This is a genomic window from Streptomyces klenkii (genome assembly GCF_003626645.1).
GTDB lineage: Bacteria > Actinomycetota > Actinomycetes > Streptomycetales > Streptomycetaceae > Streptomyces > Streptomyces klenkii.
In genome coordinates, this window is record NZ_RBAM01000005.1 from 57,395 (window position 1) to 114,462 (window position 57,068).

A 57,068-nucleotide genomic window follows, 5' to 3' on the forward strand; every position below is an offset into this window, starting at 1 on the left:
CGCCACGCAGTTCGCGCTCGCCGGCGGCGCCAACCCGATCTGTGTCGTCTCCAGCGACAAGAAGGCGGAGATCTGCCGGCGGATGGGCGCCGAGGCGATCATCGACCGCTCCGCCGAGGACTACAAGTTCTGGAAGGACGAGCACGAGCAGGACCCGCGCGAGTGGAAGCGCTTCGGCAAGCGCATCCGCGAGCTGACCGGCGGCGAGGACGTCGACATCGTCTTCGAGCACCCGGGCCGCGAGACCTTCGGCGCCTCCGTCTACGTCACGCGCAAGGGCGGCACGGTCGTCACCTGCGCCTCGACCTCCGGCTTCAAGCACGAGTACGACAACCGCTACCTGTGGATGTCACTGAAGCGGATCGTGGGCTCGCACTTCGCCAACTACCGCGAGGCGTGGGAGGCCAACCGGCTCATCGCCAAGGGCAAGATCCACCCCACGCTGTCGAAGACGTACCGCCTGGAGGACACCGGGCAGGCCGCGTACGACGTGCACCGCAACCTCCACCAGGGCAAGGTCGGCGTGCTGGCGCTGGCCCCCGAGGAGGGCATGGGGGTCCGCGACGAGGAGATGCGGGCCCGGCACATCGACGCCATCAACCGCTTCCGGAACGTGTGAGAGCGCAGGAATGACTGAGCGTCAAAAGGACCGGCCCTGGCTCATGCGGACCTACGCCGGGCACTCCACCGCCGAGGCGTCCAACGAGCTCTACCGGCGCAACCTCGCCAAGGGCCAGACCGGTCTCTCGGTCGCCTTCGACCTGCCGACGCAGACCGGCTACGACTCCGACCACATCCTCGCGCGCGGCGAGGTCGGCCGGGTCGGCGTGCCGGTCGCGCACCTCGGCGACATGCGGCGGCTGTTCCAGGACATCCCGCTGGAGCAGATGAACACCTCCATGACCATCAACGCCACCGCCATGTGGCTGCTGGCGATGTACCAGGTGGTCGCGGAGGAGCAGGGCGCCGACGTCACGAAGCTCCAGGGGACGACGCAGAACGACATCGTCAAGGAGTACCTCTCGCGCGGGACGCACGTCTTCCCGCCGGGGCCGTCGCTGCGGCTGACCACCGACATGATCACGTACACGGTCAACAACATCCCGAAGTGGAACCCGATCAACATCTGTAGCTACCACCTACAGGAGGCGGGGGCCACTCCGGTCCAGGAGATCTCGTACGCGATGTCCACGGCGATCGCCGTGCTGGATGCGGTGCGGGACTCCGGCCAGGTCCCCGCCGACCGCTTCGGCGACGTGGTCGCCCGCATCTCCTTCTTCGTCAACGCGGGCGTCCGCTTCGTCGAGGAGATGTGCAAGATGCGGGCCTTCGGGCGCATCTGGGACCAGGTCACCCGCGAGCGCTACGGGGTCGGCAACCCCAAGCAGCGCCGCTTCCGCTACGGCGTCCAGGTCAACTCCCTCGGCCTGACCGAGGCCCAGCCGGAGAACAACGTCCAGCGCATCGTCCTGGAGATGCTGGCCGTGACCCTCTCCAAGGACGCCCGCGCCCGCGCCGTGCAGCTGCCGGCCTGGAACGAGGCGCTGGGCCTGCCCCGGCCCTGGGACCAGCAGTGGAGCCTGCGCATCCAGCAGGTCCTCGCGCACGAGAGCGACCTGCTGGAGTACGACGACATCTTCGCGGGGTCGCACGTCATCGAGGCCAAGGTGGCCGCCCTCGTCGAGGAGTGCCTGGCGGAGATCGAGCGGATCCAGCGGATGGGCGGCGCGATGGCGGCCGTCGAGTCCGGCTACCTGAAGTCGCAGCTGGTCTCCTCGCACGCCGAGCGCCGGGCCCGGATCGAGGCCGGCGAGGAGAAGATCGTCGGCGTCAACTGCTACGAGTCGACCGAGCCCAACCCGCTCACCGCCGACCTCGACACCGCGATCATGACCGTGGACCCGGCCAACGAGGCCCGGGTCGTGGCCTCCCTGCACGCCTGGCGCGACGACCGCGACGAGGCCCGCGCGCAGGAGTCGCTGTCCGCGCTGAAGAAGGCGGCGGCGGGCTCGGACAACCTGATGGCGGCCACGCTGGAGTGCGTCCGGTCCGGCGTCACGACCGGCGAGTGGTCGTGGGCCCTGCGCGACGTCTTCGGGGAGTTCCGCGCCCCCACGGGCGTGAGCAGCGCCCCCGTCGCGGTCGCCGCGGAGGCCGGCACGCCGCTGGCCGCCGTCCGCGCCAAGGCGGCCCGCACGGCCGAGCAGCTGGGCGGCGGCCAACTGCGCCTGCTGGTCGGCAAGCCCGGCCTGGACGGCCACTCCAACGGCGCCGAGCAGATCGCCGTCCGCGCGCGCGACGCCGGCTTCGAGGTGGTCTACCAGGGCATCCGGCTGACCCCGGAGCAGATCGTCTCGGCGGCCGTCGCCGAGGACGTGCACTGCGTCGGCCTGTCGATCCTCTCCGGGTCGCACGCCGAGCTCGTCCCCGACGTCCTGGCGCGGATGCGCGACGAGGGGGCCGGCGACGTCCCCGTCATCGTCGGGGGCATCATCCCGTCCGCGGACGCCGCCGCGCTGCGGGCGGCCGGCGTCGCCGCCGTATTCACCCCCAAAGATTTCGGCATCACGGAGATCATCGGACGTATCGTCGACGAGATCCGGAAAGCGAACCACCTCGACCCGCTGGAGGTCCCCGCATGAACACGCCCGCACCCCAGAAGCCGCTGCGCCCGCGCCGCTCGTGCCTCGCGGTCCCCGGCAGCAACCCGCGCTTCCTGGAGAAGGCCCAGGGCCTCCCCGCCGACATGGTCTTCCTCGACCTGGAGGACGCCTGCGCCCCGCTGGCCAAGGAGGGCGCCCGCCACCTGGTCGTGGACGCGCTCAACAACGGCGACTGGACCGGCAAGACCACGGCCGTCCGCGTCAACGACTGGACGACGCACTGGACGTACCGCGACGTCGTGACGGTCGTGGAGGGCGCGGGCCCCAACCTCGACTGCATCATGCTGCCGAAGGTCCAGGACGCCCAGCAGGTCGTCGCCCTCGACCTGCTGCTCACCCAGATCGAGAAGACCATGGGCTTCGAGGTGGGCCGCATCGGCATCGAGGCGCAGATCGAGAACGCCAAGGGCCTGGTGAACGTGGACGAGATCGCCGCCGCGTCGCCGCGCATCGAGACGCTCATCTTCGGCCCGGCCGACTTCATGGCCTCGATCAACATGCGGTCCCTGGTCGTCGGCGAACAGCCGCCCGGCTACCCGGCGGACGCCTACCACTACATCCTGATGCGCATCCTGATGGCGGCCCGCGCCCTCGACGTGCAGGCCATCGACGGCCCGTACCTCCAGATCAAGAACATCGACGGCTACAAGGAGATCGCGCGCCGTTCGGCGGCGCTGGGCTTCGACGGCAAGTGGGTGCTGCACCCCGGCCAGGTGGACGCGGCCAACGAGGTCTTCTCCCCCTCGCAGGAGGAGTACGACCACGCCGAGCTGATCCTCGACGCGTACGACTGGTGCACGTCGGAGGCCGGCGGCAAGAAGGGCTCGGCGATGCTCGGCGACGAGATGATCGACGAGGCCAGCCGGAAGATGGCCCTGGTGATCGCGGGCAAGGGCCGGGCGGCGGGGCTGACCCGTACGTCGAAGTTCGAGATCCCGGAGGCCTGAGCACCGTGCAGTTCGGCCGGACTTACGAAGAATTCACCGTCGGCGACGTCTACAAGCACTGGCCCGGCAAGACGGTCACCGAGTACGACGACCATTTGTTCTGTCTGCTGACCATGAACCACCACCCGCTGCACATGGACAGCAACTACGCGGAGAAGACGACCGATTTCGGCAAGAACGTCGTGGTCGGGAATTACGTCTACTCCCTCCTGCTGGGCATGTCCGTCCCCGACGTCTCGGGCAAGGCGATCGCCAACCTGGAGGTCGAGTCGCTGAAGCACGTCGCGCCGACCTTCCACGGCGACACGATCTACGGCGAGACGCGCGTGCTGGACAAGACGCCGTCGAAGTCGAAGAGCGACCGCGGGATCGTGTACGTCGAGACCATCGGCTACAAGCAGGACGGCACCGTGGTCTGCACCTTCCGGCGCAAGGTGATGGTGCCCACCGCCACGTACATCAAGGAGCGCGGCGGGGAGCAGCCCGGCCGCCCCGAGCCGATCATCCGGGAGAAGTGATGGGCCGCCTGGCGCAGACGGACGGGCTGACGGACGTCCAGCAGGAGATCCTCTCGACGGTCCGCGACTTCGTCGACAAGGAGATCATTCCGGTCGCCACGGGTCTGGAGCACCGGGACGAGTACCCGTCGCAGATAGTCGAGGGCCTCAAGGACCTCGGGGTGTTCGGGCTGATGATCCCGGAGGAGTACGGCGGGCTGGGTGAGTCGCTTCTCACATACGCGCTGTGCGTGGAGGAGATCGCCCGGGGCTGGATGAGCGTGTCGGGGATCATCAACACGCACTTCATCGTGGCGTACATGCTCAAGCAGCACGGCACCCAGGAACAGAAGGACTATTTCCTGCCAAAGATGGCGGCGGGGGAGATCCGGGGCGCGTTCTCGATGTCGGAGCCGGGTCTCGGCTCGGATGTGTCCGCTATCACATCGAAGGGCGTGCGGGACGATGGGGGCACCTCCCGCTCGAGCGAAGCCGAGAGCGGGGGAGAGTACGTCCTTACCGGCCAGAAGATGTGGCTGACGAACGGCGGCACCTCGACGCTGGTGGCGGTGCTCTGCCGGACGGACGAGGGGCATCCCGAGGGGACCGCGCCGCACAAGTCGATGACGACCTTCCTGATCGAGAAGGAACCGGGATTCGGTGAGGTCAAGCCGGGGCTGACCATCCCCGGAAAGATCGACAAAATGGGTTACAAGGGCGTCGACACCACTGAGCTGATCATGGACGGGCTGCGGGTGCCGGCCGACCGCGTGCTCGGCGGGGTCACGGGGCGCGGCTTTTACCAAATGATGGACGGCGTCGAGGTCGGCCGGGTCAACGTCGCGGCGCGTGGCTGCGGAGTCGCGCAGCGTGCGTTCGAGCTGGGTGTGTCCTATGCGCAGCAGCGGCAGACCTTCGGAAAACCGATTGCTCAGCACCAGGCGATCCAGTTCAAACTTGCCGAAATGGGGACAAAGGTCGAAGCCGCGCATGCGATGATGGTTAATGCGGCCCGGAAGAAGGACTCGGGCCGGCGCAACGATCTCGAGGCCGGAATGGCCAAGTACCTGGCCTCCGAGTACTGCAAGGAGGTGGTCGAGGACGCGTTCCGCATCCACGGCGGATACGGGTTCTCGAAGGAATACGAGATCGAGCGCCTCTACCGAGAGGCCCCCATGCTGCTCATCGGTGAGGGAACGGCAGAGATCCAGAAAATGATCATCGGTCGCCGGCTACTCGAGGAGTACCGGATCCAGGGATAAATATTCCGGTTAGGGGTGATTTGACCGAGAAGAAGATCACACCCAGTCATCGGACTTCGGCCATGGACTGGCTCTGGCGCTTAGCCAGTTGCCGGTCGCAACCGATAGCATCCCCGGAAAGCCGCCGTCCCCCAATCGTTTCGCGGCACCCTCCGCTACGAAGGTCACCCATGCCCCACAGCTCTTCCTCTGCACACCGCGACAGCCTCGCCGGCGTTCGCCTCGCGCGCGGAGCATCGCCGTGGCTCCTCCCGACCGTCGCCACGGCGGCGGTAAGCCTCTCCCGCGCCCGGCGCTCCGGGCGCTGGGCCGCGCTGGCCGTGCCCACCACCGCGCTCGCGGCGGGCATGCTGTGGTTCTTCCGCGACCCCGATCGCGAGATCGCCACCGGCCGGGTCATCTCCCCGGCCGACGGCGTGGTGCAGAGCATCATGCCGTGGAAGGACGGGCGCACCCGTGTCGCGATCTTCATGAGCCCGCTGAACGTCCACGTCAACCGGGCGCCGCTGGCCGGCACCGTGACGTCCGTCGAGCACATCCCCGGCGGTTTCGTTCCGGCGTTCAACAAGGAGAGCGAGAACAACGAGCGCGTCGTCTGGCACTTCGACACCGAGCTCGGCGACATCGAGATGGTGCAGATCGCCGGTGCCGTCGCCCGTCGCATCGTGCCCTACCTCACCGCGGACACCAAGGTGGAGCAGGGTGAGCGGATCGGTCTGATCCGCTTCGGTTCGCGCGTCGACGTCTACCTCCCGGAGGGCGTCGAGGTGGCGGTCGAGGTCGGCCAGAAGACCACCGCGGGGGTGACACGCCTTGACCGTGATTGATCAAGAGGCATCCTGGGTGCCCGAGGCGGACGAGGCCGAGGACGCGGAGACCATCCCGCTGTCCACCCGGCTCTCAATAGCGGACACGCTCACGCTCGGTAACGCGATCTGCGGGTTCATGGCGGTGTACTTCACCACCACCGGCGTCCTCATCCCCCACCTCACGGGGAACGAGGACGGCGGCATGGCCCGCCACAGCGCGGCCACCGCGGTCATACTGATGCTGCTCGCATCGGTCTTCGACCTCTTCGACGGGCTCGTCGCGCGCAAGCTGCGCAGCTCGGCGATGGGCGCGGAGCTGGACAACCTCTCCGACCTGATCAGCTTCGGGCTCGCCCCGGCGTACTTCGTGGTCGTGTGGGGCATGGTCGCCGACGACGCCCACCAGCGGGTGTCGGCCGTGGCCGCGGTCGTGGTGCTGCTGGCGGTCGTCCTCAGACTGGCGCGCTTCTCGTGCGTCCAGCTGCGGGACGGCATCTTCCAGGGCATGCCGAGCCCCTTCGGGGCGCTCACGGTCGTCTCCATCGTGCTGCTGGAGCTGCCGTTCGTCCCGACGCTGCTCGCGATCGTGGGCGTGGCGTGGCTGATGGTGAGCCGGGTCGAGTACCCCAAGCCGCGGGGTCGCCTCGCGGTGGCGATGCTCAGCTGGATCGTGCTCAGCATGGGCCTGCTGGCGGCCTGGGCGTTCGACGCGCCCGGCGGCGAGCTGCTCCTCCAGACGGGCTGCGCGCTCCAGGTCGTCCTGGGCGCGGTGATCCCCCTCTTCGCGACGGCACGCCGGGTGAACACCTTCCGCGACAACCGCCGCGAGGCGAGGGCGACGCAGTTGCCGTAGCGGGTTTGACCAAGCGGGGCGGCCCCGGACCTTTGGGTCCGGGGCCGCCCTTTTGCCTTGCCGGGCGGCGGCGGACAACCCCCACCGGACGTGCCCGGCGGTGCCGGGCTACCGGAAGTGGTCCTCCGCGATGCGTTCTGCGACGCGTTCCAGCAGGGGCCCGGCAAGGGCCATGCAGCGGGCAGGGTCCGGCTCCAGGGACGTCAGGGCGTACGCGCGCCCGATGCCCGCCGCCGACAGGGCCTCCGTGGACAGGGCCAGCCGGCCGCAGACGGCCACGACCGGCACGCCCCGTTCGCGGGCCGCCCCGGCCACCCCCACCGGCGCCTTGCCCCGCAGGGTCTGCGCGTCGAGGGAGCCCTCACCCGTGATGACGAGGTCCGTGCCGGCGAGGGCGCCGGCGAAGCCGAGGACGTCGAGCATGACCTCGATGCCGGGCCGGAAGACCGCGCCGAGCCCGGCCAGGGCCCCGTACCCGAGCCCGCCCGCGGCGCCCGCACCGGCCGCGCCCGTGAGCGCGCCGCCGTCGAGCACGGCGGCGTAGTGCGCGAGCGCGGCGTCGAGCAGGGCCACGTCGTCCGGGCCGGCGCCCTTCTGCGGCCCGTAGACGGCCGCGGCGCCCGCCGGCCCGGTCAGCGGGTTGTCGACGTCGCTCGCAAGGACGAGCCCGACGGCCCGCAGCCGCGGGTCGAGCCCCGACAGGTCGGCCGTGGCGAGCCCGGCCAGGGCCGCTCCCCCGGGCCGGACCGGCGCACCCGAGGCGTCCAGGAGCCGCGCGCCGAGCGCGCTGAGCATCCCGGCCCCGCCGTCCGTCGTGGCGCTGCCGCCGATGCCGAGGACGAGCGTGCGCGCGCCCGCGTCGAGCGCGGCCCGCAGGAGCTCACCGGTCCCGTACGTGGTGGCGGTGAGGGGCGCGGGCACCCCGCCCGGCAGCCGCCGCAGCCCGGACGCCTCGGCCATCTCCACGACCGCGGTGCCGCCGCGCAGCGCGTACGCGGCGGTGACGGGCGCCCCCACCGGCCCCGTCACCGTCACCTCGCGCCGCGCGAAGCCGGCGGCGACCGCCGCGTCGACCGTGCCGTCCCCGCCGTCGGCGACGGGCAGCGCGGCGACGTCGAGCTGCCGGCCGGCGGCGTCCGCGCCCCGCCGCAGCCCGGCGGCGACGTGCCGGGCGACCTCGACGGCCGTCAGGGAGCCCTTGAACTTGTCCGCGGCGATGAGCACCCGTACGGCGTCCGTCATTGCGCGCCACCCCTCGCTTCGAGCCCGGCCGTGCCGCCTGGACCCTACCGGGGCGGATCCGCCGTTGCCCATGCCCGCGCGCGGCGTGCCAGTCCGCCCAATTCCGTACTCTTCCGGCCATAGTGGGGCGTCATGAGCACCCGAGCGCACGATCCGGCCGACCCGCACGCCCCCGCCGCCCCGGGCGGCCGGGAGGAGCCCCCGGACGCGGCCCTGGTCGCGATCGGCGGCGCGGCGGTGCTCGCGGTCGTCGCGTGGGCGGCGCTGGGCAAGCACTCCTTCGACCGGGTGACGAAGTCGGCGCTGAACTGGGTGCTGTCCAACTTCGCCTGGCTGTTCGTGATCGCCGCCGACGTCTTCCTCGCCCTGTGCGTGGTCATCGCCTTCAGCCGCTTCGGCCGGATCCGGCTCGGCCGGGACGACGACCAGCCGGAGTTCAGCAACCTCGCGTGGATCGCGATGATGTTCAGCGCGGGCATGGGCATCGGCCTGATGTTCTACGGCGTCGGCGAGCCGCTCCTGCACTTCGTCTCCCCGCCGCCCGGCAGCGGCGTCACCGCGAACACGCCGGCCGCGGCCCGTACCGCGCTGGAGTACTCGTTCTTCCACTGGACCCTGCACCCGTGGGCGATCTACGGCATGGCGGGCCTCGCCCTCGCCTACGCGGGCTTCCGCAAGGGCCGCGGCAACCGGCTGAGCTCGGCGTTCGTGCCGCTGCTGGGCGAGGAGCGGGCGGCCGGCTGGCCGGGCCGGGTCATCGACCTGCTCGCGGTCTTCGCCACCGTGTTCGGCACGGCGACGAGCCTCGGCCTGGGCGCCCTCCAGGTGTCGAAGGGCCTCAACATCACGACCGGGGTGAAGGACAGCACGGCCCTGGAGCTGGTCATCATCGGCGGCCTGTCGGCCGCGTTCGTGCTGTCGGCGTTCTCCGGCCTGCACAAGGGCGTGAAGTGGCTCAGCACGCTCAACATCGTGCTCGCCGCCTGCCTCATGCTCTTCGTCTTCCTCCTCGGCCCCACGGTCTTCGTCCTCAACACCATCCCCGCGGCCACCGGCGGCTACCTGCACGACCTGCTGACCCTCGCGACGCGCACGGGCGCGTTCACGGACTCCAAGTGGCTCGGCGCGTGGACGATCTTCTACTGGGCGTGGTGGCTGTCGTGGGCCCCCTTCGTGGGCACGTTCATCGCCCGCATCTCGCGCGGCCGGACGATCCGCGAGTTCCTCATCGGCGTCCTGCTGGTGCCGAGCGGCGCGACGATCGTGTGGTTCTGCGTGATGGGCGGCAGCGCCCTGCGGCTGGACATGACGGGCGCGGCCGACATGGCCGGGACCGTCAAGGACGGCGCGGAGGCGTCCCTGTTCGCCCTCCTGGACACGCTGCCGCTGGAGACGCTCACCTCGTGGATCGCGATGGCGCTGGTCATGACGTACTTCATCACCAGCGCGGACTCCGCGTCCCTCGTGATGGGCTCGCTCTCCAGCCGCGGCGCGCTGCACCCGCGCACGTGGCTGGTGGTGACGTGGGGGGTGCTGATGGCGGCGGTCGCGGCGGTGCTGCTGGTGGCCGGCGGGCTCCAGTCGCTCCAGTCGGCGACGATCCTGGTCGCCCTGCCGTTCGTGCTGGTCATGCTGGCCCTGTGCTGGTCGCTGATGTCGGAGCTGCGCGAGGACCCGGGGGCGGGCCCGGCCCGGCACCACGCGATGCACGGCTTGCGGGACGCGCTGCGGACGATGGTCGGCGACGTGATCGAGGAGCGGGCCCCGGGCCCGGTGCGCCACGCGCGGCTGCGCCGGGTCGCGGACAGCGTCCGCGACCGCGACGACGAGGGGCAGGGCGGGGGCTAAACCGGACGGGGCGGCCGGCTAGACGGTCTTCACCGTGCCGCCGTCGATAACGTGGTCCGCGCCGGTGATGTTGGCCGCCCGGTCGGAGAGCAGAAAGGTGATGAGCGCCGCGACCTCGCCGGGCTCGGTGATCCGCGGGCTGGCCATGCCGAAGCGCTCCGGCAACTGCTCCAGGAACGCGGCGTGGTCGACGCCGGCCGCGGCGGCCACCTTGCCGCCGAACCCGTCCGGGTCCTCCCAGATCGCGGTACGGACCACGCCGGGCGAGACGGTGTTGACGCGCACGCCCTGCGGCCCGTACTCCTCGGAGAGGGACTTGCCGAAGGCCGTGAGCGCCGCCTTGGCCACGCTGTACGCGATGGGGCCGGCGGCGGGGAGCCGCGCGTTGATGGAGGAGACGTTGACGACGGAGCCGCGGCGCGGGGTCAGGGACGGCAGGGCGGCGCGGCTGACGCGGACGGCGCTGAGGAAGTTGAGGTCGAGGTTTGCCTGGAACTGGGCGTCGTCGGCCTCGAGGAAACCGCCGAGGACGACCTCGTCGCCGCCGCCGACGTTGTTGACCAGCAGGTCGATCCCCTCGCCGAGCGCGGCGAGGGTCTGCTCGACGAGCGTGCGCGCGCCGTCGGGCGTGCTGAGGTCGACGGCGACGGCCGCGGTGGCGGCCTCCTTGAGCTCGGGGGTGATCGTACGGGCGGCGCCGACGACCCGTACGCCCTCGGCGGCGAGGGAGCGGACGGTGGCGAGGCCGATGCCGCGGCTCGCTCCGGTGACGAGGGCGGTCTTGCCGGTGAGGTGGAGGTCCATGACGTACTCTTCTTTCTTTACCTGAAGGTACAAAATTTGGGTACGGGTGAGCGGGCTCGGCGGCCGGCCCGGCTACTCAGAGCATGGCGAGCGCCGCGTCCGCGACGCGGCACAGCCGCTCCCGGCCGCCCTGGGCGCGGGCTATGACCCGCATGCCGACGAGCGCCGCGAGCAGCAGGCTCGCGACCGCGGCCGGGTCGCGGTCCGGGGCGAACTCGCCCGTGCGCTGCCCGCGCTCGACGGCGGCCTTGAAGGCACCTTCGGTGCGCTCGAACATGCGGCGTACGAGTTCGGTGGAGGCGTCGTCCCTGCCGCCGAGTTCGGTGGCGGTGTTCACGGCCAGGCAGCCGCGGCGGCCGGACTCGCCGAGGTCCGTCTCGATCAGCAGCTCCAGCGCGGAGCGCAGCAGCGGCCGGACGGGGCCGGGCTGATCGAGCAGCCCCACCAGCGCCGCGGCCTGGGTGTCGCGGTAGCGCTCCAGCGCGCGCTCGAACAGGGCGTGCTTGCTGCCGAAGGAGTGGTAGAGGCTGCCCTTGCCGATGCCGAGCTCGTCGACGAGGTCCTGGGGCGTGGTGGCGGCGTAGCCCTTGCGCCAGAAGACGTCCATGGCTTTGTCGACGACTGCGTCCGGATCGAACTGCTTGGGCCTTCCCATGAAGGAAACGGTAGGTCTTTTTGACCTGTAGGTCAATTACTGGTCGGCGCGGGCTGGCAGACGGCGAAGACGCGCAAGTCGATGGCGGTGGGGCTCGTGTTGTTCACGCCCACCAGGTAGGCGTTCTCGATGACGCTGGGGTACGCGTCGAGCTTTTCCAGGGCACCGGTCCGGCTGCCGGGCTGGTAGTACCCACCACCGACGATCTGGGTACCGGCGGGACAGACGGGGCTACGGAGCTGCTGGTCACGGGAGAGCGGCGGCACGGAGTGGTCCTGCACGACGGTGAGCGGGAGCCCGGTGGCACCGGGGGCGCCTTGCGGCCCCAAGGGCCCCGGGGGCCCGGCGGGCCCGGGGATCCCTTGCGGCCCCGCGGGCCCCGGGAGGCCGGAGGGGCCGGCCGGCCCGGCCGGTCCGGTGGAGCCCGTGGGGCCGGTAGGCCCGGCAGGGCCAGGAGCACCGGATTCACCCTTAGGCCCGGCAAGACCTACGGGACCGGAGGGGCCGGCAGGACCGGTAGACCCCGTGGGGCCGGTCGGCCCGGCAGGGCCTGCGGGTCCTACGGGCCCGACCGGTCCGGTCAGCCCGGTGCCTCCGGTGTCCCCTTTGGCGCCTTGCGGCCCGACCGGCCCTGTAGGGCCGGTCGCCCCGGTGGCTCCGACAGGGCCCACGGGTCCCGCGGGCCCGGTGGGGCCGCTCGGTCCGGTGGGACCCGCCGGGCCTGCGGTGCCCGGACCGGCGGGGCCGGTGGTACCGGGGTCACCCCGGTCGCCTTTGGGGCCGGCGGGTCCGACGGGACCGGCCGGACCTACAGGCCCGGTGGGCCCCGAAGGTCCCGCGGATCCGGTGGGCCCGGTGGGGCCTGCCGGTCCCGCGGGTCCCACCGCTCCGGCCGGCCCCGCGGGTCCGCCGGGGCCTGTGACACCTGCCTCGCCTCGGTCCCCTTTCGGTCCGGGAGCACCGGCCGGCCCGACCGGCCCGACGGACCCAGCGGGCCCGGCGGGTCCCCCAGGCCCGACAGCCCCCACGGGCCCCACAGGCCCGGGAGGACCGGTGAGTCCAGGATCCCCTTGCTCCCCTCGAGGCCCCACAGGCCCGGCAGGCCCCATGGGCCCACTGGGGCCTGCGGGTCCAACGGGCCCTCCGGCCGGCCCGGGCACTCCGGGCGGCCCGACGGGCCCAACGGGGCCAACGGGGCCAACGGGGCCGGCACTCCCGGCAGGACCGGCAGGCCCAATAGGCCCTACGGGGCCGGCGGAGCCGACAGGTCCCACAGGACCGGCGGGGCCGACAGGGCCCGTGGTTCCGGCGGGACCAGGGGGACCGATAGGTCCGACGGAACCGGCAGGCCCGACAGGCCCTACGAGACCGGCAGGGCCGACAGGACCTGTAAACCCAGCGGGACCAGCGGGGCCGATAGCCCCGGGATCACCCTTGTCACCTTTAGCTCCGGCAGGCCCGGGAGGCCCCACAAGCCCGGCGGGACCAACGGGACCCGTGAGCCCAGCAGGGCCGATAGCCCCGGGATCACCCTTATCTCCCTTGGTTCCGGCAGGTCCGGGAGGACCCGCAGACCCGGCAGCCCCCGGATCGCCCTTCTCACCCTTGGCTCCGGCGACGCCGGGAGGTCCGACAGGACCGACGAGCCCGGCCGCCCCAACAGGCCCCGCGCCACCCGGATCACCCTTGTCACCCTTGGGACCGGCAGGACCAACCGACCCCACAGGACCCGCGGCACCGGGAGGACCGGCAGGGCCGACAACCCCTGGGTCCCCCTTGTCGCCCTTGACCCCAGCAGGGCCGGGAGGCCCGGTGGGCCCGGCAGGCCCTTCGGGGCCCACGGCGCCGGGCAGCCCCGCAAGCCCCACGGCACCTGGATCGCCCTTGTCACCCTTGGGACCGGCAGGGCCAGGAGGCCCAACGAGCCCGACGGACCCCGCGGGGCCCGCATCACCCGGAGGACCAGCAGGGCCGGCAGGGCCGGCAGCCCCGGGATCGCCCTTGTCGCCCTTCGCTCCGGCGATGCCCGGAGGGCCGACAAGCCCAGCAGGACCCGCCACTCCCGGATCGCCTTTGTCGCCCTTGGGCCCCGCAAGGCCAGGAGGGCCCACAGGACCGATGCCCCCGGGCGGGCCGACAGACCCCACCGCGCCCGGGTCGCCCTTGTCACCCTTGGCGCCCGCCGGGCCTTCCACTCCCGGGGCTCCCTTCTCGCCCTTCGCCCCGGTCGGGCCCGCCGGGCCCACCGCCCCCGGGTCGCCCTTGGCCCCGCCCGGGCCCGGAGGGCCCGCCGCGCCTGGCGGGCCAGGGGGTCCGGCGGGCCCCGAAGGACCCTCGTCGCCCCGCGCCCCCGGCGGGCCGGGGCGGCCCGGGTCGCCCTTCGGGCCCTGCGGTCCCGGCCGGCCGGGCGGCCCGGGGTGATCGCCCTTCGGGCCGCCCGGGCCCCCGTGGCCGCCGCCATGGCCCCCATGACCCCCACCCCCGCACGCCGGCACCTGCCCGAACGCCCGCACATAGTGCGCGCTCATCCAGCCCCGCCCGCCCACGAGCCGGTACCAGCGGCTGTCCCCCTCCACCCGCTCCCCGGCCCCCTTGCAGCCGATGTTCACCCGCTCCCCCGGGCCGTAACTCCCCACGACCGGCGCGGAAGTCGTCGGCGACTTCCGTACCTTCTGGCCGAACCGCGAGATCACCTTGCCCGGCACCCCACCGTGCCTGCCCCCGTCCCCGGCCGGCACGGGATCCGGCACCGACGCGAACGCGGACACCCCGCCCCCGCCCGCCGACGCGCAGAAGGCGAACAGCGCCCCCAGCGCGACCGCGCCGCTCCCCGCCACGAAGGCCCCGGCCCGTCTCCGAATTAGCGACATGTCGCTCCCTTCACTCCAAGGGACCCGGAGTGGCACAGGAACACACGGGTCGGCCCGCGCCCGCCAGGCGAGCCCGGTTCTTGACCCGGTTGCCGCCGTTTCCTTCACCCCCACGAGCGAGTACCGCTCATATAAAACGACTCCATCGGAATGACTATCCGGAAAGTCGATAAATCATCACAAACCCCCGCCCCTTCCCCAGCAGTCACCAGGCATCGAAAATGTCGATAGATCTCCACAAAAATCCGCTCGCCGCACCTCCACCCGCTCCGTACGCTCACGCCATGAACACCGGCAACGGCAGCGGAAGCAAGACACTGGTGGCGATCCTCAGCGGCGCCGGCATCTCGACGGACTCCGGAATCCCGGACTACCGCGGCCCGAACGGCCTGTGGCGCCGCGACCCGGAGGCCGAGAAGCTCGTCACGTACGCGTACTACATGTCCGACCCGGAGATCCGCCGCCGCTCCTGGCGCATGCGCCGCGACGGCCCCGCCCTGCGCGCCCGCCCGAACGCCGCGCACGAGGCCGTGGCGCGCCTGGAGCGGGCGGGCGTGCCCGTACGCGTCATCACGCAGAACGTCGACGGGCTGCACCAGCTGGCGGGAATGCCGGAGCGGAAGGTCCTCGAACTGCACGGCACCGCGCGGGCGGTGCAGTGCACCCGTTGCAAGGAGCGATCCAGCATGGAGGCCGCGCTGGAGCGCGTCGCGGCGGGCGATCCGGATCCGGCGTGCGAGACGTGCGGCGGAATCCTGAAATCGGCCACGGTGATGTTCGGCGAGGGCCTGGACCCGGAGGTGCTCGGCGAGGCGGTGGCCGTGACCAAGGCGTGCGAGGTGTTCATCGCGGTCGGCACGAGCCTCCAGGTGCACCCCGCCGCGTCACTGGCGGGGCTGGCCGCCGACCACGGCGCGCGGCTGATCATCGTCAACGCGGAGCCGACGCCGTACGACGACCGGGCCGACGAGCTGGTGCGCGAGCCGATCGGGACGGCGCTTCCGGCGCTGCTGGAGCGGCTGACGGCGGGGTAGCGCACCGGATGAGATGTCGCCACGGGACGACCCGGAGCGAGTGTCAAGGAAGAGTTGACAAGAGGGATGGCGTCAAGGAAAAGTTGACGTCATGATCGATTCGTCGCGGCCCGCGGCCGCTCCGCAGTCCTCCCTCGCCTACACGGCCCTCGGACTGCTGCTCTGCGCCATCGCCCTGATCACGCTCGCCCTGGGGTTCGCCGACAGCCTCGGCACCCCGGCGTTCCTCGCGCTCATCGGCGCGGAGCTCCTCCTCATCGTGGTCATAGGCGCCCTCTTCAGCACCGTGCAGGCGCAGAGCACCGCCGCCGCCGACGCCGCAGAGCAGAAGAAGCGCGACGAGGCGACCCTCGACGCCCTCGAGCCCCTCCGCGGCGGTGAGCAGCGATGAGCGAGACTCCGCAGCTCAGCCCGGAGGAGGAGGCCCGCATCCGCGAGGCCGTCGCGAGCGCCGTCCTCGGCACCCCCGAGGGGCTCGCCGAGTCGCTGGAGCACGATCCGGAGAGCTATCTGCGCCTGGTGTCCGCCACCCGGACCGGCGCCGAGGAGACGAGCCGGCTGCTGCGCAAGGCCGTGCAGGGCGCGCGGGCCGCGGGCCACAGCTGGGACACCATCGGCCGCCTGCTGGGCGTGAGCCGGCAGGCCGCGCAGCAGCGCTTCGCGGCCAAGGACACCGCGGTGCCGAAGGGGTCCCCCGAGCGCCGGGTCCTCACCATGCTGACCGCGTTCAACGAGATGGCCGCCCTCGCCGAGGCGGGCCTGGAGCGCTGGGAGCTGGTCGATTTCGGCCCGCTGTACCACGCGGTGGAGGCGTCCGACCGGCAGTGGGAGTACCGCCGCGTGCCGTTCGCGGTCGCCGGGCGCGGGCGGCGCATGGAGGCGGACGGCTGGATTGAGGTCGGCACGTACTTCCCGTGGAGCTACTACAAGCGCCCACTGAAGAACAGCTGAGCAGAATCACGCGGCGCGGAATCAAGTGCGGCCCTGTCAACAATGGTTGACAGGGCCGCACTTGTCATCCTAGGTTGACAGCATGGCCGGAACGGATGCGAAGGACGCGGTCGGCACCACCGAGGCCGCCATGGACAGCGATCCCCACGTGGGACTGCACGCCGTCGCGGCGCTGCGGCGGCTCGTCGAGCGCCTGGAGGCGCTTCAGGTCGACAGCGCGCGCCGGCAGGCCTGGTCCTGGGAGGAGATCGGGGCCGCGCTCGGGGTCAGCAGGCAGGCAGTGCACAAGAAACACGCCAGGAGGTAGGCATGTTCGAACGGTTCACCCGGGACGCACGTGTCGCCGTCGTACAGGCGCAGGAGGAGGCCCGCACGCTGGGCCACGCCTGGATCGGCAGCGAGCACCTGCTGCTCGGCGTGCTCGGTCAGGCCGGCGCCCCCGTGGTCGCCGCGCTGGCCCGGTTCGGGATCACACCGGAGGCGTGCCGGGGCGCGCTGGCGCCCGCCGGTTCCCTCGGTACGGGCGACGCGGAGGCGCTGCGCGCGTTCGGCATCGACCTGGAGGCCGTACGGGCCCGGGCGGAGGACACTTTCGGGCCCGGCGCCCTGGACCAGCCCGGTCCTCCCGGGGAACGGCGGCGGATCCTGCTCTTCGGCGGGCGCCGCCGCCGGGACGAACCCGGCCGGACGGGCCACATCCCCTTCGCGCCCCGCGCGAAGAAGGCCCTGGAGCGCTCGCTGCGCGAGGCCCTCGCCCGCAAGGAGCGCCACATCGGCCCGGAACACGTCGTCCTGGGCATCCTCGACCCGGACGACAAGGTGACGGCGGGCGTCCTGCGGAAGCTGGGGACCGACACCGCCACCGTACGGAACGGGATCCTGCGGGATCTGCCGCGGGCGGCGTAGCCCCTCCCGGCCGGCGCGCCTGTCCCGTAAACCTCTCCGCTACCTCTTCCGCAGCCTCCGCCACACCGCCTTCGCCGCGTGGTGCCCGCACATGCCGTGCACGCCCGGCCCCGGCGGCGTGGCCGAGGAGCAGAGGAAGACCGCCGGGTGGGCCGTCGCGTACGGCACGCGGGCGAGCTTGGGGCGGATGATCAGGCGCAGGCCGGCCACGGAGCCGATGGCGAAGTCGCCGCCCACGTAGTTGGCGTTGCGGGCGGCCAGCTGCGGCGGCCCGGCCGTGGCGCGGGCCAGGACCAGGTCGCGGAAGCCGGGGGCGAACCGCTCGATCTGCCGCTCGATGACCTCCGTGGCATCGCCCTCCCAGCCGCTCGGCACGTGCCCGTACACCCAGAACGTGTGCTTGCCCTCGGGCGCGCGGGTGGGGTCGGCGAGGCTGGGCTGGGCGGTGATGAGGAAGGGCACCGAGGGGTCGCGGCCGTGCAGCGCCGCGTCGAGGGCCGCGTCGATCTCGCCGTACGTGGGGCCGATGTGGACCGTTCCGGCCCGGCGCGCGGACTCCGCCGTCCACGGCACGGGGCCCGACAGGGCGTAATCGATCTTGAAGACGCTGGGTCCGTACCGGTAGCCGTGGTAGGCGTTGCCGAGACCCGCGATCCGGGCGAGGGCGGTGGGCGAGGTGTCGAACACGTAGGCGCGGGCGGGCGGGAGGTCGTCCAGCCGCTTGACCTCGAAGCCGGTGTGCACGGTGCCGCCGTGCACGCGCAGGTACGAGGCGAGGGCGTCGGCGATGGCCTGGGAGCCGCCGCGCGGCACCGGCCAGCCGCCCGCGTGCGCGGCCAGCGCGAAGACCAGCGCCATGCCGCCCGTGCCGATGCCGGTGAGGGGGGAGATGCCGTGCGCGGCCAGCCCGGCGAACAGGGCCTGTGCCTTCTCGTCCCGGAAGCGGCGGGTGAGCAGGGCCGCGGGCTGGACGCCGGCCAGGCCGAAGCGCGCGTAGAGGACGGGGTCGCGCGGCAGCCCGTCCCACTGGGTGCGCAGGAAGTCGGCCGCGACGGTGTCCCACTTGCCGTGGAAGGGGGCGATGAGCCGGCGGTAGGCCCCGGCGTCGCGCGGGCCGAGCGAGTGCGCCGTCTCCCCCACGCTGTGGGAGAGGACCGCGGCCGTGCCGTCGGGGAAGGGGTGCGCCATGGGCAGCTCGGGGTGGACCCACTCCAGGCCGTGCCGGTCGAGCGGCATCGAGGCGAAGGCCGGGGAGCCGGCGCCGAGCGGGTGCACGGCGGAGCACGGGTCGTGGCGGAAGCCGGGCAGCGTGAGCTCCTCGGTCCGCGCGCCGCCGCCGATGCCGTCGGCGGCCTCGAAGACCTCCACCGACAGGCCGCGGCGGGCCAGCTCCACGGCGGCGGTGAGCCCGTTGGGCCCGGCGCCTACGACGACAGCGTCGAGCATGGTCGGCACCGGACGCCACTCCCCTCGTCCTCGAAATGTCCCGTCAGGTCCTTTACCGGACCCGGCAGGCCCTTTACGGATCCGGCAGGTCCCTTTCCGGACCCGTCAGGACCGTCTCCGGACCCGTCGGGACCGTCTCCGGACCCGTCCCCGGGATCAGCCGGCGGACGCCAGCAGCCCCAGGATATGACGGAGCGTCGCCTCGTCCCGCGCCGCGGCGAACGGGAGCGCGTTGCCGCCGGCTATCCGGAAGGGCTCGCCGGCGACGGTCCCGCTCGCGCCGCCCGCCTCGGCGACGAGCAGCAGGCCCGCGGCGTGGTCCCAGGCGTTCTCCCAGCTGAAGGCCAGACCGTCGATCTCGCCCCGGGCCACGTTCAGGTATTCGAGGCCGGCGGAGCCGCAGGGGCGCGGCGCGACGCCCTCGGTGACGAGCGTCGCGAGGACGCGCTTCTGCTCGTCGTCGGTGAAGTCGTAGTGGGAGATCGCCACTTCGAGGACCTTGCCCGGGGCGGGCGAGCCGGTCTTCAGCGGCTCGCCGTTGAGCACGGCCCCGGCGCCGCGGCGGGCGACGGCCATCAGGTCGAGCGCGGGGGCGTACGTCCAGGAGGCGAGGAGCTCGCCGCGGTGGGCGAGGCAGACGAGCGTCGCGAAGCCGGGGTCGCCGTGCACGAACTGGCGGGTGCCGTCGACGGGGTCGACGATCCACACGGGCGCGTCGCCGCCGAGCGCGGCGAGCACGCCCGCATCCGCGTGCACGGCCTCCTCGCCGACGACGACCGAACCGGGCAGCAGGGCGGTGAGCGAGGCCGTGAGGTGCTCCTCCGCGCGCCGGTCGGCGACGGTGACGAGGTCGTGCGGGCCGTTCTTCTCGACGATCTCGTCCGCGGCGAGCTGCCGGAAGCGCGGCACGATCTCGGCTGCGGCCGCCTTGCGGACCGCCTCCTCGACGTCGTTCATGTCACCTGCGAGAAAGTCTTCGAGCATGAGTCCATCGAACCATGCCCCACCGACAACCAGTGGCGGCCCTGCGGCCTCCGGGTGTCCTCCCGGTGAACGCAGGCCCCCACCGCCCCGGGCGCCCCCGGGACGCCGCCCCCGGCACCCCGCTCAGCGGCCCACCGCGTACCCCTGCATGCCGCGCGGGTTGGCGGCGGCCGACAGCACGCCCGTCCGCGGGTCGCGGGCCACCGCGCACAGCCGCCCCTCCGACCACGCCTCCCCCACCGTCACCCGGTGGCCCCGCCGCCGCAGCTCCCCGATCGTGCTCTCGCCGAGGCGCCGTTCGACGACGACCGAGCCGGGCGCCATGGTGCGCGGGTGGAAGGAGCCGGGGAAGGACTCGTGGTGCCAGTTGGGGGCGTCGATCGCGCCCTGGAGATCGAGGCCGCCGCGCACGGGCGGGCGCAGGGCGACCGCGAGGAAGAAGTGCAGCTGCCACTGGTCCTGCTGATCGCCGCCGGGCGTGCCGAAGGCGAGGACGGGCTCGCCGTCGCGCAGGGCCAGCGACGGGGTCAGGGTGGTGCGCGGCCGGCGCCCGGGGGTCAGGGAGTTGGGCAGCCCCGGTTCGAGCCAGGCCATCTGGAGCCGGGTGCCGAGGGGGAAGCCGAGCCCGGGAACGACGGGGTTGGACTGCAGCCAGCCGCCGCTGGGCGTCGCCGAGATCATGTTGCCCCAGCGGTCGACGACGTCGAGGTGGCAGGTGTCGCCGCGGGTCGCGCCGCTGACGGTGACGGTCGGCTCGCCCGCACCCGGCGCCGGTGCCGGAGCGGTGCGCTCCGCGGCGGCGACGGCGTGCCGGGCCAGCCGCGGGCTGCGGCCGCCGGGGCTGCCGGGGCGCAGCTCGTACGAGGCGAGGTCGCCGATCAGGGCGCGGCGGGCGGAGTTGTAGCCCTCCGAGAGCAGGTCCTTCAGCGGGACGTCGGCGGCGTCGCCGTACCAGGCCTCGCGGTCGGCCATGGCGAGCTTGCCGCCCTCGATGAGGGTGTGGACGTACTCAGGGGTGCCGTAGTCCGGCGGGCCGTCGAGCAGGGCGAGCTGCTGGAGCAGGACCGGGCCCTGCGACCAGGGGCCGGGCTTGCAGACCGTCCAGCCGTTCCAGTCGTAGCGGGCCGGCTCCTCGTACGCGGCCCGGAAGCCGGCGAGGTCGTCGCCGGTGAGGGGCGCGGTGTGGCGTTCGCCGGAGGTGTCGAGGGTGGGGCGGGCCGCGGCGGCCACGAGGGCCTCGGCGACGAAGCCCTCCCGCCATACGCGACGGGCCGCGTCGATGCACTGCTCGCGGCCGCCGCCGGCGGCTTCGGCCTCGGTGATCAGGCGGCGCCAGGTGGCGGCGAGCGCGGGGTTGCGCAGGAGCGTGCCGGGCGCGGGCGGGCGGCCGCCGGGCAGGTAGACCTCGGCCGAGGCCGTCCACTCGGTCTCGAAGATCCTGCGGACGGTGGCCACGGTCCGGCCGATGGCCTCGACGGGGGCGTGGCCGTGCTCGGCGTAGCCGATGGCGTACGACAGAACGTCGGCGAGCGGCTTGGTGCCGTGGTCGCGCAGGAGCAGCATCCAGGCGTCGAACGCGCCCGGCACGGCGGCCGCCAGGGGGCCGGTGCCGGGGACGAGGTCGAGGCCGAGCGAGGTGTAGTGCTCGATGGTCGCGCCGCGCGGCGCCGGCCCCTGCCCGGCGAGGACCCGCACCGGGCCGCCGGCCGGCGCGAACACCGCGGGCACCTCCCCGGCCGGCCCGTTCATGTGCGGCTCGACGACGTGCAGGACGAAGCCCGCCGCGACCGCCGCGTCGAAGGCGTTGCCGCCGCTCTCCAGGACGGCCATCGCGGACTGCGACGCGAGCCAGTGGGTGGACGACACCATGCCGAAGGTGCCCTGCAGGGTGGGCCGGGTGGTGAACATGGCGTCCATCACGTCAGACCGGACAGCGGATGCGCAAGGGCTCACGGGTGCGCCACGGGGCGGCACGGCGACCCACGGGACGGCGTTACGGTTGATCCGTCGCCGGACGGCAGTGCCGGCCTGGGAAGAGAAGCTGGAGGAGGCGCCGTGCACGGTGAATACAAGGTGCCGGGCGGCAAACTCGTGGTCGTGGACCTGGAGACCGCGTCCACCCCGCAGGGTCAGGTGCTGCACGACGTACGGGTGGCCGGGGACTTCTTCCTCGAACCCGACGAGGCGTTCCTCGCCCTCAGCCGCGCCCTGGAGGGCGCGCCCGCCGACCTGACCGCCCCGCAGCTCGGCGCCCGCATCGAGGCGGCCCTGCCGGAGGGCACGGTGATGTTCGGCTTCACCGCGGAGTCCGTGGGCGTCGCCGTCCGCCGCGCCCTGGCGAACGCGACCGACTGGCACCACTACGACTGGCAGCTGATCCACGACGGCCCCCAGTCCCCCGCCCTGCACATGGCCCTCGACGAGGTCCTGACGGCCGAGGTGGCGGCCGGCCGGCGGCCGCCGACGCTGCGCGTGTGGGAATGGGCCTCCCCGGCGGTGGTCATCGGCAGCTTCCAGTCGCTGCGCAACGAGGTGGACCGGGAGGGCGCCGAGCGCCACGGCATGACGGTGGTCCGCCGCATCAGCGGCGGCGGGGCCATGTTCATCGAGCCCGGCAACACCATCACCTACTCGCTGTGCGTCCCCGACGCCCTCGTCCAAGGCCTGTCCTTCGCCGACAGCTACGCCTATCTCGACGACTGGGTCCTGGGCGCCCTGGAGGCCATGGGCGTCAAGGCCTGGTACCAGCCGCTCAACGACATCGCCACGGAGGCGGGCAAGATCGCGGGCGCGGCCCAGAAGCGCCTGGTGGGCGACCGGGGCGCGGTGCTGCACCACGTGACCATGGCCTACGACATCGATGCCGGCAAGATGCTCGACGTGCTGCGCATCGGCCGGGAGAAGCTGTCGGACAAGGGCACGAAGAGCGCCAAGAAGCGCGTCGACCCCCTCCGCCGCCAGACCGGCCTGCCGCGCGCCGATGTCATCGGGAAGATGATCGACACCTTCCGCGACCGGTACGGCCTCGCGGCGGGCTCGGTCACCCCCGAGGAGATGGCACGGGCGGAGGAACTGGCGGCGACGAAGTTCTCCTCCGAGGAGTGGACGGCCCGGGTGCCGTAGGCCGTGGGACGGCGTCCCGGCGTCCCGGCGTCCCGGCGTCCAAGCAGCCTGACTCAGCTCAGCTCAGCTCAGCGCCGGGATGATGTCCCTCCCGTACGCGTCGATCGTCGCCTCCTTCGCGTCGTGCATGGCGTAGAGCGCGAACTGGTCGACGCCCAGCTCGCGGAGGTGTTCCAGGCGTTCGCGGTGGGCCTGGGCGGGGCCCAGGAGGCAGAAGCGGTCCACGATGTCGTCGGGGACGAAGTCGGTGGAGGGGTTTCCGGCGCGGCCGTGGTGGCTGTAGTCGTAGCCGTGGCGCTGTTTGATGTAGGCGGTGAGCGCCTCGGGGATCATGGCGGAGTGCTCGCCGTAGCGCCCGACCAGGTCGGCGACGTGGTTGCCGACCATGCCGCCGAACCAGCGGCACTGCTCGCGGGCGTGGTCGAGGTCGTCGCCGACGTAGGCGGGGGCGGCGACGCAGATGGTGACCGAGGCCGGGTCGCGGCCGGCCTCGGCGGCCGCCTCGCGGACGTGCTTGACCATCCATTCGGTGAGGAACGGGTCGGCGAGCTGGAGGATGAAGCCGTCGGCCTCCTGGCCGGCGAGGGCGAGGGCCTTGGGGCCGTAGGCGGCCATCCAGACGGGGAGCTTGCCGTCGCGGATCCAGGGGATGCGCAGCGCCGTGCCGCCGACGTCGGCCTCGCGCCCCTCGGCGAGGTCGCGGATGACCCGGATGGACTCCCGCAGCGACGCGAGGGTGTTGGGCTTGCGGCCGGCCACGCGCATCGCGGAGTCGCCGCGGCCGATGCCGCAGACCGTGCGGTTGCCGTACATGTCGTTGAGGGTGGCGAAGGTGGAGGCCGTGACCTCGGGGGTGCGGGTGGAGGGGTTGGTGACCATCGGCCCCACGACGAGCCGCTCGGTGTGCTCCAGGATGCGGCTGTAGATGACGAACGGCTCCTGCCACAGCACGGCGGAGTCGAACGTCCAGCCGTAGCGGAAGCCGGAGCGCTCGGCGCGGCGCATCAGCTCGACGACGGCGGTGGCGGGCGGGTCGGTCTGCAGGACGAGGCCGAAGTCCACGGCGGTGCTCCTTACGTCATACGTGGTGCGTCGTTGCGCAGGTGCGTGAGCAAGTGCGTGAGCAGGTGCGCGATTACGTCAGGTACTGGCAGGTGGTGCGGGGAACGTAGCGGCCGTGGCCGGCGCGTCCGGTGTAGGTGTGCCGGTCGATGACCGTCTCGCCGCGGCTGAGGACGGTCTCGACGCGGCCCGTGACGCGCTTGCCCTCGTAGGCCGAGTAGTCGACGTTCATGTGGTGGGTGGCGGCCGAGAGGGTCTGTTCGGCGTGCGGGTCGTAGATGACGATGTCGGCGTCACTGCCGGGGCTGATGGTGCCCTTGTGCGGGGCGAGGCCGAACATCCGGGCGGGGGCGGCGCAGGCGATCTCGATCCAGCGGCGGCGGGTGATGCGGCCTTCGACCACGGCCTGGTGGAGGAGGTCCATGCGGTTCTCGATGCCGGGCAGGCCGTTGGGGATCTTGGAGAAGTCGCCGCGGCCGAGCTCCTTCTGGCCGGAGAAGCAGAAGGGGCAGTGGTCGGTGGAGACGACTTGGAGGTCGTCGGTGCGCAGGCCGCGCCAGAGGGCGTCCTGGTGCTCGCGGGGGCGCAGCGGGGTGGAGCAGACGTACTTGGCGCCTTCGAAGTCCGGCTCGGCGAGGTTGTCGGTGGAGAGGAAGAGGTATTGCGGGCAGGTCTCGCCGAAGACGGGCAGGCCCTTGTCGCGGGCCTGGGCGAGCTCGGCGAGGGCTTCCTCGGCGGAGACGTGCACGACGTACAGGGGGCTGCCGGCGACGCGGGCGAGCTGGATCGCCCGGTGGGTGGCCTCGGCCTCCAGGAGGGCCTTGCGGACCTCTCCGTGGTAGCGGGGGTCGGTGCGGCCCGCGGCGAGGGCCTGTTCGACGAGGACGTCGATGGCGATGCCGTTCTCGGCGTGCATCATGACCAGCCCGCCGTTGCCGGCGGCGCGCTGCATGGCGCGCAGGATCTGCCCGTCGTCGCTGTAGAAGACGCCGGGGTAGGCCATGAAGAGCTTGAAGGAGGTCACGCCCTCCTCCACCAGCAGGTCCAGCTCCTTGAGGGAACTCTCGTTCACATCGGAGAGGATCATGTGGAAGCCGTAGTCGATCGCGCAGCGGCCGGCGGCCTTGGCGTGCCATTGGTCGAGCCCTTCGCGCAGGGCCCGGCCGCGGCTCTGGACGGCGAAGTCGACGATGGTGGTGGTGCCGCCCCAGGCGGCGGCGCGGGTGCCGGTCTCGAAGTCGTCGGAGGAGGCGGTGCCGCCGAAGGGGAGGTCGAGGTGGGTGTGGGCGTCGACGCCGCCGGGGATGACGTATTTCCCGGTGGCGTCCAGGGTGCGGTCGGCGTGCCAGCTCTGCGCGCAGGCGCTGCCGGGCGCGGCGAGGGCCGCGACCTTGTCGTCCTCGATGAGGACGTCGGCGTGGGTCTCCTCGGCGGCGGTGATGACGAGGCCGCCGCGGATGGCCGTGGTGGTCATGGCCGTTCCTTTCCGGCGATGGTGAACTGCACTTGGCGCAGCACGGATTCGAGGGTGGTCGCGCCCTCCTCCGCCTCGGCGACGGTGAGGGAGAGCGGCGGGGCGATGCGCAGGACGTTGGCCTCGCGGCCGCCCTTGCCGATCAGCAGGCCTTCTTCCCTGGCGAGTTCGAGGGCGAGGGAGGCGCCTTCCGGTGAGGGCGATCCGTCGTGCTCGACGAGCTCGATGCCGGTCATCAGGCCGCGGCCGCGCACCTCGCGGACGACGGGGAAGCCGGCGGTGATGGCGCGGAGCCGCTCGATGAGCAGGCCGCCGACGCGGCGGGCGTTGCCCTGGAGGTCGTGTTCGAGGAGGTGGGTGAGGTTGGCGAGGCCGGCGGCCATGGTGACGGGACTGCCGCCGAAGGTGGAGATGGAGTTGGCGTCGAGGCAGTTCATGACCTCGGCGCGGGCGACGACGCCGCCGATCGACATGCCGTTGCCGATGCCCTTGGCGAAGGTGAGGAGGTCGGGCGGGCCGTGCTCGGCGTGCGCCTGCCAGCCCCAGAAGTGGTCGCCGGTGCGGCCCCAGCCGGTCTGCACCTCGTCGGTGATCCAGAGGATGCCGCGCTCGGCGAGGACCTCGCGGAAGGCGGCGTAGAGGCCGTCGGGCGGGGCGGTGAACCCGCCGACGCCCTGGATGGGTTCGGCGATCAGCGCGGCCACCCGGCCGTGGGTCTGGCCGAGCATGTCCTTGAGGTCGGCGACACAGGCGGCGGTGAAGCCGGCGTCGGACAGGTGGGCGTAGGGGCCGGCCCGGCGCACTCCGCCGTGGACGTAGAGGGTCTGGAGCGGGGAGAGGCTGGTGGGTGACCAGGAGGAGTTTCCGGTGATGCCGACGGCGGAGAAGGAGCGGCCGTGGTAGCTGTTGCGCATCGCCAGGATCTGGTTGGAGCGGCGGTACGAGGTGGCGAGCAGGAGGGCGGTGTCGTTGGCTTCGGTGCCGGAGGTGGTGAAGAAGACGCGGGCGTCGGGGATGCCGGAGAGGGCGGCGATGCGCTCGGCGAGCTCGACCATGTGCCGGTCGAGGTAGAGGGTGGAGGTGTGCAGGATGCGGCCGGCCTGCTCGGCGACGGCCTTGGTGACCTCGGGCAGGGCGTGGGCGGTCATGGTGGTGAGGATGCCGCCGAAGAAGTCGAGGTAGCGCCGGCCTTGGGCGTCCCACACGTGGCGGCCCTCGCCGTGGGTGAGCTCCAGCGGCTCGCGGTAGTAGAGGGCGAGCCACTCGGGCATCACGGCGCGGTGCCGGGCGTGCAGGCGGGTGGCCGGGGCGCCGCCGGGGCCGGGGCCGCTCGCGGGGGTCACGGCCGGACCAGCCCGTCGTACGCGTCGGGCCGGCGGTCGCGGTAGAAGGCCCACTGCTGCCGCACCTCGTCGATGAGGTCCAGGTCCAGGTCGCGGACGAGCAGTTCCTCCTTGGTGTCGCTGGCCACGTCGCCGACGAACTGGCCGCGGGGGTCGACGAAGTAGGACGTGCCGTAGAAGTCGTTGTCGCCGTACTCCTCCTGGCCGACGCGGTTGATGGCGGCGACGTAGTACGCGTTGGCGACGGCGGCGGCGGGCTGCTCCAGCTTCCACAGGTGGGCCGAGAGGCCGCGGGAGGTGGCGGAGGGGTTGTAGACGAGCTGGGCGCCGTTGAGGCCGAGCTGGCGCCAGCCCTCGGGGAAGTGGCGGTCGTAGCAGATGTAGACGCCGACCTTGCCGACGGCCGTGTCGAAGACGGGCCAGCCGAGGTTGCCCGGCGCGAAGTAGTACTTCTCCCAGAAGCCCTTGACCTGGGGGATGTGGTGCTTGCGGTACTTGCCGAGGTAGCGGCCGTCGGCGTCGATGACGGCCGCGGTGTTGTAGTAGAAGCCGGGGCCCTCGGTCTCGAAGACGGGCACGACGATCACCATGCCCGTCTCCCGGGCCAGTTCCTGCATGCGGCGGACCGTGGGCCCGTCGGGGACGGGCTCGGCCCAGCGGTAGTGCTCGCTCTCCTGGACCTGGCAGAAGTAGGGGGCGTTGAAGACCTCTTGGAAGCCGATCACCTGCGCGCCCCGGGAAGCGGCCGCGCGGGCGTGCTCCTCGTGCTTGGCGAGCATGGATTCGGTGTCGCCGGTCCAGGTGGCCTGGACCAGAGCGGCGCGGACGACGTTGGCCATGAGCTGCTCCTTCACGGGGGCGCCGGCCAGGCTGTCGGGCCTGGCTGACACGCGTAGATCCACGTGTGGTTGCGACCGTAGGGCGCGGCACGCCGCGCGGCAAGACCGTCGAAAAACCTGTGGATAACCCGGCCCGCGCCCGGCCCGCACCCGGCCCACCCACAAGAGAACAGAAAAACTTGCAAGTTTCCCTGTCGATATCTACGGTGGAGGCATGTCCGACAAGGAAGCCGGCCAGCCGTCCGGCAAGGATCAGGAACGCACCGCCGCCGACCTGGCCGCGGTGGTCTCCCAGCTCATGCGCCGCCTGCGCGTGGCGTCGCCGCAGGGCGCGCTCACCCCCTCCCAGCGCACCGTCCTCGGCCGCCTCGCCAACGGCGGGCCCGCCACCACCGCGGAGCTGGCCCGCGCGGAGCTCGTCCGCCCGCAGTCCATGCGCGTCATCGTCGCCAAGCTGGAGGAGCTGGAGCTGGTCGCCCGCTCCCCGCACCCCACGGACGGGCGCCAGGTCCTGTTCTCCCTCACGGAGTACGGCGAAGAGGCCGTCGCCTCCGTACGCCACTCCAAGAACACCTGGCTCGCCGACGCCATCACCCACCAGCTCTCCCCGGAGGAGCAGCGGTCCCTCGCCGAGGCCACCCGCCTGCTCCAGCGCCTGGTGGAGGAGTGAAAGCCTTAAGGACCGCCCACCGCGCCCGGGGCACCGGCACCACCGCCCCCGACGACGGCTTCGGCGTCCGCCTGATGACGCCGCTGCTCCTGGGCTCCGTCCTCAACCCCCTCAACAGCACCATGATCGCCACCGGCCTGGTGGCGATCGGCCACGACTTCGGCACCGGCCCCTCCGGCACCGGATGGCTGCTGTCCTCCCTCTACCTCGCCAGCGCCGTCGGCCAGCCCGTCATGGGCCGCCTGGCCGACTCCCTCGGCCCCCGCCGCGTGTTCCTGGCGGGCCTCGTCCTCGTCTGCGCCGCCGGACTGCTCGGCACGCTCGCGCCCGGCTTCGGATGGGTGATCGCCGCCCGCGTCCTGCTGGGCCTCGGCACCTCGGCCGCGTACCCGGCCGCGATGGCCGTGCTGCGCGCCGAGTCCCTGCGCACCGGCCGTCCCGCACCCCGCCCCGTGATGGGCCGCCTCTCGCTCGCCGCCCTCGGCAGCGCGGCCCTCGGCCCCACGCTCGGCGGGCTCCTCACCGCGACCACCGGCTGGCGGGGCATCTTCGCGGTCAACGTCCCCCTGGCCCTCCTCGCGCTCGCGGCTGCCCTCCCGTGGCTCCCGCACGACCGGCAGCGCCCGGCCGGCGACGGGCCCCGCCCCGTACAGCAGGCGCAGCGGTCCGGCGGCCCGGCTCCGTCCCGGCCCGCCCTCCTGCGCACCTACCTGCGCCACGGGCTCGCCTACCTGTCCATCTACGCCTGCCTCTACGGGTACTCCCAATGGCTGGAGGAGTCCCACGGCTACACCTCCTTCCAGACCGGCCTGGTCATGCTGCCGATGTCCCTCGCGGCCGCCGCCTGCTCCCTGCTCGGCGCCCGGACGAAGGGCCTGCGCGCCCCGCTCACCACGGCCGCCGCCCTGCTCGCCGCGGGCAGCGGCGTCCTGGTGGTCACCACCGGCGGCGCACCACTGGCCGCGCTGCTCGTCGCCGCCGCGCTGTTCGGCATCCCCCAGGGCCTGTTCGCCACCGGCAACCAGGCCGCCGTCTACGCCCAGGCCCGGCCCGACCGCGTCGGGTCCGCGGCCGGGCTGCAACGCACCGCCCAGTACGCGAGCGCGATGGCCGCCACCGGCCTGCTCGCCCTCTGCTTCGGGCAGCGGGCGGGCGACGCCGGACTCCACCGGCTCGCCGCCGTCACCGGCGTGCTGAACCTGCTGCTGCTCGCCCTCACCGCCACCGACCGCGCCCTGCGCGCCCCCTCCCGCACCTGACCCGGAAACGGAGCCCACGGCCCATGCCCGTCACCACGCTCGACAAGACCACCGCCCTCGTCCTGATCGACCTCCAGAAGGGCATCGTCGCCCTGCCCACCGCCCATCCCTCCGGGGAGATCGTCGAACGCGGCGCCCGCCTGGCCGCCGCCTTCCGCGACCACGGCCTGCCGGTCGTCCTCGTCCGCGTCACCGGTGCCGCGCCCGGCCGCTCCGAGACGCCCCTGCGCGGCGGGGAGTTCCCGGCGGACTTCGCCGAGCTGCTGCCCGAACTCGGCCGCGCGGAGGGCGACATCGTGGTCACCAAGCACACGTGGGGCGCGTTCCACGCCACCGACCTCGACCTCCAGCTGCGCCGCCGCGGCGTCACCCAGGTCGTCCTCGCGGGGATCGCGACCGGCGCGGGCGTGGAGTCCACCGCCCGGGCCGCCCACGAGCACGGCTACCACGTGACGGTCGTGACCGACGCGGTCACCGACACCGACCCGGAGGTGCACCGCACCGCCGTCGAAAGGATCTTCCCGCGCCTCGCGGAGACCGGCACGGCGGACGAGGTGATCAAGCTGCTGGGCCGGCAGGACCGGTGAGGCTCCCGGGCCTCACCACACCCAGTCCGCCGCCGCGAACCCGCCCACGATCGCGGCGGCGGCCAGGGAGTACCCCAGGAGCCCGTAGACGGCTCCCTTGTGGTGGTACGTCTCCACCCGCGCGGGGTCGACGCCCTGCACCGTCCAGCGCCAGGGCACCACCGTGCCCACCACCGCCAGCAGCACGTAGGCCAGGGTGAGCAGGTGGAGCCAGTCGAGGAGCGTGAGCCCCACGCTGCTGGTCACCACCGCACTGACCTGCTGCATGTTCAGCATGATGACGAAGAGGCCGCCGCCGAGCAGCCCCAGCCGGCTCTGGAGGGAGTCCAGCCGCTCGCCCATGGCGAGCTCCTCGTTGTGCGAGGGCAGCAGGAAGGTGGCGGTGACGACGAGCACCATGAGGTACAGCGGGCCGGTCAGCTTCAGGAAGGCGGTGGGGTCGTCGCGCTCCAGGCCGATCCGGATGCGCACCTGGCTGTGCGTGACGCCTGATCCCGGCCGGAGGGAGGGGTCGCCGAAGTTCGTGGGGAAGCGGTGTTCCGTGGCGACCAGCCGGAAGCCGGTGACGCGCCAGCCGGACGGGGCGACGCCCTCGCTGACGGCGGAGTTCGCGTTGTCGGGCACGAACCGGAACTCGTCCAGCGGCCGGCCGGCGCTCACCACCACCTCGATCCGCTGCTCGTCGAAGGGGAAGGCCCGGGCGTCCCAGTTCTGCCGGAACGTTCCCTGGAGCAGCATGACGTCCCGGACGCCGCCCGGGTGGACGGTCACCACCGGGTCGCCCTTCTCCGGGCTGCTGACATTGCTGAAGGAGACCTTGGGCAGCGGGTCCAGGTCGCGCTCGGGGCACACGGACCAGAGGCGGAACCGCGCGGCGAAGGTGTGCTTCGCGGGGTCGATGTCGTACAGGTCGCTGAGGTAGGCGCCCAGCGTGCACGTGGGTGTCCCGGCGGCCCGGGCGGCCTGGGCCGCGTGCGCCGCCGGTCCCGTCAGCAGCCCCCACAACCCCCACAGCGCGCCCGCCAGGGCCGTCAGGAGGGCCAGGGAGGCCGTCAGTGCCCTCCTGGGGCCGGACCGCCGTCCCGTGTGCTCCCCCGCAGCCATGTCAGGAACGTGGCCCGGACCCCGGCGGCCCAACCGGCGGCCCGGACCGATACGCCCATGTGGGTGATGCGCACGCCCTCAGCGGGTGGGAGCGTGCCCGCTCGGCCGCACCACCATCGCCGAGCCCCCGCCGCGCCGGGTCCGCTCGGCCGCGGCCACCCAGCGGCCGTCCGGCAGCCGCTGCACGGCGGTCGCCGCGCCGATCTCGGGGTTGAGCTTGAAGGCGTGCCCGATGCGCTCCAGCCGGCCGCGCAACGCGCTGTCCCACAGGCCCGGTTCCAGCTCGGTGGCCGCCGCGTTGCGCTGGCTGGCGCGCGGCGCCGCGATCGCGTCGACGAGCGGCATCCCGCGGTCGACGTGGTTGAGGAGCGTCTGGAGCACCGTGGTGATGATCGTCGCGCCGCCGGGGGAACCGAGGGCGAACGCGGGCCGCCCGTGGTCGAGGACGATCGTGGGCGAGATCGACGAGCGCGGGCGCTTGCCCGGGCCCGGCAGGTTGGGGTCGTGGACGCCCGGCGTGACGGGGGTGAAGGAGAAGTCGGTCAGCTCGTTGTTGAGCAGGAAACCGCGGCCGGGGACGGTGATGCCGCTGCCGCCGGTCTGCTCGATGGTGAGCGTGTACGCGACGACGTTGCCCCACTTGTCGGCGGCCGTCAGGTGAGTGGTGTGCTCGCCCTCGTACGGGGTGGGCGCGGCCTTGCCGTGCGCGCCGCAGGGCACCGGGCGGCGCGGGTCGCCGGGCGCGAGCGGGCTCTTCAGCACGGCGTCGTCCTTGACGAGGCAGGCGCGGGCGTCGGCGAACCGCTGGGAGGTGAGGGCCTTCGCGGGCACGTCCTCGAAGGCCGGGTCGCCGACCCAGCGGTTGCGGTCGGCGAACGCGATCCGGCTCGCCTCGATGTAACGGTGCAGGTACGTCTTCTCGTCGGCCTTCGAAAGGTCGCCCCTCTCCAGGATGTTGAGGGCCTCGGCGACCGTGGTGCCGCCGGAGGAAGAGGGCCCGATGCCGTAGACGTCGAGTCCCCGGTACGACGTACGCGTCGGCGCCCGGCGCTCCGCCCCGTACGCGCGCAGGTCCCGCTCCGTCAGGTCGCCGGGGCGGGCGACGCGCCCGGACGCGGGGTCGACGGGGGGCTTGCGTACGGTCCGCACGATGTCCCGGCCGAGCTCGCCGCGGTAGAGGGCGTCCACGCCGCGCTCGCCGAGCAGGGCGTACGTCCGGGCCAGGTCGGGGTTCTTGAGCGTGCTGCCGACGGCCGGCGGGGCGCCGCCGGGCAGGAACAGCTTCGCCGTGGCCGGGAAGTCCTTGAAGCGGGACTGGTTGTCGGTGGTCTGCTGGCGGAACGTGGCGTCGACGGTGAAGCCGGAGCGGGCGATGCGCTCGGCGGGCTTCAGCACTTGGGCGAGCGAACGGCTGCCCCACGTGCGCAGGGCGGTGTCCCAGGTGGCGGGGGTGCCCGGGGTGCCCACGCTCAGGCCGCTGGTGACGGCGTCAGCGAACGGCAGGGGTTTGCCGTTCTCCAGGAAGAGGTTCTTGTCCGCGCTGAGCGGGGCCCGTTCGCGGCCGTCGAGGGTGGAGACCTGGCGGCGCTTCGCGTCGTAGTACACGAAGTAGCCGCCTCCGCCGATGCCCGCGGAGTACGGCTCGGTGACGCCGAGGGCGGCGGCGGTGGCCACGGCCGCGTCGACGGCGTTGCCGCCCTTGCGGAGCACTTCGATGCCGGCGGCCGAGGCGTCGGCGTCGACGCTGGCCACGGCGCCGCCGTAGCCGGCGGCGACGGGGGTCTTGGCGGGCGTACGGGCGGCGGGCTGCCCGCCGGGCTGGGCGGCGGCGGCCGGGAGCGCGCCGAGTCCTATGACCAGGGAAGCCGTCGCGGCGAGCACGGGCAGTCGCCGGCGCGGGGGTTTCGTTCTCGGACGGGCCATCACTGCCTCCAAGGTGACGAACGGGCCCCGGAGCCTACCCGCGCGGAGACGGCGCGGCACCCCCACCGGCGCCAACCGGCGGTGCGGGGCGCCGCGGTTGCGGCGAAGCCGGGCATCCGGCCACCCCGCGACCTCACGAACCGGCCTCCGCCCGTACGGCACCACCGGACGCCGGCATCGTGGCACGCCGCCGTCGCGGCGGAGGGGAGTGACGGCCCCGCGCCATTGCGGGAACCGCACCCCGAACCACCCCCGCCGCGACGGCGCTCACGCCCCACCGGACCTGACCGGCGGCGCCGGACCGGGCTCAGCCCGTACGGCACCGCCGGACGCCGGCGTCGTGGCGCGCCGCCGTCGCGGCGGAGAGAGGTGGTCAGCCGGCCCGCGGCTCAGCAACCGGGCTCAGCCCGTACGGCCGCCGAACCGGTCTCAGCGGCCGCGGGCCGCCGTGGTGACCGCGGTGGCCATCGCGGCCTCGCCCTTGGCGTTGGGGTGGAAGGGGGCCGCCGGGTTCTCCGGCTGGGCGCCCTCGACCCAGCGGTCCGCGGCGGGCTTGCACACGTCGTGGCCGAGGGTCGGCTTGTACGTGTCGGCGAAGCGGACGCCGGCCTTGCGGGCCTCGCCCAGCAGCATCGTGTTGAGCTGCTTCTCGGTGTCCCGCAGGTAAGGGACGTCGCCCGCGGCGATCGGCACGGCCGGGAAGCACCCGGCGCCGTCCTCCGGCATGATCGCCGGGTAGCCGACGAGGACGACGCGGGCGTGCGGCGCGCGCTTGTGGACGTCCTTCAGCACCTTGGCGACCTTGGGCGCGGCACCGGCGATGCGCGCGGTGAGCTGGTCGGCGCCGCCCTCGGTGTACTTCGTGCGGCAGGGCGCGCCCGCCGGGTCCGTGGCGGACAGCTGGGCGCAGGTGCCGATGATGTCGCCGAAGCCGATGTCGTTGCCGCCGATACCGAGCGTGACGAGGCGGGTGCTGGTGCCGAGCGCGTTGAGCTGGGGCGCGTTGTCGCCCTGGGCGCGCCACATGTCGTCGGTCTTGGCGCCGCTGCAGCTGACGTCCTTGAAGGACGTCTGCTTCAGGGCCTTCGCCGTGAGCGCCGGGTAGTTGACGCTGGAGCGGGCGCAGTCGCCGCCGGTCTGCTCCGGGATGCCCGGGCCGGAGGTGTAGGAGTCGCCGAGGGCGACGTAGCGGGCGCCACCGGCGGGGGTCGCGGCTTCCTCCGTGCCCTCCGCCGTCGCGGTGCCGGCCGCCCCCGCCGCCAGGGCCGCCGCCGCGCCGAGCGCAGCCAGTCCCTTGCCGTACCGCCCACCACGTCCGTGCGCGTGTGCCACTACTGCCTCCGTGCTAAGTGCTGTCGTCCTGGACGCGTCGTGCGGTGAACGGTCCGGTGAACCATGCGACCGCCGACGCGGACGTCAGACTCGCCGGGTGGTGACCGTCTGTCAACTAATGACCGAAGGGTTAATTGGATTACAAGAATCCAATTAGGTAGAGTGCAGATGTGCGACTGACCAAGAGCACCGACATCGCGCTGCGCATCGCCATGCGCCTGGCCGTGACCGGCGACGACAACCCGACCACCCGCGAGGTGGCCGAGGCGGTCGGAGTGCCGTACACCCACGCCGCAAAGGTGGTCAGCAGGCTTCAGCACATGGGCGTCGTCGAGGCCCGCCGGGGCCGCGGCGGCGGACTCACCCTCACCACCGCCGGGCGGACGGGTTCCGTCGGTCGGCTGGTGCGCGAGCTGGAGGGCGTGGGCGACGTCGTCGGCTGCGAAGACGATCCACCGTGCCCGCTGCGCGCGGCATGCCGCCTGCGCGGGGCGCTGCGCAACGCGCAGGAGGCGTTCTTCGCCGCGCTGGACCCGATCACGATCGAGGAGCTGACCGGCCCGCCGACGGGCCCGGTGCTGCTGAGTCTGGGCACCCGCACGCGGGACTGAAGCCCTGAAGTCCCCGGGGTTCTTCGCACAACCAAAAATGCGCATCACAGATACCAATTCAAGAGATCCAGATCCGAGATCCAAGAGACTCAAAAGATCCAGGAGCGCCGATGCTGTCCACCAGGTCGACCGAGATCGTCCGCGCCACCCTCCCCGCCGTCGGGGGCGCGATCGGCGAGATCGCCCCGCTCTTCTACGAGAAGCTCTTCGCCGCCCACCCCGCGCTCCTGCGCGACCTGTTCAACCGCGGCAACCAGGCGAGCGGCACCCAGCAGCAGGCCCTCGCCGGGGCGATAGCCGCCTTCGCGACGGCCCTGGTCGAGCACCCGGAGACCCGGCCCGACGCGATGCTCTCGCGCATCGCCCACAAGCACGTGTCGCTGGGCATCAGCCCCGATCAGTACCCGGTGGTCCGCCACCACCTCTTCGAGGCCATCGCGGAGGTGCTGGGCGACGCCGTCACCGAGGAGGTCGAGGCGGCCTGGGACGAGGTCTACTGGCTGATGGCCAACGCCCTCATCGCCCTGGAGGCCCGCCTGTACGAGCAGGCCGGAACCGCCGCCGGGGACGTCTTCCGCCCGTACCGCGTCGCCGGCCGCCTCGCGGAGACCGCGGACGTGACCACGTACGTCGTCCAGCCGCTGGACGGCCGCCCGCTGCCCGCCTCCCGGCCCGGCCAGTACGTCTCCGTGCAGGTGCAACTCCCCGACGGTGTACGGCAGATCCGCCAGTACAGCCTCTCCGGCCGGCCCGACGGCGCCCTCCAGTTCTCCGTCAAGCGCGTGACCGGCGAACCGGACGGCGAGGTCTCCCACCACCTGCACGACCGCGTGGCCGTCGGCGACACCCTGCTGGTCAGCGCGCCGGCCGGCGACGTCGCCCTCGACGACGGCGACGGGCCCGTCCTGCTGGCCTCGGCCGGCATCGGCTGCACCCCCATGACCGGGATGCTCTCCCACCTGGCCGCGACCGGCTCGCGCCGCCGCGTCATCTCCGTCCACGCCGACCGCAGCGAGTCCACCCACGCCTTCCGCACCGACCTGCTGCAACTCACGGAGAAGCTGCCGGACGCGGTCGCGCACGTCTGGTACGAGGAGCCCGAGGGCACCCGGCCCGCCGACCGCACCGGCTACGCCGACCTCTCCCGCATCGACATCCCCGCGGGCACCACGGCCTACCTCTGCGGCCCGCTGCCGTTCCTCCGCTCCGTCCGCACGCAGCTCCTGGCGGCGGGGGTGGCCCCGGCCGCCATCCACTACGAGGTCTTCGGCCCGGACCTGTGGCTGGGGCAGGACGGCTGACGCGGGACGGGGCGGAACGGCCGTCCCGCGCGGGGCGCCGCCGGGGCCGACTGGCGCGGGACGGCCGGCGCGGAGACCATGTCACTCACCGGTGCCCCACCCTGCACCGGCATCCCGAATCGTTCGCACATTCGAGTGACGGGCGGTTGTCGCACCACCCAGAGGGCAGCTTCCCCGCACTCACGTCCGAGGAGGGCTCCCATGCAACACTCACCTGCGCGCTCGCTCCGCCGCCTCTTCACCGCCCCGCTGACGGCACTCGCGCTCGGCGCGCTCCTGACCGGACCGGCGGCGCCCGCAGCCGGAGCCGGCAGAACCATGACCGAGACCACCGTGGTGATAGAGGGCTACGAGTTCGTCCCGGCGTCGGTCACCATCCACGCCGGCGACTCCGTCCGCTGGGTCAACAAGGACTACGACGAGCACACCTCGACGTCCGACGAGCCGGGCTGGGACTCGGGCGCCATCGTCCCCGACGGCGACTTCACCCAGGTCTTCCCGACCCGGGGAACCTTCTCCTACCACTGCGACTTCCACTCGACACTGACGGGCAAGGTCATCGTCGAGTAGCTGAGTGGCAGTCAAGCAGTAGCCCCCGCCGCCCAGTAGCCCCAGCCATCGTCACGGATGGATCTGCCCGGCGCCCGGCAGCAGCGTGCCGGGCTCCGCGGGGGCGACCTCCACCGCCTCCGTCTTGAGGCTGCGCCGCTGCCGCTTGGCGACCCACGTCGCCAGCCACGAAAGGAGCATGCACATGCCGATGTAGATCGGAGAAATGATCATGACGACGGGGATGAACGGCAGCCCGTAGTCCAGATTGCTGGCGATCAGCTTGCCGGCGTGCAGGAACTCCTCGTAGGTGATCAGGAAGCCGAGCGAGGTGTCCTTGAGCGCCACCACGAGCTGACTGATGATCGTCGGCAGCATGGCGCGGAGCGCCTGCGGCACGAGCACGTGGCTCATCACCTGCGTCTTGCGCATCCCCAGCGCGTACGCCGCCTCCCGCTGGCCGCGGTCGACGGAGTTCACCCCGCTGCGGAAGACCTCGGCGAGCACCGAGCCGTTGTAGAGGGTGAGCCCGGTGACGAGGGCCGGCAGCGGCTGCACCTTCAGGGCGACGAAGACGAAGAAGATCATGACCAGGACCGGCATCGCCCGGAAGAACTCCACGAAGAGCGTGGCGACCCAGCGCAGGATCCGGTGGTCGGAGAGGCGGCCCGCGGCGAGCAGACCGCCGAGGGCGAGGGAGAGCACGGCGGCGTAGGCGAAGGCCTTCAGCGTGTTGCCGAGGCCGCGCAGCAGCATCTCCTGGATGCCCTGGTACTCGAAGGGCCGCCACTTCTGCGCCGTGAACTGGTGGGTGTCGAAGAGGAGGTAGAGCACCCAGGCGATGATCCCCAGGATCACGGCGGTGGCGGCCAGGCCGTAGACCAGATGGCGCCGCCGGGCCCGCGGCCCGGGGATGTCGTAGAGCGCGGTGTCGGTCATCGGGGCACTCCCCAGCGCTTCTCCAGCACGTTGAAGACCGCGCTGATGGTCAGGGTCACGATCAGATAGCCGACGGCGATCCAGACGAAGGACCAGACGACGCTGTAGCCGAGCTCGTTGAGCGTCTTGTACGTGCCGAGGAGCTCGGTCACGCTGAAGGACCCGGCGATCGCGGAGTTCTTGGCGAGCGCGATCAGGGTGGAGCCGACCGGCGGGATGACGGAGCGGAAGGCCTGCGGCAGCACGACGAGGCTCAGGGTCTGCCCGAAGGTCATGCCCAGGCTGCGGGCCGCCTCGCCCTGCCCCGTGGGCACGGTGTTGATGCCCGAGCGCACGGCCTCGCAGATGAAGGCCGAGGTGTAGCAGCCCAGGGCGAGGACGGCGAACAGCTGGAAGGGCAGCACCACGCCGAACCGCGGCAGGCCGAGCAGCACCGCGAAGAACAGCAGCGTGAGCGGGGTGTTGCGCAGCACCGTCACCCACACCGTGCCGAAGACCCGCAGCGAGCCGACGGGGGCGACCCGGAAGGAGGCCATCAGGAAGCCCAGGACGAGAGCGAGCAGCGAGGCGTAGACGGTGAGTTCGACCGTGCCGAGCAGCCCCTTGCCGTAGAGGGAGAAGTTGTCGGTGAGTACGTTCACGGAAGTCCTCGTCCTCAGCTCGCCGGGTAGCGGTCGACGGCGGGCGGCTTCGGGGCCGACACCCCGGAGAGGCCGAGCGTCGCGTCGTACGCCTTCTTCCAGTCGCCGTTCTTCTCGTGCGCCTCGATGGCGTCGTCCAGGGCGAAGCGGAGGGCGTTGTCGCCGCGGGGCACGCCGATGCCGTAGGGCTCCTTCGAGAAGGGCTTGCCGGCGATCTTCAGTTCGTCGGGGGCCTTGGCGGCGAAGCCCATGAGGATGGTGTCGTCGGTGGTGACGGCGTCGACCTGGAGGCTGAGGAGGTTGTCCACACAGACCGAGTAGGTGTCGTAGGCCACCGCGATCGCCTTGGGGTAATCGCGCTCGATGCGCTGCAGCGGGGTGGAGCCGGCGGCCGAGCAGACCCGTTTGCCGGCCAGGTCCTGGGGGCCGTTGATGTCCGTCTCGTCGGTGCGGACGAGCAGCGACTGCCCGGCGATGTAGTACGGCCCGGCGAAGCCGACCTGCTTCTTGCGCAGGGCGTTGATGGTGTACGTGCCGACGTAGTAGTCGATCTGGCCGTTCTGGAGGGCGGTTTCGCGGTTCGCCGAGGCGATCGTGCGGAACCGGACGGTCTTGGGGTCGAAGCCGAGGGAGGCGGACATCATGCGGGCGATCTCGATGTCGTAGCCGGAGTAGACGCCGGTGGCGGGGTCCTTCTCGCCCATGTAGGGCTGGTCCTCCTTGGCGCCGACGACGAGGTGGCCGCGGGCCTTCGCGGCCCGCCAGGTGGGCGAGTCGGCCAGCTGGAAGCCCGTGTCGACCCGGTAGACCGGCAGGGCCTCGGCCTTGGGCCCCTTGACGGGCGGGCTGCCGGACTTGCCGCAGGCGGCGGCCGGAAGCGCGAGGGCGGCCAGGGCCAGGGCGGCGGCCGTACGGCGCAGGGCCCGCGGCCGCCGCACGGCGAGCGGGCGGCGCGGGGCGTGCGGGCGGCGGATGCGGCGCCGGCGCGTCAGTGTCTGCAGAGTCACCGGTCCCCCGCTCAGTGCTTGAGGATCTTGGAGAGGAAGTCCTTGGCGCGCTCGCTGCGCGGCGCGGTGAAGAACTCCTCGGGGGCGCGGTCCTCGACGATGCGGCCGTCGGCCATGAAGACGACGCGGTTCGCGGCGGAGCGGGCGAAGCCCATCTCGTGGGTGACGACGACCATCGTCATGCCGTCCCGCGCGAGCTGCTGCATGACCTCCAGCACCTCATTGATCATCTCCGGGTCGAGCGCGGACGTCGGCTCGTCGAAGAGGAGGGCCTTGGGCTCCATGGCCAGGGCGCGGGCGATGGCCACGCGCTGCTGCTGGCCACCGGAGAGCTGCGCCGGGTACTTGTCCGCGTGGGCGAGGAGGCCGACGCGCTCCAGCAGCTCGCGCGAGCGCCGGTCCGCCTCCTCCCTGGACCGCTTGCGCACCTTGACCGGCGCCAGGGAGACGTTGGCGAGCACGGTCTTGTGGGCGAAGAGGTTGAAGGACTGGAAGACCATCCCGACCTCGGCCCGCAGCTTGGCGAGCTCGCGCCCCTCGTCGGGCAGCGGGTGCCCGTCGAGGAGGATCGTGCCGGACTCGACGGGCTCCAGGCGGTTGATGGCGCGGCACAGGGTGGACTTCCCGGAGCCGGAGGGGCCGATGACGACGACCACCTCGCCGCGGCCGACGGTGAGGTTGATGTCCTTCAGGACGTGCAGCTTGCCGTAATGCTTGTTGACATCACGCATTTCGATCAGGGGATCGACGGCCATACCCAGTCCCGCCCACTCTCCGCGCTCTTCCGGTCCACGCTCGCCATCCGGGCAAACTATTCCCCTCCATAGGGGACTTCAGCCATGACACGCATTCATATGGGCATTCGTTACACATTGCCCGCCATTTGCCCTAGGTACACAGACCGGGCCTGGGTACCTAGCCTGAGGGGGACGGACTGGGGGAACTCGGGGGAAAGGAGCCGGGGGTGGGCGACAGCAGGCCCGTCTACCAGCGCATCGCGGACGATCTGCGCCGGCGGATCGACGAGGGCGGGCTCGCCGTGGGCGAGCGCATCCCCTCCCGCTCCGAGCTCAAGCGCGCCTACGCGGCCAGCGATCAGACCGTGGACCGGGCGGTGCGCGTGCTGAAGGCCGCCGGCTACGCGGAAGGCCAGTTCGGCCGCGGCGTGTTCGTCACCGACCGGGCGCCGCTCGGCAGCCTGCTGCGGTCCACCGGGGCCGTCGACACCCCCTTCGCCGCCCAGATCCGGGGGTACGGGCCGCCCCGCCCGCGCCAGGGCCGGCAGTCCGGCCGGCAGCCCCCGCCCGACGGCGGCACGGGCCGCAACACCACTCTTACGTGGGAAGCCTCGTCCACCGAGACCGCCGCCCCGGAGCGGATCGCCCAGCGGCTGCACATCGGCGTGGGCACGCGCGTGCTCTGCACCCAGTACGAGTACCTGGCCAACCGGCACCCCGTCCAGCTCGCCACGAGCTGGGAGCCGCTCGCCATCACCGAGGGCACGGACGTCGTCCTGCCCGAGCGCGGGCCCTACGCCCGGCGGGGGGTGCGCGGGCGGCTCGCGGCCATCGGGATCCGCGTCGTACGGGCGCAGGAGCTGGTCGGCTCCCGGCCCGCGAGCACGCCGGAGGCGGAGGCGCTGGGCTGCGCCGCGGGCAGCTGCGTCACGGTCATCGAGCGCACGCACTTCGACGGCGACGGCCGCGCCGTGGAGACCTCCGACATCGTCGTCCGCGCGGACCGCTGGCGGGTGGAGTACGACATCGCATTCACCAGCTGAGGGGGTACGCCGGGCCGTACGTCAGCGCGCACGTCAGCCCGTACGTCAGCCCGTACGTCGGCCCGCGCATCCGCGACCACGCCGGCCCCCGTAGGTCAGCCCGCGCGTCATCCCGTACGTCAGCTCTCGGCGAGCTCCGCGTACAGCTGGGACAGCTCCGGCGCGCCGTCGGCCGCCCACGCCTGCCCCGCCTCGACCACGTCGACCTCGCGGCCGTTGGCCAGCCGCACCACCGGCTGGCCGTCGGACCGGATCCACCACCCCGCGTCCCGGACCGTACGGATGACGACCGTGCCCAGGTAGAGACCCGCGTCGTTGCCGAGCCAGGGCAGCAGTTCCGGGTCGTCGCGCCAGCGCGGCTGCAGCTGGTCCAGGGCCTCCAGGGAAGCGGGCGAGTCGTCCAGCGCCACTCCCGCGGACTGCGCGTGCGTGCGCAGCAGTTCGCACTCGGACAGCAGCTCCGCGAGCCCTTCCGGGTCCCGGTCGACCGCGCTCGCCAGCGCCGCCCCGCGCCCCGGGCCGTGTCGCTTTCGCCAACTGTCCAAGAAGGGAATGTTCATACCAACAGGATCGCACTCGCACGGATGGCCCCACCACAGGCGCGCGGCGCCGGCGTGACCGGATGGCCTCCTTGACGTTGCCCATGCGTCTTCTTAGCTTCATGCAGCCACGTACCGAGCGGGGAACCAAGGGAGGCATGAGACGCATGCTCCGAACAGAGAAGCCGGGCGGTAGACGGCACAGACGGTGGGCGGCGGCCCGGACCGCGGTCCGGGCCGCCGCGGTGGGGATCGCGAGCGCCGCGTGCGCCGTCGCTGCCGCAAACGCCCCGGCGCTCGCCGCCGGGCAACAACCAAGTGCACCGTCCGACCGAGAGCCGCTCCCTTTGGAGCGGCTCTTCGACAGCAGAGCGATCAGTGATGACGCCCGCCCCGGCGCGGCCGACTTCGACGGAGCCGGCAACTCCCTCTCCGCCCAGGACCTCGCGGCCGCCGGCTGGACGCCCGGCCGCGAACTCGCTTTCGACGGCGCCCCGCTGCGCCGGCCCCGCACGGCCGCCGGCCGGCCCGACAACGTCCGCGCGGCGGGGCAGGCCGTCCGCCTCGGCGGCCGCGGCGAGGCCCTCACCTTCCTCGTCGCCGCGACGGCCAAGGGCGCGCCGGGCGGCGACGCCGGCGGCACGGGCACGGTGCGCTACCGCGACGGCTCGCGCAGCACGTACCGGCTGACGGCGCCGGACTGGCGCCGCGGCCCCCTGACGACGAAGGCCCTCGGCCTGCCCCACCTCAACACGCCCGGCGGGCGGCGCGCCGAGACCACGCGGCTGTACGCGGTGTCCGTGCCGGTCGCGCCCGGCCGCGAACTCGCCTCCGTGGTGCTCCCGCAGGACCCCGGGCCGGACAGCGACCTGCACGTCTTCTCCCTCGCGCTGCGCGGCGGCTCACGCGGCTGGACCGGCACCTGGGCCGCGTCCACCTCCGGCTACGCGGCCGTCGGGCCGTGGACGGACCGCACGCTGCGGCTGGTCGTGCACAGCAGCGCGGGCGGGCCCGCGACGCGGATCCGGCTGGAGAACACCTTCGCGCCCCGGCCGGTGCGGATCGGCCACGCCACGATCGCCCTGCAAGGCAAGGGCGCGGCCGCGGCCGGCGCGCCGCGGGCCCTGTCCTTCGGCGGGCGGCCGGACACGGTGATCCCCGCCGGCGCGCAGGCCTTCAGCGACCCGCTGGGCTTCCGGGTGCCGGCCGGCACCAACCTGCTCGTGAGCATCCACCTGCCCGGCAAGGTGGCGGCCGTGCCCGTGCACAGCTACACCGCGCAGGTCTCCTACCTGACCGGCGACGGCAGTGGCGACCGGACGGGCGAGCGCGGCGCGGGCGCGTACACCGGCACGCTCTCCACCTGGCCGCTGCTGACGGGCGTGGACGTGGAGGGCGGGCCCGGGTCCGTGGTGACGCTGGGCGACTCCATCACCGACGGCGAGCGGTCGACGCCCGGCGCCAACGGCCGCTGGCCCGACCTGCTGGCGCGGCGGCTCCAGGCGCAGCACTCCCTGCCGCGGCTGGGGGTCCTCAACCACGGGATCTCCGGCAACCGCGTGGTGACCGACCGCTACCCGGGCGACGGGACCAGCACCATCATGAGCGGCGTCAGCGCGCAGCACCGCCTGGAGCGGGACGTGCTGGCGCAGACCTCGGCCCGTACGGTCATCGTCTTCGAGGGCGTCAACGACATCCGGTCCGGGACGTCGGCCGCGCAGGTCATCGCGGGCCTGGAGGCGATCGCCGAGCGCGCCCACGAGCGCGGGATGCGGGTCATCGCCGCGACGATCGCGCCCTGCGGCGGCTTCTACGACTGCACGGCGGACGCCGAGGCCCGGCGCGCCGCCATCAACCGGCACATCCGGATGGGCGGCAGCACGGGCCGCGCCTACGACGCCGTGTACGACTTCGACGCGGCGATCCGGGACCCGCAGCACCCGGACCGGATGCTGCCGGCGTACGACGGCGGCGACCACCTGCACCCGAACGACGCGGGGATGAAGGCGTTCAGCGACGCGATCGACCTGCGCGAGCTGGTCTGACCACGCCGCCCGCCGCCTCCGGGGCGCCCTTCATTTCCGGGGCGCCCCGGTCTCACACCTCCAGGTCGACGACGACCGGGGCGTGGTCCGAGGCGCCCTTGCCCTTGCGCTCCTCACGGTCGACGTACGCGTCCTGCTTGGCCTTCACGAAGGGGGTGTTGCCGTAGACGAGGTCGATGCGCATGCCCCGGTTCTTGGGGAAGCACAGCTGGCGGTAGTCCCAGTACGTGTACGGGTGGTCGTACTTCAGCGGGCGCGGCACGACGTCGGACAGGCCGAGGTCGCGCAGGGCGCCGAGCGCCGCCCGCTCGGCCGGGGTGACGTGCGTCGCGCCCTCGAAGACGGCCGGGTCGTAGACGTCGTCGTCGGTCGGCGCGATGTTGTAGTCACCGAGGACCGCGAAGGGGCGCTCGCCCTCCGCGTCCGCCGCGACGGCGTCCCGCAGGGCCTCCAGCCAGCGGAGCTTGTACGCGTAGTGGTCGTGGCCGACCTCGCGGCCGTTGGGCACGTAGACCGACCAGACGCGGACGCCCCCGCACGTCGCCGAGATCGCGCGGGGCTCCTGCCCGCCGTCGTAGTCCGGCCCGCCCGGCAGGCCGCTCACCACGTCCTCCAGGCCCACCCGGGAGATCACGGCCACGCCGTTCCACCGGCCGGTGGCGTTCACCGCGGCCTCGTAGCCCAGCTCGCGCAGCTCCGCGTACGGGAAGGCGTCGTCGGCGCACTTCGTCTCCTGTATGCAGAGCACGTCCGTGCCGCTGCTCTCCAGCCAGGCCAGCAGCCGCGGGAGGCGGGCGGTGATCGAGTTCACGTTCCAGGTGGCGATGCGCATGCAGCAACCCTAACGGCCGGGTACGACAATGCCGGCGTTCAGAGGGTGACGGCCTCCCCGGGCACCAGCCGGGTGTGCTCCGCGCCGACCCGGGCCGGCGTCAGCATCCGGTCGTAGACCGGGTGCGCGAGGTCGGCGAGCAGCGCGTCGTGGACGTCGATCGCCAGGCGCGGCGCGAGCTCCCGCACGTAGTCGATGACCTCCGAGATCTTGCTCCAGGGCGCCATGACCGGCAGCAGCAGGGTGTCCACCGGCACGCCCGGCAGCGTCAGCGCGTCGCCCGGATGGAAGACCGAACCGTCCACGAGATAGCCCACGTTCGTGATCCGCGGGATGTCCGGGTGGATCACCGCGTGCAGCTGCCCGTGCACCTGTACGTCGAAACCCGCCGCCGTGAACGCGTCCCCCTCCCCCACGGTGTGCACCCGGCCCGGGAAGGCCGGGGCGATCTGCTCGGCGACGCTGCGCAGCGTCCACAGCTCGGCAGCCGGGTTCGCGTCGAGGGCCGCCCGCAGGCGGTCCTCCGAGAAGTGGTCCGGGTGCTCGTGGGTCACGAGGATCGCGTCGGCGCCGACGGCCGCGTCCTCCTCGCTGAAGGCGCCGGGGTCGATGGCGAGCGTGCGGCCGTCCTTCTCCAGGCGGACGCACGCGTGGCTCTTCTTCGTCAGCTTCAGATTGAGCTCCATGGGCCCATACTGCTACGCCTTCGGGCCCGCCTCCTCGGCGATGACACGCTGCGCGACGGCGAACGCGGCGCCCGCGGCGGGCAGGCCGCAGTAGACCGCCGCGTGCAGCAGCGTCTCCTTGATCTCCTCCGGGCCGGCGCCGCTGCGGAGGGCCGCGCGGGTGTACGGGGCGATGTCGTCGTAATGGCCGCGGGCCGTGAGGGCGGTGAGGGTGAGCAGCGCCCGGGTGCGGTGGTCCAGGCCGGGGCGGGTCCAGGTCTCACCCCACGCGGAGCGGGTCACGAGGTCGTGGAAGTCGGCGGTGAACGCGTCCCGGTCCGCTTCGGCCCGCTCCGCGCCCTCGTCGCCGAGAACGTCGCGCCGGGTGCGCTTGCCACGGGCGAGGGCGTCGGGCTCGGCGTGCAGGTCCGCGGGCGGCGGCCCGAAGCCGCCGAACGACCCGGCTGCGCCGGGCTCTGCCGCGGCCGGTTCCGCCGCCGGCAGCCCGGCGCCTCCGAAGCCGTGTGCTCCGGGGCCGGAGCCGGGCGGCGGCCCGGGGGTGATCCGCACCGTGTCCGGCACCCCGGGGCCGGAGGGGGTCCGCGCGCTGTCCGGGGTTCCTGTGCCGGGAGTGATCCGCACGGTGTCCGAGCCGCCCGCGCCGGGGGCACCGCCGCGCGCGGCTCCGAAGGCGGCACCACCGGAGCTGCCCGGCCCGGGTATGCCGGCACCCGGAACGGCCGAGCCCGAGGGGTCCGTGCCCGGGCCCGCGGGGCCGGCCGCACCGGGCGTGCCGGGACCGTAGCCCGGGCTCCCGAACGGCTGCGGGCCCGCGGGGCCGGGCACGCCGGCCGGGCCGGAGCCCGGCGCGAAGGCGCCGAAGCCCTCGCCGGTACGGCCGGTGGCCGCGGAGCCGGCCGTCCCGGCAGAGCCGGATCCCGGGGCCCCGAAGCCGCCGCCGGACGGCGCGCCCGGGGTGCCGAAGCCGGCGCCGGGGCCGGAGCCCGCGCCGTCAGAGCCCGGGGCCGGGGTGCCGGCCGGGCCGGGTGCCGTGGCGGAGCCGGCGCCCGGCGCCGGTCCGGAGACCGGCCCGCCGGTGCCTGCCGACGGGGTACCGAAATCCGGTCCCGGCATGCCGGATCCCGGCGCCCCGAAGCCCGCGCCGGGCGCGCCGAAGCCGCCCCGGGCCGGACCGGCGGCGGCCGGGTGCGTGACGCCGCCCGCCCCGGCAGCGGCACCGGAGGACGTCGCTCCGGAGCCGGCCGTGCCGGGCCCGTCAGCCCCGAAGCCCGCACCGGCGGGCCCCGCGTCGGGCAGGCCGGGCCCCGCGCCGACGGCGCCCGGGCCCGTCGGGCCGTCCGCACCGGCAGAGGACGCACCCGACGCGGCCGGGCCGCCCTGGCCGGAGGCCCCGGGGAGCACCGACAGGCCCTGCTGCGTCGACAGCTGCCAGGCCGTCGTGAAGTGGCGGACCAGGAGGTCCGTCACCGCTGCCGGCTGTTCGACCGGGGTCAGGTGGGACGCACCGGGGACGACGGCCAGCTTCGCGTCGTGGATGCCCGCGACGAGGACGCGCGCGTCCGCGGGCGGCGTCGTGGCGTCCTCGGCGCCGACGATGACGAGCGTCGGGACGCTGATCCGGGTCAGCTCGGCACGCACGTCGAACGCGGCGAGGGCGTCGCACGCGGCGACGTACGCGTAGGTGTCGGTGGTGCCGACCATCTGGACGGCCCAGTCCACGATGGCCGGCTGGGCGCCGGAGAAGTTCGCGGTGAACCAGCGCTCGGGCGCGGAGCGGGCGACCGGGTCGAGCCCCTCCCGGCGGACGGTTTCGCCGCGCAGCCGCCAGGATTCGGGCGTGCCGTAGCGGGCGGAGGCGGCGACGAGGGCGAGGGAGGCGAGCCGGTGCGGGTGGCGCAGCGCGATGTCGATGCCGACGGCGGCGCTGAGGGAGCAGCCGGCGTAGCCGAAGCGGTCGACGCCGAGCGAGTCGAGGGTGGCGACGAGGCGGTCACCGAGGTCGTCGACGGAGGCGGCGGGCGCGGCGGGGGCGCCGCCGTGTCCGGGCAGGTCGAAGCGGACGACCCGCCAGTGCCGGGTCAGCTCGGGGATCTGGCGGTCCCACATGTGCCATGTGGTGCCCAGCGCAGGGCCCACGACCAGGACGGGAGCGTCTTCTGGCCCGTCGGAGCGGTATTGGAGGGTGTTCGCCGGTGTCTCACTCACCCGCCAGACCCTCTCACGTATCACGGCTGCCCCCACAGCGGGGGCATGGCTGTGCGGGCCTGATCAAGTGGAAGACCTCCCGGGCAACGTAGCGTTTGAGCCACCGGACGACGTCGAGCAAGGCGGCGTTCACCTGCCGGTCGCGGCAGGGGCCCGGCCGCCGTGGGGGAAACGGCGGCCGGGCCGGTATGGGGGGTGGGTCAGCTGACGGCGGACTTGCAGGTGGTGGGGGTCGCGTGCGCCGGGTCGAGCGCGTTGGCCACCTCGTGGAAGGCGATCGTGTCGATCGTGCCGACCGCGGCGTGCTCGGAGATGTCCCACTTGCACAGGTCCTGGACCACGACGTTACGGACGTCCGGGCCCGAGAGCTGCTGCGACTTGTAGGGCGTGGCGATCTCGTCGTACTTGGTCGAGATGACCGTATACGTCACTCCCGGCACGGTGTCGGGCTTCGAGTTCAGCTTCTTCATGAACTCCGAACCCACCAGCTGGTCCTCCACCCCGGGCAGGGTGAGGGAGAAGACCTTGCGCGCGCCGGGGACGGTGTCCACGAGGCGGGACATCCCCGAGACGGTGGTGCCGTGGTTGTCGGGGGCGATGCCCACGAGTTTGCCGACCTTGCCGGCACCGTCCAGGAAGTTGAGGTAGTAGCGGGGCAGGGGGCCGCCGCCCTGGGAGTGGCCGACCAGATCCACCTTCCCGGCACCGGTCGACTGCCGGACCTTGTCCACGAACGCGGACAGCTGCCCGGCCGACTTCTCGATCGGTCCGAGGCCGTTGAAGAGCGGTACCCCGGGCTTCTGCCCGTAGTCGAGCGAGTAGACGCAGTAGCCGCGCTTGACCAGGTACGGGGCCAGCACGAGCCAGTTGTCCCAGGAGTTGGCGAAGGTGCCGTGCACCAGGACGACGGGGTCGGGGTGGGCGGCGGAAGGCTTGCAGGACCAGTCGTTCCAGCCGCTGGTGACAGTCTTCCCGGCCGGTCCGGTCTTCGCGTCGGCCGCGGACGCGGAGGCGGAGCCGAAGGACAGAGCCAGGGCCAGCGCCGAGACGGCACCGGCGAGGACGCGGAGCGTTCTTCTGCGTACGGACATGGAGCTACCTCGCACGTGGGGAGTGAAGGAACCGATTTCGTGCCGGCCGACGGCTCAGCTGATGGCGGACTTGCAGGTGGTGGGGGTCGCGTGCGCCGGGTCGAGGGCGTTCTTCACCTCGTGGAAGGCGATGCGGTCGACCAGGCCCAGCGCGATGTGCTCGGAGACGTCGAGCTTGCACAGGTCCTGGACCACGACGTTCCGCACGTTCGGGCCCGAGAGCTGCTGCGACTTGTAGGGCGTGGCGATCTCGTCGTACTTGGTCGAGATGACCGTGTATTTCACCCCCGGCACGGTGTCGGGCTTGGAGTTCAGCTTCTTCATGAACGCGGAGCCGACGATCTGGTCCTCCAGGCCGGGGAGGGAGAGGGACAGTGCCTTGCTCACGCCGGGAACCTTGCGCGCGAGGGTGCCCAGCCCGGAGGCGGTCGCGCCGTGGTTGTCCGGGGCCAGGCCGATGAGCTTGTCGACCTTGGAGGCGCCGTTCATGAACTCCATGTAGTAGCGGGGCAGGGGGCCGCCGCCCTGGGAGTGGCCGACGATGTCCACCTTCTTCGTGCCCGTGGACCGCAGGACCTTGTCCACGAAGGCGGACACCTCTCCGGCCGACTTGACCAGCGGCCCCTGGCCGTTGAGCCCCGGCATGTAGGGCAGCTTGCCGTAGTCGAGGGAGTAGACGCAGTAGCCCTTGGCGGCCAGTTCCGGAGCCAGGACGAACCAGGTGTCCAGCTGGTTGGCCCAGGTGCCGTGGAGGAGGACGACGGGGTCGGGGTGGGCGGCGGACGGCTTGCAGGACCAGTCGTTCCAGCCGCTGGTGACGGTCTTGCCGGCCACTCCGGTCTTCGCGACGGCCGGGGCGGCGGACGCGGAGGCGGAGGCGGCGACTGCCGTAATGGCCAGGGCAAGCGCCGAGGCGGCGCAGGCGAGGGCGGGGACGGATCTCTTGCGCGGGGACATGGGAGTGCCTCACAGGGTGGGGGTGGGGAGTTACTTGACGGCGCGCGACTGCCGGTCCCGGTCACCAGGACCACCGCACCGCGCGCTATACGCATCAGGTCCGGTAGGCGTACCACTTGGTGAGCGGCAGCATCACCGAAAGGCTCAGCATCGACCGCCGGTAGGTGTCGAAGGAGTGGTACGTCAGATAAGGAGTGCCAAGACTGTCGCGGTAAGTCACCAGCATGGTGTGGTCCTTGGACCCGTCGCGGTCGAAGTCCGCCTGGAGGACGTCTCCGACCTCCATCTGGTAGGCGTACTTCAGCGGCTTCACCCGCTTCGAGTTCTGCGCGAACCAGGACCACTCGTTGACGCCGGTCCAGGAATCCGACTGGGTGTCGGACCCGTACCACCACTTCGTGTAGTCACCGGCCTTGCCAGGAGCGTGCTTCCAGCCGCCCGCCTTCAGCGCCTGGCTGACGAAGTTCGTACAGTCGCCGCCGGTGCCCAGCGGATACGCCCGGTAGTCCGGGTTGTAGTTCTTCCAGTACTTCTCGGCGTATTCAGCCATCGCCTTGTAGTTGAGGCCGGTCGTCGTGTCCTTCGGCAGCCGCTGGGGGAAGGGCCAGACGCTCGCCTCGGGTGCGTTCGGCGTGTCGCCCGCGCCCGCCACGGCGGCCTTCGCCTCGGGCGCCGCCGGTGCGGGTGCGTTGATCTGCGGCATCTCGTCCAGAGCCCTGATGCCGGTCAGCTCCCACGCCCCGTTCCCGGCGGCGGCGAAGCTCAGCTCGTGGTGGGCCTGGAAGCCGGTGTCCTCCGGCTCGTCACCGCGGATCTTCCGGTAGGTCAGCCGCGTGGTCTCGGTCACCCGCATCGTGGCCTTCTTGCCGTCGACACTGGTCCGGTCCACCGCGACCCGGGTGTCGCCGGCGGAGTACGCCTCGCCCAGGGCCTTGAGCTTCTCCTTGCGCTGGTGCAGCAAGGCCACGACGGACTTCTCCGAACGCGCCATCGCGGAGGAGAGGTGCACCTTCTTCGCGGGCGGCGGGGTGGTGTGCCCCTGCGCCTTCCCGTCGACGATCGCCGCCGTACGGTCGGTGAGCACGACACCCGCGATACGGCCGAAGGAATCGGCCGTCGCCCTGTCCATGTCCCCGGGCCGGGCCGCGGCCTCCGCGGGGGATATCGGCACCAACGCGGCCGACACCGCCAGGGAGGCGACGACCCCGGCAGCGGTTCTCAGCGTCAATGATTTCACCGGACTCCATTCTCCATCCAGCCCTCTCCGGGCCGGGTAGCAGGAATACTCGCACACGGATTGAGAATGGCAACCCTGAGGCGAGGGAAAGTTTCCGCACGGAATTCAGCTCCGATCCCGCGAGTCGCCAACAGGCAATGTTTCCAGTGGAGTTGAACCCGTCACCCCAATTGGTACGGACTATTCTTTGCGGTAATTCCGCACCCGCTGCGGGCTTCCCGCAATTCCCTTGCGGGAAGCCCGCAACCGGTATCAGCCCGACCATTAATGTGATGCACACCATTCGCGGAACAATACTGAGCAGGTATTCCTTTCCCATCCCGCCGTGCAATGATCCAGCCAGGCCCACCGGGAAAGTCGGGCCGCGTTTCCGACGGCCTTCGAGGTCGCGCGCTTCTTGTCCCGTCCCACCTCACCGGCACCGATCGCGGCGGCATTCCTCCGGCCTCGGGCGCCCGAGGCCCCCGCGCGTTCCCGGTGTTTCCGAACGACCCTCTTGCCTCCCGGAGTGCCCGTGTCCACAGAAACAATCCTGGGCGTCAGCCCGTTCGGCGAACCCGATCCACGTCTGGTAGCGGCGGTCTGCCGGGCCGGCGGTCTGGGCGTGCTCGATCTCGGAAGGGGCCGGCGCCGCGCGGCCCGCGCGGCCCTCCAACTGGTGCGGCAATGGGTGCCGGGCCCCTTCGGAGTGCGCGTCGGGGCGGGATGCGCACTCGGGCCGGACGACCTGGCGGCCGGCGGGGACGTGCACACCGTATTGCTCGCCGCGGACGCCGGGTTGGCCCCGGGCGACCTCGCTGCCGGCCGGCACCGCGTCCTGGTCGAGGTCACCTGCTACGAGGAGGCCCTCGCGGCCGCGCGCGCCGGGGCGCACGGCCTCGTCGCCCGGGGGAACGAGGCCGGCGGACGGGTCGGCGAGCTGAGCACCTTCGTCCTCCTTCAGCAGCTGATGGCGGACCCGGAGCTCGGCCTGCCGGTCTGGGCCTGCGGAGGCATCGGGCCGCGCACCGCCGCGGCCGCCGTCGTCGGCGGTGCGGCAGGGGTCGTCCTGGACACCCAGCTGGCGCTGCTCGACGAATCCGGCGTCCCGGAGGAGGTGGCAGCCGCCGTCCGGGCCATGGACGGCTCGGAGACCGTAGTGGCCGCCGGCCACCGGGTGCTGCGCCGCCGTGGACCGGACGCGCCGCCCCTGCCGGACGAGCCCGGCGAAGTCGCCCGGCTGCTGGGCGCGGACGATCTCCGGGCCCGGCTGCTCCCCGTGGGCCAGGACGGCTTCCTGGCTTCCTCGTTCGCGCGGCGCTGGAGCGATGTGGGCACGGCCGTCCGTGGTGTCACTGCCGCCATCCGGGAGGCCGTGCGCGACGACGCCGCCGCGGACGCGCTGCTCCGCGGCTCCCCGATGAGCCGCGCGCTGGGCACTGCGCTGCCCGTCGCCCAAGGGCCCATGACCAGGGTCAGCGACCGGGCCGGGTTCGCCGCCGCCGTCGCCGGCCACGGCGGGCTGCCGTTCCTCGCGCTGGCCCTCGCCGGGCCGGCGGAGACCCGGACCCTGCTGGAGCAGACCCGCGACGAACTGGGCGGACGCCCCTGGGGCGTGGGCATCCTCGGCTTCGCACCGGTGCAGATCAAGACGGCGCAGCTGGAGCTCGTCCGGGAGATCCGGCCCTCCTGCGCCGTCATCGCGGGCGGCCGGCCCGCGCAGGCGGCCGAGCTGGAGGCGGCGGGCGTCGACGCCTTCCTGCATGTGCCCTCGCCCGGGCTGCTCCGGCAGTTCCTGGACGCGGGCGCGCGCAAGTTCGTCTTCGAGGGCTCGGAGTGCGGCGGCCATGTCGGACCGCGGAGCAGCTTCGCGCTGTGGGAGGCGCAGGCCGATGTGCTGGAGGAGTTCCTGGACACGGCCGTGGGCGCGGACCCCGCGGAGCTGCGGGTGTTCTTCGCCGGCGGCGTGCACGACAAGCGGTCGGCCGCGATGGTGGCCGCGCTCGCCGCGCCGCTGACCGCCCGCGGAGTGGCCGTCGGACTGCTCATGGGCACCGCGTACCTGTTCACCGAGGAGGCGGTGGACCGGGGTGCCGTGCGGCCGTCGTTCCAGCGGCAGGTCCTGGCGGCACGGCGGACCGAATTGCTGGAGACCGCGCCCGGGCATGCCACGCGCTGCGTGAGCAGCCCGTTCACGGACGAATTCCGCGGCGCCAAGGAGGAGCTGCGGGAGCGGGGCGTCCCGGAGCGGCGGGCTTGGGAGCGGCTGGAACAGCTCAACGTCGGGCGGCTGAGGATCGCCAGCAAGGGCGTGGAGCGGACCGGTGAGTCGCTCACGGAGGTGGACGAGCCCCGGCAGCTGGCCGAGGGCATGTTCATGGCCGGCCAGGTGGCCGTGCTGCGGTCCGCGGTCACCACCGTCCCCGAACTGCACACCGCCGTCAGTGCGGAGGCCGCCGGCTTCTTCGCCGCGCGTGCCCGGCGGCTGCGCGAGGGGTTCCGCCAGGACGCCCCGGAGCGCGTCGCGGACCCGCTCGACATCGCCGTGGTCGGCATGGCCTGCATGTTCCCCGGCGCGCCGGACCTGGCCGCCTACTGGGCGAACGTGGTTGCGGGCACCGACGCGGTCGGCGAGGTGCCGCCGGAGCGCTGGGACCCGGAGCTGCACTACGCGCCCGGTGCGGACGGCGCCCGCACGGCGTCGAAGTGGGGCGGATTCCTGCCGGACATTCCCTTCGACCCGCTGCGCTACGGCATCCCGCCGTCCTCGCTCGGCAGCATCGAGCCGGTGCAGTTGCTCGCGCTGGAGGCTGCGCGGCGGGCGCTGCGCGACGCCGGCTACGAGGAGCGCCCCTTCGACCGCTCCAGGGCCTCGGTCGTGTTCGGGGCCGAGGCGGGCAGCGACCTGTCGAACGCCACCACCGTGCGCACGGTGCTCCCCGCCTACGTGGGGGAACTGCCGCCCGGGCTGGACGAGCAACTCCCGCGGCTGACCGAGGACTCGTTCCCGGGCATGCTGGCCAACGTCATCGCCGGGCGGATCGCCAACCGGCTCGACTTCGGCGGCGCGAACTTCACCGTGGACGCGGCCTGCGCCTCCTCGCTGGCCGCGGTGGACGTAGCGTGCAAGGAACTGTCCGCCGGCACCAGCGACCTCGTCCTGTGCGGAGGCGCGGACCTGCACAACGGGATCAACGACTATCTGCTGTTCTCCTCGGTGCACGCGCTGTCGCCGACCGGTCGCTCCCGCACCTTCGACAGCGCGGCGGACGGTATCGCGCTCGGCGAGGGCGTCGCCTGCGTCGTCCTCAAGCGGCTGGCGGACGCGGAGCGGGACGGCGACCGCGTCTACGCGGTCGTCAAGGGCGTCGGCAGTTCGAGCGACGGCAGGTCCCTGGGGCTGGCGGCACCCCGCCCGGAGGGTCAGCGGGCGGCGCTGGAGCGGGCCTACCGCCGCGCCGGGATCTCGCCGGCCGAGGTGGGCCTGCTGGAGGCGCACGGCACCGGGACGGTGGTCGGCGACCGCACCGAACTCACCACACTCACCGAGGTGTTCACCGAGGCCGGGGCGGCGCCGGGCGGATGCGCGCTCGGCTCGGTGAAGTCCCAGATCGGGCACACCAAGTGCGCGGCCGGGCTGGCCGGCCTGATCAAGACGGCCCTGGCCCTGCACACCGGGGTCAGGCCGCCCACGGCGCAGCTGACCCGGCCCAATGAGGCCTGGGAGGCCGGGAGCAGCCCGTTCGCCTTCCACACCGTGGCACGCCCGTGGGCGGCCGCGCCCGGTGAACGGATCGCCGGGGTCAGCGCGTTCGGCTTCGGCGGCACCAACTTCCACGTGGTGCTGCGCGGGCACGAGGCGGGGCCTCCGCCCCGGCACGGGCTCGACGCCTGGCCGGCGGAGCTGTTCGTCTTCCACGGCGCCGACCGGGCGGAGACCGCCCGGGAGATCGGCCGGCTGCTGGAGCTGGTCGCGGAGAACGACCGGCAGGGCCGTTCCTGGCGGCTGCGCGACCTGGCGCTGAGCGCCGCCCGGCGCGCCGACGCGTCCGGGAAGCCGGCCTGGACGGCGGTCGTGGCCCGTGACCTGGACGAGCTGCCCGGGCTGCTGGGACGGGCCCGGGAGGGAGAGCACGATCCCCGGGCGGGGATCTTCGTCGCGGAGCCGGACGGATCGGACGGATCGGACGGGCCGGGCGGCGAGGTGGCGTTCCTCTTTCCCGGCCAGGGCAGTCAGCGGCCGGACATGCTCGCCGAGCTGTTCATCGCCTTCCCGGAGGTCCAGCGGTATCTGCGGACCGGCCGCGAGTGGGCGGACGTCATCTTCCCGCCGACCGCCTTCGACACCGGCGCCGAGGAGGCGCGGCGCGCCCGGGTCACCGACACCAGGACCGCCCAGCCCGCGCTGGGCATCATGGGGCTGGCCGTGTCCGAGCTGCTGGGCCGGGCCGGCGTCCGGCCCGCGACGGTGGCCGGGCACAGCTACGGCGAACTGGTCGCGCTGTGCGCGGCTGGGGTGTTCGATTCGGAGACGCTGCTGGAGCTGAGCGCGGCGCGCGCGGAGGCGATCCTGGCCGCCGCCGGCGCGGAGCCGGGGACCATGGCCGCCGTGGCGGCCGGGCACCGGGACGTCGCCGAGGAACTGCGGGCGGCCGGGCCGGCCGCCCGGGTGGTGGTCGCGAACCACAACGCACCGCGGCAGACCGTGATTTCCGGTCCCGTCGAGGAGGTCGGGGCGGCGGTGCGCCGGCTGCGTGAGCGGGGCCTGGGCGCCAAGACCGTGCCGGTGGCGTGCGCCTTCCACAGTCCCCTGGTGGCCCCGGCCGGCGAACGGTTCGCCGAGGTTCTCGCCGCCCGGCCGGTGGCCGCGCCGGAGATACCGGTGTGGGCGAACCGGACGGCTGCCGCCTACCCCGAGCAACCGGACGGCATACGGTCCGAGCTGGCGGCCCAGATCGGTTCCCCCGTGCGCTTCGTGCAGCAGATCGAGCGGATGTACGAGGCCGGCGTCCGGGTCTTCGTGGAGGCCGGGCCGGGTTCCGTGCTGACGGGCCTGGTGGGCCGGATCCTCGGCGACCGTCCGCACACCGCGGCGGCGTGCGAGGGGCCCGAAGACCCCGGGCTGCGCGGCTTCCTGAGCCTGCTCGCCCGGCTCGCCGTCGCCGGCGTCCCCGTCCGCACCGGCTGGACGCACCGCGGGCGCGACAGCGTCGAAGCCGTCCCCGGGACCTGCCCCGCGGCACCCGGCTGGATCGTCAACGGGCAGCTGACACGCACCCGGGACGGCGGCCTGCTGCCCGGCTCGCTCGCACCCGCCCGACGCATACCGATGGAGAAGATGACAGTGATCCGGGCCCAGGACGGCGGCACGGCGGACGACCGTGACCGGATGGTCCATGAATTCCTGCTCACCAGCAGGGAGCTGGTCGCGGCGCAGCGCGACGTACTGCTGACGTATCTCGGCGGGGCGGCGGGTGTGCCGCCGGTCGCGCCGGCGGCGATACCGGCCACGCCGGTACCGGCTGCGCTCCGGCCGGCCGTGCCGGAGCCCGCTCCCGTTGCCGCTCCCGTGATGTCCCCGGCGGCGGCACCCACGGCACCCGAGGCACCGGCGGACGTGCTGGCGACCGTCCTGGACATCATCAGCGAACGCACCGGCTATCCCCTCGACATGATCGAGCCCGGTCTCGACCTGGAGGCCGACCTGAGCATCGACTCGATCAAGCGGGTCGAGATCGTCGGCGAGCTGGCCGCACGGCTGGGCTTCGGCACCGGCGGGACCGAGCTGCCCCGGCTCGACGACGCGGAGCTGGAAGCGGTCTCGAAGGCCCGTACGGCGTCCGGCATCGCCGAACTGCTGGAGGAGCGGCTGCCCGGCGGGGGAACGGCTCCCGCGCAGCAGACCCCCGCCCCTGCGGAAGACCCTGGTCCGGCCGTCACCGGCGAGGCGCCCGGCAGGCTGGTGCTGCGCAGCGTCCGCCTCCCCTCCCCCGACGGGGACTTCGCGGTGCTGGAGGGAACACGGTTCGCCCTGCTGGGCGGTGCCGGACCGGTGCCGGACGCGCTGGCCGCCCTGCTGGGCGCCCGCGGCGCGGAGGCGGTCACCCTGCCGCCGGACCACGTGCTCACGGACGCGGACGGCCCGCTGGACGGGGTGTTCCACCTGGAGACGCTGTCGCAGG

The 57,068-nt window shown here is 72.9% G+C and carries 48 protein-coding genes and 2 pseudogenes (2 of these 50 running past the window's edge); 23 read left to right on the plus strand and 27 right to left on the minus strand.

What is annotated here, in order from left to right; all coding sequences use genetic code 11:
• The 7 genes from ccrA to pssA all read left to right on the plus strand — a co-directional run.
• Positions 1-619 carry the end of a crotonyl-CoA carboxylase/reductase gene (ccrA, locus tag D7231_RS13465; RefSeq protein WP_120755660.1) on the plus strand. The gene continues 719 nt to the left of window position 1, outside the view, so the window shows 619 of its 1,338 coding nt (coding positions 720-1,338); the start codon falls outside the window, past its left edge; the stop codon is at positions 617-619.
• Between the two features lie 10 nt (positions 620-629).
• Entirely contained in the window at positions 630-2,642 is a 2,013-nt protein-coding gene (locus D7231_RS13470; protein ID WP_120755661.1) for a protein meaA, read from the plus strand.
• Positions 2,639-3,610, plus strand: coding sequence for an HpcH/HpaI aldolase/citrate lyase family protein (locus D7231_RS13475; protein ID WP_120755662.1), 972 nt, complete (start codon positions 2,639-2,641; stop codon positions 3,608-3,610). Before D7231_RS13470 ends, D7231_RS13475 begins: the two co-directional genes overlap by 4 nt.
• A 5-nt stretch (positions 3,611-3,615) precedes the next feature.
• On the plus strand, positions 3,616-4,128 hold the full coding sequence (locus tag D7231_RS13480) for a MaoC family dehydratase (RefSeq protein ID WP_120755663.1): 513 nt from the start codon (positions 3,616-3,618) through the stop codon (positions 4,126-4,128).
• Entirely contained in the window at positions 4,128-5,369 is a 1,242-nt protein-coding gene (locus tag D7231_RS13485; protein WP_120755664.1) for an acyl-CoA dehydrogenase family protein, read from the plus strand. The genes D7231_RS13480 and D7231_RS13485 overlap by 1 nt, the downstream gene beginning before the upstream one ends.
• Before the next feature lie 170 nt (positions 5,370-5,539).
• Positions 5,540-6,196, plus strand: coding sequence for a phosphatidylserine decarboxylase (locus D7231_RS13490; RefSeq protein ID WP_120755665.1), 657 nt, complete (start codon positions 5,540-5,542; stop codon positions 6,194-6,196).
• Positions 6,183-7,031: a CDP-diacylglycerol--serine O-phosphatidyltransferase gene (pssA, locus tag D7231_RS13495; protein WP_120755666.1), complete on the plus strand. Its 849-nt coding sequence runs from the start codon at positions 6,183-6,185 to the stop codon at positions 7,029-7,031. The genes D7231_RS13490 and pssA overlap by 14 nt, the downstream gene beginning before the upstream one ends.
• A gap of 108 nt (positions 7,032-7,139) precedes the next feature.
• On the opposite strand, the gene D7231_RS13500 is transcribed toward pssA, so the two are convergent.
• The gene (locus D7231_RS13500) at positions 7,140-8,273 is read right to left on the minus strand and encodes a glycerate kinase (protein WP_120755667.1); all 1,134 of its coding nucleotides are present in this window, start codon (positions 8,271-8,273) and stop codon (positions 7,140-7,142) included.
• 132 nt (positions 8,274-8,405) lie between these two features.
• On the opposite strand from D7231_RS13500, the gene D7231_RS13505 reads away from it, so the two are divergent.
• Entirely contained in the window at positions 8,406-10,121 is a 1,716-nt protein-coding gene (locus D7231_RS13505) for a BCCT family transporter (protein ID WP_120755668.1), read from the plus strand.
• Positions 10,122-10,139: 18 nt separating this feature from the next.
• Here D7231_RS13505 and D7231_RS13510 read toward each other — a convergent pair whose 3' ends face one another.
• From D7231_RS13510 to D7231_RS38470, 4 genes and pseudogenes are all read right to left on the minus strand, one after another.
• Entirely contained in the window at positions 10,140-10,925 is a 786-nt protein-coding gene (locus D7231_RS13510) for an oxidoreductase (RefSeq protein ID WP_120755669.1), read from the minus strand.
• A gap of 76 nt (positions 10,926-11,001) precedes the next feature.
• A complete protein-coding gene (locus tag D7231_RS13515; RefSeq protein ID WP_120755670.1) occupies positions 11,002-11,580 on the minus strand; it encodes a TetR/AcrR family transcriptional regulator in 579 nt (192 codons plus the stop codon).
• Positions 11,581-11,612: 32 nt separating this feature from the next.
• Positions 11,613-11,861, minus strand: coding sequence for a hypothetical protein (locus tag D7231_RS37460; protein ID WP_241999736.1), 249 nt, complete (start codon positions 11,859-11,861; stop codon positions 11,613-11,615).
• A gap of 2,241 nt (positions 11,862-14,102) precedes the next feature.
• A pseudogene (locus D7231_RS38470) lies at positions 14,103-14,450 on the minus strand (SH3 domain-containing protein); the annotation flags it as partial.
• Positions 14,451-14,734: 284 nt separating this feature from the next.
• Between D7231_RS38470 and D7231_RS13535 the strand changes: the two are divergent.
• The 5 genes from D7231_RS13535 to D7231_RS38330 all read left to right on the plus strand — a co-directional run bounded on the left by D7231_RS13535 (position 14,735) and on the right by D7231_RS38330 (position 17,341).
• A complete protein-coding gene (locus D7231_RS13535; protein ID WP_120755672.1) occupies positions 14,735-15,484 on the plus strand; it encodes an SIR2 family NAD-dependent protein deacylase in 750 nt (249 codons plus the stop codon).
• A gap of 91 nt (positions 15,485-15,575) precedes the next feature.
• Positions 15,576-15,875, plus strand: a complete 300-nt coding sequence (locus D7231_RS13540) for a hypothetical protein (RefSeq protein ID WP_120755673.1) — start codon at positions 15,576-15,578, stop codon at positions 15,873-15,875.
• Complete coding sequence (locus D7231_RS13545; RefSeq protein WP_120755674.1) at positions 15,872-16,435, plus strand: hypothetical protein; 564 nt, start codon at positions 15,872-15,874, stop codon at positions 16,433-16,435. Before D7231_RS13540 ends, D7231_RS13545 begins: the two co-directional genes overlap by 4 nt.
• Positions 16,436-16,517: 82 nt before the next feature.
• A complete protein-coding gene (locus D7231_RS13550) occupies positions 16,518-16,742 on the plus strand; it encodes a helix-turn-helix domain-containing protein (protein WP_120755675.1) in 225 nt (74 codons plus the stop codon).
• 2 nt (positions 16,743-16,744) lie between these two features.
• A complete protein-coding gene (locus D7231_RS38330; RefSeq protein WP_120755676.1) occupies positions 16,745-17,341 on the plus strand; it encodes a Clp protease N-terminal domain-containing protein in 597 nt (198 codons plus the stop codon).
• A gap of 39 nt (positions 17,342-17,380) precedes the next feature.
• On the opposite strand, the gene D7231_RS13560 is transcribed toward D7231_RS38330, so the two are convergent.
• The 3 genes from D7231_RS13560 to D7231_RS13570 all read right to left on the minus strand — a co-directional run bounded on the left by D7231_RS13560 (position 17,381) and on the right by D7231_RS13570 (position 21,679).
• The gene (locus tag D7231_RS13560) at positions 17,381-18,796 is read right to left on the minus strand and encodes a phytoene desaturase family protein (RefSeq protein ID WP_120755677.1); all 1,416 of its coding nucleotides are present in this window, start codon (positions 18,794-18,796) and stop codon (positions 17,381-17,383) included.
• A 147-nt stretch (positions 18,797-18,943) separates the two neighbouring features.
• Positions 18,944-19,771, minus strand: coding sequence for an inositol monophosphatase family protein (locus D7231_RS13565; RefSeq protein WP_120755678.1), 828 nt, complete (start codon positions 19,769-19,771; stop codon positions 18,944-18,946).
• A 123-nt stretch (positions 19,772-19,894) separates the two neighbouring features.
• Positions 19,895-21,679, minus strand: a complete 1,785-nt coding sequence (locus tag D7231_RS13570; protein ID WP_120756014.1) for a gamma-glutamyltransferase family protein — start codon at positions 21,677-21,679, stop codon at positions 19,895-19,897.
• A gap of 147 nt (positions 21,680-21,826) precedes the next feature.
• On the opposite strand from D7231_RS13570, the gene D7231_RS13575 reads away from it, so the two are divergent.
• On the plus strand, positions 21,827-22,894 hold the full coding sequence (locus tag D7231_RS13575) for a lipoate-protein ligase LplAB (protein WP_120755679.1): 1,068 nt from the start codon (positions 21,827-21,829) through the stop codon (positions 22,892-22,894).
• A gap of 63 nt (positions 22,895-22,957) precedes the next feature.
• On the opposite strand, the gene D7231_RS13580 is transcribed toward D7231_RS13575, so the two are convergent.
• The 4 genes from D7231_RS13580 to D7231_RS13595 all read right to left on the minus strand — a co-directional run bounded on the left by D7231_RS13580 (position 22,958) and on the right by D7231_RS13595 (position 27,612).
• Positions 22,958-23,956 (minus strand): TIGR03842 family LLM class F420-dependent oxidoreductase, encoded by a 999-nt coding sequence (locus tag D7231_RS13580; protein WP_120755680.1) that lies wholly within the window; start codon positions 23,954-23,956, stop codon positions 22,958-22,960.
• Between the two features lie 73 nt (positions 23,957-24,029).
• Positions 24,030-25,430: a dihydropyrimidinase gene (gene hydA / locus D7231_RS13585; protein ID WP_120755681.1), complete on the minus strand. Its 1,401-nt coding sequence runs from the start codon at positions 25,428-25,430 to the stop codon at positions 24,030-24,032.
• A complete protein-coding gene (locus D7231_RS13590) occupies positions 25,427-26,701 on the minus strand; it encodes an aspartate aminotransferase family protein (RefSeq protein ID WP_120756015.1) in 1,275 nt (424 codons plus the stop codon). Before D7231_RS13590 ends, hydA begins: the two co-directional genes overlap by 4 nt.
• Positions 26,702-26,769: 68 nt before the next feature.
• Entirely contained in the window at positions 26,770-27,612 is an 843-nt protein-coding gene (locus D7231_RS13595; protein ID WP_120755682.1) for a nitrilase-related carbon-nitrogen hydrolase, read from the minus strand.
• A 214-nt stretch (positions 27,613-27,826) separates the two neighbouring features.
• Between D7231_RS13595 and D7231_RS13600 the strand changes: the two genes are divergently transcribed.
• From D7231_RS13600 to D7231_RS13610, 3 genes are read left to right on the plus strand one after another with little or no spacing between them, the layout of a single operon-like run.
• The gene (locus D7231_RS13600) at positions 27,827-28,282 is read left to right on the plus strand and encodes a MarR family winged helix-turn-helix transcriptional regulator (RefSeq protein WP_120755683.1); all 456 of its coding nucleotides are present in this window, start codon (positions 27,827-27,829) and stop codon (positions 28,280-28,282) included.
• Entirely contained in the window at positions 28,279-29,541 is a 1,263-nt protein-coding gene (locus D7231_RS13605) for an MFS transporter (protein ID WP_241999698.1), read from the plus strand. Before D7231_RS13600 ends, D7231_RS13605 begins: the two co-directional genes overlap by 4 nt.
• Before the next feature lie 23 nt (positions 29,542-29,564).
• Entirely contained in the window at positions 29,565-30,128 is a 564-nt protein-coding gene (locus D7231_RS13610) for an isochorismatase family protein (protein WP_120755684.1), read from the plus strand.
• A 12-nt stretch (positions 30,129-30,140) separates the two neighbouring features.
• Here D7231_RS13610 and D7231_RS13615 read toward each other — a convergent pair whose 3' ends face one another.
• The 3 genes from D7231_RS13615 to D7231_RS13625 all read right to left on the minus strand — a co-directional run bounded on the left by D7231_RS13615 (position 30,141) and on the right by D7231_RS13625 (position 34,487).
• Positions 30,141-31,232, minus strand: a complete 1,092-nt coding sequence (locus D7231_RS13615; RefSeq protein WP_147449716.1) for a ligand-gated ion channel — start codon at positions 31,230-31,232, stop codon at positions 30,141-30,143.
• 78 nt (positions 31,233-31,310) lie between these two features.
• Complete coding sequence (gene ggt, locus D7231_RS13620; RefSeq protein ID WP_120755686.1) at positions 31,311-33,155, minus strand: gamma-glutamyltransferase; 1,845 nt, start codon at positions 33,153-33,155, stop codon at positions 31,311-31,313.
• A gap of 429 nt (positions 33,156-33,584) precedes the next feature.
• The gene (locus D7231_RS13625; protein WP_120755687.1) at positions 33,585-34,487 is read right to left on the minus strand and encodes an SGNH/GDSL hydrolase family protein; all 903 of its coding nucleotides are present in this window, start codon (positions 34,485-34,487) and stop codon (positions 33,585-33,587) included.
• A gap of 170 nt (positions 34,488-34,657) precedes the next feature.
• On the opposite strand from D7231_RS13625, the gene D7231_RS13630 reads away from it, so the two are divergent.
• The 3 genes from D7231_RS13630 to D7231_RS13640 all read left to right on the plus strand — a co-directional run bounded on the left by D7231_RS13630 (position 34,658) and on the right by D7231_RS13640 (position 36,969).
• Entirely contained in the window at positions 34,658-35,098 is a 441-nt protein-coding gene (locus D7231_RS13630; protein ID WP_120755688.1) for an RrF2 family transcriptional regulator, read from the plus strand.
• Positions 35,099-35,208: 110 nt separating this feature from the next.
• Positions 35,209-36,399, plus strand: coding sequence for a globin domain-containing protein (locus tag D7231_RS13635; RefSeq protein WP_120755689.1), 1,191 nt, complete (start codon positions 35,209-35,211; stop codon positions 36,397-36,399).
• A gap of 201 nt (positions 36,400-36,600) precedes the next feature.
• Entirely contained in the window at positions 36,601-36,969 is a 369-nt protein-coding gene (locus D7231_RS13640; RefSeq protein ID WP_158673745.1) for a cupredoxin domain-containing protein, read from the plus strand.
• Between the two features lie 51 nt (positions 36,970-37,020).
• Here D7231_RS13640 and D7231_RS13645 read toward each other — a convergent pair whose 3' ends face one another.
• The 4 genes from D7231_RS13645 to D7231_RS13660 form a co-directional block, all read right to left on the minus strand.
• The gene (locus D7231_RS13645) at positions 37,021-37,887 is read right to left on the minus strand and encodes an amino acid ABC transporter permease (protein WP_120755691.1); all 867 of its coding nucleotides are present in this window, start codon (positions 37,885-37,887) and stop codon (positions 37,021-37,023) included.
• Entirely contained in the window at positions 37,884-38,528 is a 645-nt protein-coding gene (locus tag D7231_RS13650; protein ID WP_120755692.1) for an amino acid ABC transporter permease, read from the minus strand. The genes D7231_RS13645 and D7231_RS13650 overlap by 4 nt, the downstream gene beginning before the upstream one ends.
• 14 nt (positions 38,529-38,542) lie before the next feature.
• A complete protein-coding gene (locus D7231_RS13655; protein ID WP_422396719.1) occupies positions 38,543-39,466 on the minus strand; it encodes a glutamate ABC transporter substrate-binding protein in 924 nt (307 codons plus the stop codon).
• 80 nt (positions 39,467-39,546) lie between these two features.
• Positions 39,547-40,290, minus strand: a complete 744-nt coding sequence (locus D7231_RS13660) for an amino acid ABC transporter ATP-binding protein (RefSeq protein WP_120755693.1) — start codon at positions 40,288-40,290, stop codon at positions 39,547-39,549.
• Between the two features lie 209 nt (positions 40,291-40,499).
• Here D7231_RS13660 and D7231_RS13665 point away from each other — a divergent pair, with 209 nt between their 5' ends.
• The gene (locus D7231_RS13665) at positions 40,500-41,315 is read left to right on the plus strand and encodes a GntR family transcriptional regulator (protein ID WP_120755694.1); all 816 of its coding nucleotides are present in this window, start codon (positions 40,500-40,502) and stop codon (positions 41,313-41,315) included.
• 119 nt (positions 41,316-41,434) lie between these two features.
• On the opposite strand, the gene D7231_RS13670 is transcribed toward D7231_RS13665, so the two are convergent.
• Positions 41,435-41,875, minus strand: a complete 441-nt coding sequence (locus D7231_RS13670) for a DUF6278 family protein (protein WP_120755695.1) — start codon at positions 41,873-41,875, stop codon at positions 41,435-41,437.
• Between the two features lie 146 nt (positions 41,876-42,021).
• On the opposite strand from D7231_RS13670, the gene D7231_RS13675 reads away from it, so the two are divergent.
• Positions 42,022-43,899 (plus strand): SGNH/GDSL hydrolase family protein, encoded by a 1,878-nt coding sequence (locus D7231_RS13675; RefSeq protein ID WP_120755696.1) that lies wholly within the window; start codon positions 42,022-42,024, stop codon positions 43,897-43,899.
• A 52-nt stretch (positions 43,900-43,951) separates the two neighbouring features.
• Here the strand turns inward: D7231_RS13675 and D7231_RS13680 are convergent, their stop codons facing one another.
• From D7231_RS13680 to D7231_RS13710, 7 genes and pseudogenes are all read right to left on the minus strand, one after another.
• The gene (locus D7231_RS13680) at positions 43,952-44,731 is read right to left on the minus strand and encodes an exodeoxyribonuclease III (protein ID WP_120755697.1); all 780 of its coding nucleotides are present in this window, start codon (positions 44,729-44,731) and stop codon (positions 43,952-43,954) included.
• 38 nt (positions 44,732-44,769) lie between these two features.
• Positions 44,770-45,405: an MBL fold metallo-hydrolase gene (locus tag D7231_RS13685; RefSeq protein WP_120756018.1), complete on the minus strand. Its 636-nt coding sequence runs from the start codon at positions 45,403-45,405 to the stop codon at positions 44,770-44,772.
• A 24-nt stretch (positions 45,406-45,429) separates the two neighbouring features.
• On the minus strand, positions 45,430-46,530 hold the full coding sequence (locus D7231_RS38475; RefSeq protein WP_199739367.1) for a carboxymuconolactone decarboxylase family protein: 1,101 nt from the start codon (positions 46,528-46,530) through the stop codon (positions 45,430-45,432).
• 308 nt (positions 46,531-46,838) lie between these two features.
• A pseudogene (locus D7231_RS13695) lies at positions 46,839-47,622 on the minus strand (alpha/beta fold hydrolase); the annotation flags it as partial.
• A 200-nt stretch (positions 47,623-47,822) separates the two neighbouring features.
• On the minus strand, positions 47,823-48,713 hold the full coding sequence (locus D7231_RS13700; protein WP_120755698.1) for an esterase/lipase family protein: 891 nt from the start codon (positions 48,711-48,713) through the stop codon (positions 47,823-47,825).
• A 54-nt stretch (positions 48,714-48,767) separates the two neighbouring features.
• Positions 48,768-49,670, minus strand: a complete 903-nt coding sequence (locus tag D7231_RS13705; RefSeq protein ID WP_120755699.1) for an esterase/lipase family protein — start codon at positions 49,668-49,670, stop codon at positions 48,768-48,770.
• 94 nt (positions 49,671-49,764) lie between these two features.
• Positions 49,765-50,907: an amidase domain-containing protein gene (locus D7231_RS13710; protein WP_338419855.1), complete on the minus strand. Its 1,143-nt coding sequence runs from the start codon at positions 50,905-50,907 to the stop codon at positions 49,765-49,767.
• A gap of 514 nt (positions 50,908-51,421) precedes the next feature.
• Between D7231_RS13710 and D7231_RS13715 the strand changes: the two genes are divergently transcribed.
• On the plus strand, positions 51,422-57,068 hold the 5' portion of the coding sequence (locus D7231_RS13715; RefSeq protein ID WP_241999700.1) for a type I polyketide synthase. Its footprint extends 1,262 nt past the window's final position; only the first 5,647 of its 6,909 coding nucleotides appear in the window; its start codon is at positions 51,422-51,424; the stop codon falls past the right edge of the window.

What these genes read in the sequence shown, in the direction of transcription:
- D7231_RS13680 (WP_120755697.1), bottom strand. Translation starts at nt 44,731, where the DNA reads ATGCGCATCGCCACCTGGAACGTGAACTCGATCACCGCCCGCCTCCCG.
- D7231_RS13610 (WP_120755684.1), top strand. Translation starts at nt 29,565, where the DNA reads ATGCCCGTCACCACGCTCGACAAGACCACCGCCCTCGTCCTGATCGAC.
- D7231_RS13510 (WP_120755669.1), bottom strand. Translation starts at nt 10,925, where the DNA reads ATGGACCTCCACCTCACCGGCAAGACCGCCCTCGTCACCGGAGCGAGC.
- D7231_RS13535 (WP_120755672.1), top strand. Translation starts at nt 14,735, where the DNA reads ATGAACACCGGCAACGGCAGCGGAAGCAAGACACTGGTGGCGATCCTC.
- D7231_RS13600 (WP_120755683.1), top strand. Translation starts at nt 27,827, where the DNA reads ATGTCCGACAAGGAAGCCGGCCAGCCGTCCGGCAAGGATCAGGAACGC.
- D7231_RS13615 (WP_147449716.1), bottom strand. Translation starts at nt 31,232, where the DNA reads ATGGCTGCGGGGGAGCACACGGGACGGCGGTCCGGCCCCAGGAGGGCA.
- D7231_RS13705 (WP_120755699.1), bottom strand. Translation starts at nt 49,670, where the DNA reads ATGTCCCCGCGCAAGAGATCCGTCCCCGCCCTCGCCTGCGCCGCCTCG.
- D7231_RS13590 (WP_120756015.1), bottom strand. Translation starts at nt 26,701, where the DNA reads ATGCCCGAGTGGCTCGCCCTCTACTACCGCGAGCCGCTGGAGCTCACC.
- D7231_RS13700 (WP_120755698.1), bottom strand. Translation starts at nt 48,713, where the DNA reads ATGTCCGTACGCAGAAGAACGCTCCGCGTCCTCGCCGGTGCCGTCTCG.
- D7231_RS38330 (WP_120755676.1), top strand. Translation starts at nt 16,745, where the DNA reads ATGTTCGAACGGTTCACCCGGGACGCACGTGTCGCCGTCGTACAGGCG.
- D7231_RS13475 (WP_120755662.1), top strand. Translation starts at nt 2,639, where the DNA reads ATGAACACGCCCGCACCCCAGAAGCCGCTGCGCCCGCGCCGCTCGTGC.
- D7231_RS13675 (WP_120755696.1), top strand. Translation starts at nt 42,022, where the DNA reads ATGCTCCGAACAGAGAAGCCGGGCGGTAGACGGCACAGACGGTGGGCG.
- D7231_RS13670 (WP_120755695.1), bottom strand. Translation starts at nt 41,875, where the DNA reads ATGAACATTCCCTTCTTGGACAGTTGGCGAAAGCGACACGGCCCGGGG.
- ggt (WP_120755686.1), bottom strand. Translation starts at nt 33,155, where the DNA reads ATGGCCCGTCCGAGAACGAAACCCCCGCGCCGGCGACTGCCCGTGCTC.
- D7231_RS13515 (WP_120755670.1), bottom strand. Translation starts at nt 11,580, where the DNA reads ATGGGAAGGCCCAAGCAGTTCGATCCGGACGCAGTCGTCGACAAAGCC.
- D7231_RS13595 (WP_120755682.1), bottom strand. Translation starts at nt 27,612, where the DNA reads ATGGCCAACGTCGTCCGCGCCGCTCTGGTCCAGGCCACCTGGACCGGC.
- D7231_RS13485 (WP_120755664.1), top strand. Translation starts at nt 4,128, where the DNA reads ATGGGCCGCCTGGCGCAGACGGACGGGCTGACGGACGTCCAGCAGGAG.
- D7231_RS13505 (WP_120755668.1), top strand. Translation starts at nt 8,406, where the DNA reads ATGAGCACCCGAGCGCACGATCCGGCCGACCCGCACGCCCCCGCCGCC.
- D7231_RS13490 (WP_120755665.1), top strand. Translation starts at nt 5,540, where the DNA reads ATGCCCCACAGCTCTTCCTCTGCACACCGCGACAGCCTCGCCGGCGTT.
- D7231_RS13550 (WP_120755675.1), top strand. Translation starts at nt 16,518, where the DNA reads ATGGCCGGAACGGATGCGAAGGACGCGGTCGGCACCACCGAGGCCGCC.
- hydA (WP_120755681.1), bottom strand. Translation starts at nt 25,430, where the DNA reads ATGACCACCACGGCCATCCGCGGCGGCCTCGTCATCACCGCCGCCGAG.
- D7231_RS13570 (WP_120756014.1), bottom strand. Translation starts at nt 21,679, where the DNA reads ATGTTCACCACCCGGCCCACCCTGCAGGGCACCTTCGGCATGGTGTCG.
- D7231_RS13500 (WP_120755667.1), bottom strand. Translation starts at nt 8,273, where the DNA reads ATGACGGACGCCGTACGGGTGCTCATCGCCGCGGACAAGTTCAAGGGC.
- D7231_RS38475 (WP_199739367.1), bottom strand. Translation starts at nt 46,530, where the DNA reads ATGCCGGGACCGGATTTCGGTACCCCGTCGGCAGGCACCGGCGGGCCG.
- D7231_RS13545 (WP_120755674.1), top strand. Translation starts at nt 15,872, where the DNA reads ATGAGCGAGACTCCGCAGCTCAGCCCGGAGGAGGAGGCCCGCATCCGC.
- D7231_RS13470 (WP_120755661.1), top strand. Translation starts at nt 630, where the DNA reads ATGACTGAGCGTCAAAAGGACCGGCCCTGGCTCATGCGGACCTACGCC.
- D7231_RS13660 (WP_120755693.1), bottom strand. Translation starts at nt 40,290, where the DNA reads ATGGCCGTCGATCCCCTGATCGAAATGCGTGATGTCAACAAGCATTAC.
- D7231_RS13645 (WP_120755691.1), bottom strand. Translation starts at nt 37,887, where the DNA reads ATGACCGACACCGCGCTCTACGACATCCCCGGGCCGCGGGCCCGGCGG.
- D7231_RS13640 (WP_158673745.1), top strand. Translation starts at nt 36,601, where the DNA reads ATGCAACACTCACCTGCGCGCTCGCTCCGCCGCCTCTTCACCGCCCCG.
- D7231_RS13540 (WP_120755673.1), top strand. Translation starts at nt 15,576, where the DNA reads ATGATCGATTCGTCGCGGCCCGCGGCCGCTCCGCAGTCCTCCCTCGCC.
- D7231_RS13635 (WP_120755689.1), top strand. Translation starts at nt 35,209, where the DNA reads ATGCTGTCCACCAGGTCGACCGAGATCGTCCGCGCCACCCTCCCCGCC.
- D7231_RS13565 (WP_120755678.1), bottom strand. Translation starts at nt 19,771, where the DNA reads ATGCTCGAAGACTTTCTCGCAGGTGACATGAACGACGTCGAGGAGGCG.